Source organism: Micromonospora sp. RTBAU3-60 (assembly GCF_054963695.1).
The window spans coordinates 1-46,953 of sequence record NZ_JBUEGB010000050.1 but is presented as its reverse complement, the minus strand read 5'-3'; the positions used below and the strand labels follow the sequence as shown (position 1 = coordinate 46,953).

The 46,953-nt window shown below is 74.5% G+C and carries 38 protein-coding genes and 2 pseudogenes; 28 read left to right on the top strand and 12 right to left on the bottom strand.

Annotated features, from left to right (window positions below):
- Positions 1-12: 12 nt before the first annotated feature.
- The 3 genes from ACY34I_RS30530 to ACY34I_RS30520 all read right to left on the bottom strand — a co-directional run bounded on the left by ACY34I_RS30530 (position 13) and on the right by ACY34I_RS30520 (position 3,678).
- Positions 13-1,839 (bottom strand): AMP-dependent synthetase/ligase, encoded by a 1,827-nt coding sequence (locus ACY34I_RS30530; RefSeq protein WP_462758514.1) that lies wholly within the window; start codon positions 1,837-1,839, stop codon positions 13-15.
- A 141-nt stretch (positions 1,840-1,980) separates the two neighbouring features.
- Positions 1,981-2,922 (bottom strand): terpene synthase family protein, encoded by a 942-nt coding sequence (locus tag ACY34I_RS30525; RefSeq protein ID WP_462758513.1) that lies wholly within the window; start codon positions 2,920-2,922, stop codon positions 1,981-1,983.
- A 126-nt stretch (positions 2,923-3,048) separates the two neighbouring features.
- Positions 3,049-3,678 (bottom strand): TIGR03085 family metal-binding protein, encoded by a 630-nt coding sequence (locus tag ACY34I_RS30520; protein WP_462758512.1) that lies wholly within the window; start codon positions 3,676-3,678, stop codon positions 3,049-3,051.
- Positions 3,679-3,893: 215 nt separating this feature from the next.
- Between ACY34I_RS30520 and ACY34I_RS30515 the strand changes: the two genes are divergently transcribed.
- Both ACY34I_RS30515 and ACY34I_RS30510 read left to right on the top strand, forming a co-directional pair.
- Positions 3,894-5,822, top strand: a complete 1,929-nt coding sequence (locus ACY34I_RS30515; protein ID WP_462758511.1) for an ABC transporter ATP-binding protein — start codon at positions 3,894-3,896, stop codon at positions 5,820-5,822.
- A 52-nt stretch (positions 5,823-5,874) separates the two neighbouring features.
- Positions 5,875-7,665, top strand: coding sequence for an ABC transporter ATP-binding protein (locus tag ACY34I_RS30510; RefSeq protein WP_462758517.1), 1,791 nt, complete (start codon positions 5,875-5,877; stop codon positions 7,663-7,665).
- A gap of 81 nt (positions 7,666-7,746) precedes the next feature.
- Here ACY34I_RS30510 and ACY34I_RS30505 read toward each other — a convergent pair whose 3' ends face one another.
- The 3 genes from ACY34I_RS30505 to ACY34I_RS30495 are packed head-to-tail and all read right to left on the bottom strand — an operon-like array spanning position 7,747 to position 9,856.
- Positions 7,747-8,361: a TetR/AcrR family transcriptional regulator gene (locus tag ACY34I_RS30505; RefSeq protein ID WP_462758510.1), complete on the bottom strand. Its 615-nt coding sequence runs from the start codon at positions 8,359-8,361 to the stop codon at positions 7,747-7,749.
- A complete protein-coding gene (locus tag ACY34I_RS30500; protein ID WP_462758509.1) occupies positions 8,358-9,113 on the bottom strand; it encodes an ABC transporter permease in 756 nt (251 codons plus the stop codon). Before ACY34I_RS30500 ends, ACY34I_RS30505 begins: the two co-directional genes overlap by 4 nt.
- Positions 9,113-9,856: an ABC transporter ATP-binding protein gene (locus ACY34I_RS30495; protein ID WP_148796637.1), complete on the bottom strand. Its 744-nt coding sequence runs from the start codon at positions 9,854-9,856 to the stop codon at positions 9,113-9,115. The genes ACY34I_RS30500 and ACY34I_RS30495 overlap by 1 nt, the downstream gene beginning before the upstream one ends.
- A 105-nt stretch (positions 9,857-9,961) precedes the next feature.
- Between ACY34I_RS30495 and ACY34I_RS30490 the strand changes: the two genes are divergently transcribed.
- The 6 genes and pseudogenes from ACY34I_RS30490 to ACY34I_RS30465 all read left to right on the top strand — a co-directional run bounded on the left by ACY34I_RS30490 (position 9,962) and on the right by ACY34I_RS30465 (position 14,909).
- Entirely contained in the window at positions 9,962-10,351 is a 390-nt protein-coding gene (locus ACY34I_RS30490) for a MerR family transcriptional regulator (RefSeq protein ID WP_148796639.1), read from the top strand.
- Positions 10,348-11,352, top strand: a complete 1,005-nt coding sequence (locus ACY34I_RS30485; protein ID WP_462758508.1) for an aldo/keto reductase — start codon at positions 10,348-10,350, stop codon at positions 11,350-11,352. The genes ACY34I_RS30490 and ACY34I_RS30485 overlap by 4 nt, the downstream gene beginning before the upstream one ends.
- A gap of 160 nt (positions 11,353-11,512) precedes the next feature.
- Positions 11,513-12,181: pseudogene (locus ACY34I_RS30480) on the top strand (phosphoribosyl-AMP cyclohydrolase); the annotation flags it as partial.
- Between the two features lie 180 nt (positions 12,182-12,361).
- The gene (gene hisI / locus ACY34I_RS30475; RefSeq protein WP_462758516.1) at positions 12,362-12,796 is read left to right on the top strand and encodes a phosphoribosyl-AMP cyclohydrolase; all 435 of its coding nucleotides are present in this window, start codon (positions 12,362-12,364) and stop codon (positions 12,794-12,796) included.
- Positions 12,793-14,346, top strand: coding sequence for an anthranilate synthase component I (locus ACY34I_RS30470; RefSeq protein ID WP_462758507.1), 1,554 nt, complete (start codon positions 12,793-12,795; stop codon positions 14,344-14,346). The genes hisI and ACY34I_RS30470 overlap by 4 nt, the downstream gene beginning before the upstream one ends.
- Positions 14,343-14,909 carry a Trp biosynthesis-associated membrane protein gene (locus tag ACY34I_RS30465; protein WP_462758505.1) on the top strand — a complete coding sequence of 189 codons (567 nt, stop codon included), beginning with the start codon at positions 14,343-14,345 and terminating at the stop codon, positions 14,907-14,909. The genes ACY34I_RS30470 and ACY34I_RS30465 overlap by 4 nt, the downstream gene beginning before the upstream one ends.
- Here ACY34I_RS30465 and ACY34I_RS30460 read toward each other — a convergent pair.
- On the bottom strand, positions 14,902-15,177 hold the full coding sequence (locus tag ACY34I_RS30460; protein WP_462758504.1) for a hypothetical protein: 276 nt from the start codon (positions 15,175-15,177) through the stop codon (positions 14,902-14,904). The genes ACY34I_RS30465 and ACY34I_RS30460 overlap by 8 nt on opposite strands.
- A gap of 444 nt (positions 15,178-15,621) precedes the next feature.
- On the opposite strand from ACY34I_RS30460, the gene trpC reads away from it, so the two are divergent.
- From trpC to trpA, 3 genes are read left to right on the top strand one after another with little or no spacing between them, the layout of a single operon-like run.
- Positions 15,622-16,425, top strand: a complete 804-nt coding sequence (gene trpC / locus ACY34I_RS30455; RefSeq protein ID WP_187413470.1) for an indole-3-glycerol phosphate synthase TrpC — start codon at positions 15,622-15,624, stop codon at positions 16,423-16,425.
- Positions 16,426-16,461: 36 nt separating this feature from the next.
- On the top strand, positions 16,462-17,694 hold the full coding sequence (gene trpB / locus ACY34I_RS30450) for a tryptophan synthase subunit beta (protein WP_462758503.1): 1,233 nt from the start codon (positions 16,462-16,464) through the stop codon (positions 17,692-17,694).
- Positions 17,695-17,699: 5 nt separating this feature from the next.
- The gene (gene trpA / locus ACY34I_RS30445) at positions 17,700-18,503 is read left to right on the top strand and encodes a tryptophan synthase subunit alpha (RefSeq protein ID WP_462758502.1); all 804 of its coding nucleotides are present in this window, start codon (positions 17,700-17,702) and stop codon (positions 18,501-18,503) included.
- Positions 18,504-18,581: 78 nt separating this feature from the next.
- Here trpA and ACY34I_RS30440 read toward each other — a convergent pair whose 3' ends face one another.
- Entirely contained in the window at positions 18,582-19,148 is a 567-nt protein-coding gene (locus ACY34I_RS30440) for an NUDIX hydrolase (protein WP_462758501.1), read from the bottom strand.
- A 102-nt stretch (positions 19,149-19,250) separates the two neighbouring features.
- On the opposite strand from ACY34I_RS30440, the gene lgt reads away from it, so the two are divergent.
- Both lgt and ACY34I_RS30430 read left to right on the top strand, forming a co-directional pair.
- Positions 19,251-20,426 (top strand): prolipoprotein diacylglyceryl transferase, encoded by a 1,176-nt coding sequence (gene lgt / locus ACY34I_RS30435; protein ID WP_462758500.1) that lies wholly within the window; start codon positions 19,251-19,253, stop codon positions 20,424-20,426.
- A gap of 11 nt (positions 20,427-20,437) precedes the next feature.
- The gene (locus ACY34I_RS30430) at positions 20,438-21,625 is read left to right on the top strand and encodes an FAD-dependent oxidoreductase (RefSeq protein ID WP_462758499.1); all 1,188 of its coding nucleotides are present in this window, start codon (positions 20,438-20,440) and stop codon (positions 21,623-21,625) included.
- A 26-nt stretch (positions 21,626-21,651) separates the two neighbouring features.
- Here the strand turns inward: ACY34I_RS30430 and ACY34I_RS30425 are convergent, their stop codons facing one another.
- Positions 21,652-22,497 carry a GNAT family N-acetyltransferase gene (locus tag ACY34I_RS30425; RefSeq protein ID WP_148796663.1) on the bottom strand — a complete coding sequence of 282 codons (846 nt, stop codon included), beginning with the start codon at positions 22,495-22,497 and terminating at the stop codon, positions 21,652-21,654.
- 147 nt (positions 22,498-22,644) lie between these two features.
- Between ACY34I_RS30425 and gltB the strand changes: the two genes are divergently transcribed.
- The 4 genes from gltB to ACY34I_RS30405 all read left to right on the top strand — a co-directional run bounded on the left by gltB (position 22,645) and on the right by ACY34I_RS30405 (position 31,531).
- On the top strand, positions 22,645-27,333 hold the full coding sequence (gene gltB / locus ACY34I_RS30420) for a glutamate synthase large subunit (RefSeq protein WP_462758497.1): 4,689 nt from the start codon (positions 22,645-22,647) through the stop codon (positions 27,331-27,333).
- Positions 27,326-28,864: a glutamate synthase subunit beta gene (locus ACY34I_RS30415; protein ID WP_462758496.1), complete on the top strand. Its 1,539-nt coding sequence runs from the start codon at positions 27,326-27,328 to the stop codon at positions 28,862-28,864. The genes gltB and ACY34I_RS30415 overlap by 8 nt, the downstream gene beginning before the upstream one ends.
- Positions 28,865-29,087: 223 nt before the next feature.
- Positions 29,088-30,791 (top strand): MFS transporter, encoded by a 1,704-nt coding sequence (locus ACY34I_RS30410; RefSeq protein ID WP_462758495.1) that lies wholly within the window; start codon positions 29,088-29,090, stop codon positions 30,789-30,791.
- A 212-nt stretch (positions 30,792-31,003) separates the two neighbouring features.
- On the top strand, positions 31,004-31,531 hold the full coding sequence (locus tag ACY34I_RS30405; RefSeq protein ID WP_462758515.1) for a hypothetical protein: 528 nt from the start codon (positions 31,004-31,006) through the stop codon (positions 31,529-31,531).
- 159 nt (positions 31,532-31,690) lie between these two features.
- Here ACY34I_RS30405 and ACY34I_RS30400 read toward each other — a convergent pair whose 3' ends face one another.
- Positions 31,691-33,154, bottom strand: a complete 1,464-nt coding sequence (locus tag ACY34I_RS30400; RefSeq protein WP_462758494.1) for an MFS transporter — start codon at positions 33,152-33,154, stop codon at positions 31,691-31,693.
- A gap of 248 nt (positions 33,155-33,402) precedes the next feature.
- Between ACY34I_RS30400 and ACY34I_RS30395 the strand changes: the two genes are divergently transcribed.
- Complete coding sequence (locus tag ACY34I_RS30395; protein WP_462758493.1) at positions 33,403-33,996, top strand: TetR/AcrR family transcriptional regulator; 594 nt, start codon at positions 33,403-33,405, stop codon at positions 33,994-33,996.
- Between the two features lie 85 nt (positions 33,997-34,081).
- Here the strand turns inward: ACY34I_RS30395 and ACY34I_RS30390 are convergent, their stop codons facing one another.
- Positions 34,082-35,509: an alkaline phosphatase PhoX gene (locus ACY34I_RS30390; RefSeq protein ID WP_462758491.1), complete on the bottom strand. Its 1,428-nt coding sequence runs from the start codon at positions 35,507-35,509 to the stop codon at positions 34,082-34,084.
- A 191-nt stretch (positions 35,510-35,700) separates the two neighbouring features.
- Between ACY34I_RS30390 and ACY34I_RS30385 the strand changes: the two genes are divergently transcribed.
- From ACY34I_RS30385 to ACY34I_RS30340, 10 genes are all read left to right on the top strand, one after another.
- Positions 35,701-38,289 carry an FtsK/SpoIIIE domain-containing protein gene (locus tag ACY34I_RS30385; RefSeq protein WP_462758490.1) on the top strand — a complete coding sequence of 863 codons (2,589 nt, stop codon included), beginning with the start codon at positions 35,701-35,703 and terminating at the stop codon, positions 38,287-38,289.
- 147 nt (positions 38,290-38,436) lie between these two features.
- On the top strand, positions 38,437-39,333 hold the full coding sequence (locus ACY34I_RS30380; RefSeq protein WP_462758489.1) for a hypothetical protein: 897 nt from the start codon (positions 38,437-38,439) through the stop codon (positions 39,331-39,333).
- Between the two features lie 242 nt (positions 39,334-39,575).
- Entirely contained in the window at positions 39,576-39,839 is a 264-nt protein-coding gene (locus ACY34I_RS30375) for a DUF6244 family protein (RefSeq protein ID WP_148796684.1), read from the top strand.
- Positions 39,840-39,845: 6 nt separating this feature from the next.
- Complete coding sequence (locus ACY34I_RS30370; RefSeq protein WP_462758488.1) at positions 39,846-40,292, top strand: hypothetical protein; 447 nt, start codon at positions 39,846-39,848, stop codon at positions 40,290-40,292.
- A 216-nt stretch (positions 40,293-40,508) separates the two neighbouring features.
- Positions 40,509-41,309, top strand: a complete 801-nt coding sequence (locus ACY34I_RS30365) for a lipase family alpha/beta hydrolase (RefSeq protein ID WP_462758486.1) — start codon at positions 40,509-40,511, stop codon at positions 41,307-41,309.
- A gap of 189 nt (positions 41,310-41,498) precedes the next feature.
- Complete coding sequence (locus tag ACY34I_RS30360) at positions 41,499-41,864, top strand: YciI family protein (protein WP_462758485.1); 366 nt, start codon at positions 41,499-41,501, stop codon at positions 41,862-41,864.
- Between the two features lie 238 nt (positions 41,865-42,102).
- A complete protein-coding gene (gene pyk / locus ACY34I_RS30355; RefSeq protein WP_462758484.1) occupies positions 42,103-43,551 on the top strand; it encodes a pyruvate kinase in 1,449 nt (482 codons plus the stop codon).
- Positions 43,552-43,559: 8 nt separating this feature from the next.
- On the top strand, positions 43,560-44,429 hold the full coding sequence (locus ACY34I_RS30350; protein WP_148796712.1) for an acyl-CoA thioesterase: 870 nt from the start codon (positions 43,560-43,562) through the stop codon (positions 44,427-44,429).
- 124 nt (positions 44,430-44,553) lie between these two features.
- Complete coding sequence (locus tag ACY34I_RS30345) at positions 44,554-45,024, top strand: RrF2 family transcriptional regulator (RefSeq protein ID WP_148796694.1); 471 nt, start codon at positions 44,554-44,556, stop codon at positions 45,022-45,024.
- A 226-nt stretch (positions 45,025-45,250) separates the two neighbouring features.
- Positions 45,251-46,240 carry a sulfite exporter TauE/SafE family protein gene (locus tag ACY34I_RS30340; protein WP_462758483.1) on the top strand — a complete coding sequence of 330 codons (990 nt, stop codon included), beginning with the start codon at positions 45,251-45,253 and terminating at the stop codon, positions 46,238-46,240.
- A 529-nt stretch (positions 46,241-46,769) separates the two neighbouring features.
- On the opposite strand, the pseudogene ACY34I_RS30335 reads toward ACY34I_RS30340, so the two are convergent.
- Positions 46,770-46,953 (bottom strand): annotated as a pseudogene (locus ACY34I_RS30335) (hypothetical protein); the annotation flags it as partial.

The window sequence follows — 46,953 nt, the reverse complement described above, 5'->3', positions numbered from 1 at the left end:
CGGTACGGGCGGCTACAGCTCGGCGAGGCTGCCCGCGTACATCTTCTCGATCTCGGCGGCGAAGTTGCTCTCCACGCCCCGGCGCTTGATCTTCAGCGACGGGGTGACCTCACCGTCCTCGATGGTGAGGTCGCGCGGGAGGATGGTCACCTTCTTGATCGTCTCCCAGCGGTTGAGCTTGGCGTTCAGCTCCGCCACGTAGCCGTCGACCATCGCCTGCGCCTCCGGCGAGGTGACGATCTCGGGGTAGTCGCGGCCCTCGAGCGGGCCGCCGGCCGCCCAGCCCTTGATCGCTTCCGGGTCGAGGGTGACCAGCATGGTGCAGTAGTTGCGGGCCTGCCCGATCACCACCGCCTGGGAGGTGTACGGGCAGATGGCCTTGAACATGCCCTCGATGTGCGACGGGGCGATGTACTTCCCGCCCGAGGTCTTGACCAGGTCCTTCTTCCGGTCGGTGATCCGCAGGTAGCCGTCGTCGTCCAGGCTGCCGATGTCGCCGGTGCGGAAGAAGCCGTCCTCGGTGAACGCGGCGGCGGTCTCCTCGGGCAGGTTGTGGTAGCCGCGCATCACCGGCCGGCCCCGGACCAGGATCTCGCCGTCGCTGTCGATCCGGCACTCCAGGTCGCCCATGGCCTTGCCGACCGTGCCGATCCGCAGCCCGTCCGGCGGGTTGACGAAGTTGCCCGCGCTGGTCTCGGTGAGGCCGTACCCCTCGGAGATGGGCAGGTTGGCGGCGGCGAAGAAGGTGCCGATCTCCTTGCTCAGCGGGGCCGCGCCGGAGACGAGCACCCGGATCCGGCCGCCGAGCCGGGCCTGGAGCTTGCTGAAGACCAGCTTCTCGGCCACCGCGTAGCGCAGCTTCAGGCCGAACGGGAGCGGCTTGCCGGCCTGCTCCAGCGCGACCTTCTCCTTGCCCACCGCGACGCCCCAGGCGAAGATCTTCGCCTTCGCGCCCCCGGCGTCCTGGGCCGTGGTGACCACCTTGTTGTAGACCTTCTCGAAGATCCGGGGCGCGCCGCACATCAGCGTCGGCCGGACCACCCCGAGCATCTCGACCAGCTTGTCCACCCGCCCGTCGACGTACGTGGGCAGGCCGACGTGGGTGACGCCGCAGAGCAGCGTCTTGCCGAACGAGTGCGACAGCGGCAGCCAGAGGTACTGGAGGTCGTCGTCGCGCAGCAGCCCCAGCTCGGCCTGGGCGACCCCCTCCCAGCACCAGCCGCCGTGCAGCAGTTCGACACCCTTGGGCCGGCCGGTGGTGCCGGAGGTGTAGATCAGCGTGGCCAGATGGTCCGGACCGATGCCGGCGACCAGCATGTCGATCAGGTCCGGCTCGTTCTCCAGCGCCCGCTCTCCCCGCGCCTCCAGCTCCGCCAGGGTGAGCTGCGGGACCGCGGCGGCCGGGTCGGGCTCGCCGTCGAAGAGCACCACGTGGGTCAGCGCCGGCAGGTCGCTGCCGGCGATCTTCGCGGCCTGGGCCGGGTTCTCGGCGAAGAGCACCCGCGACCCGGAGTCGGCGATGATGTAGGTGGCGTCCTCCGGCTCGGTGGTCGGGTAGACGGTGGTGGTGGCCCCGCCGGCGCACATGATGCCGAAGTCGGCGAGCACCCACTCGAGCCGGGTGTTCGCCAGGATCGCCACCGGGTCCTCCAGGCCGACCCCGAGCCCGTGCAGCCCGGCCGCGACCGCCTTGGCGCGCCGCCCGACCTGCTCCCAGTTCAGCCACACCGGCCCCGAGTCGTCCGCGGCGGCGTGGGCGAACGCGGGCCGCTCGGGGGTGGCCGCCACGCGCTTGAGGAACATGTCGGGGATCGAGCGGTACGGTACATCGAGAGCCATCGCTGTAGCCGCCTTCAGGGTGGAGGGACGTGACGGGGGTCACGCCATTCTGCGGTTACCGAAGAGTATTGCCTTCACCGGGGCGGCGGCTAGCCCTGGCGGACTGCGCCGAGCCGCGTCCCGGAAGGCGGAACGGCCCGGTCAGGCGTACCGGGACGCGGCGAGCGACCAGTCGTAGGTGGCCCGGATCCAGTTCCGCCGGGTGGTCAGGAAGGCGAGAACCGCCTCGTCGCCGGCCCCGGCCAGCGCCGACTCCCGCTCCTCGTACGCCGCCAGCGCCGCGTTGAACCGGGCGGCCGCCGCGCGCAGCGCCGCCTCCTCGTCCTGCCCGGTCTCGCCGACGATCGTGGTGACCAGGTTGTGCGCGCTGCTGCGCTCCTTGCCGTACGAGAAGAGGTCGTTGCACCAGCAGACCAGGTCGGCGGCGAGGTCGTCCACGGCGGCCAGCGCCGGATCCGCCCGCCGCCCCGGCTCGGGCACGGCGTCGTACGCCAGGTCGGTGAGGGTGAAGCTGGGCCGGGCCCCGCCGGTGTGCCGGCGCATCTGCACGTACTCGGCCACCCCGGGCACCCGCCGGTGCTCCCGGTTGGCCGCCTCCCAGAGCAGCGCCAGCAGGTACTCCCGCAACTGGCTGACCAGCCGCAGCAGCAGGGCCGGCCGCTGCCGGGCGCGGACCCGCCGGCACAGATCGTGCAGCGCGACGCCGAGCGGCCCGACGCCGGCCGGCACCGGCGCGTCCGGGTCGCCGTGCCGGTCGAGCACCGCCAGCAGCCCCGCCACGGTGGGCGCGAGCCGGGTCGGGCTGGCGCCCAGGCCGTCCTCGTCGCAGGCGTCGTCCATCACGAACAGCCAGGAGATCAGGTCGGTCAGCAGGCGCAACCGGTCCACCGGCGCGCCCGGGCAGGCCCGGCCGGCCAGCTCCGCCGGGCTGGCGCCGGTCAGCCGGCGCAGTCCGGCGGGATCCTCGATCAGGCCCAGCTCGCGTACCCACCCGGCGCTCTCCCCGGCGGCCAACTCGACGGCAGCGTGCCGGCGCACCGGGAAGGGGGGTTCGCGCAGTGCCGAGACCGCGAAGCTCCGCATCCGTCCCCCTGTCCCGCCGCCCTCGGTAATGGGCGGGTGGCCGAGAGCGTACGGCAGGAATGATCAGCCGTGGTGATCGGGCCGAGGGCTGTTTCACCTTTCGCGGCGACCGTTTCCGCCCAGCCGTCAGAAGCCCAGGTTGGCCGCCCGCAGCCGCTCGGCCGGCGCCGCCGGGCCGTCCACCTGCACCCGCGCCACCCGTTGCCGCCCGGAGAGGAAGAGCGCCAGCTCGCCGGGCGCGCCCACCACCCGCAGCCGGTCGCCGCCCCGGCCGACGGTGCGCTCGCCGAACCCGGGCGCCTGGACCAGCAGATCCGCCGGGAAGCGGCGCAGCGCCAACCGGGCCATCGCCGCGGCCCGCTTCCAGAGCACCGCCTGCAACCCCGCCGGCAGGTCCCGCGGCAGCCACCCCGGCTGCGCCCGGCGCACGTCCTCGTGGTGGATGAAGAACTCCAGGGTGTTGGCCAGCTCGTCGGTCAGCGGGTTGCTGACCGGACTCCACACCGGTGGGCGGCGCACCCGCGCCACCAGCTCCGCGTACGGTCCCGCGGCCGTCCGTCGCCGGACCGCCTCGCCGTAGCGGCGCAGCGGCCGCAGCAGGATGCCGGCGGCGGCGTCCGGCCGGCGCTCCCGCACCGCCAGGTGCGCCGCGAGGTCGCGGGTGCGCCACCCCGCGTCGATCGTCGGCGCGTCCGGTCCCAGGTCCAGCAGCAGATCGGCGAGCGCCTCGCGCTCCGATCGGGCGTACCGCGGCATGGCCCGATCGTAGGCCGGTGGTGGCCCGGCGGCCGGGACGGGCGCGCCACGATGCCGCCGCGCCCGCGGCCGGCGGGCGGTCGGCGCGACGAACCGCCCTGGTCAGCCCGGTCGGCGCGGAAAGGTGACGGCGGACATATGCCCGCCGGGTCGGCGGATCTGGCACCGAGCGGTAAGGATGAGGGAGAAAATTGCGGCTTACGGCGGGGGAGAGCGTGGCGAGCGGGACAAGTCGGGACGTGCTCGGCAGGGGACTGCGGGTACTCGGCCGGGCCATCCGGGAACAACCCCGGATCTTCGCGATCGCGGTGGCCGGCAGCGTGCTCTTCGGCCTCATGGTGATCGCCAGCGCGTACGTCGTCGGCGGGGTGGTCGGCAAGGTGGTGGTCCCGGCCATCGCCCGCGGCTCGGTGGCCGGCGGCGGGCTCGCGCTGGCCGCGGCGGCGCTGTTCGGGATCAGCGTGCTGCGGGTGGTCGGCATCTTCGGCCGCCGGCTCGGCGCCGGCTACATGCAGTACCGGCTCCAGGCCGCCTACCGCCGTCGGGTCACCCGCCGCTACCTCGACCTGCCGCTGGCCTGGCACCACCGCAACGCCACCGGCACCCTGCTCTCCAACGCCAACTCCGACGTCGAGGCGGCCTGGTATCCGATCGCGCCGCTGCCGTTCGCGGTCGGCACCCTGGTGATGCTGGTCGGCGCGGTGATCTCGCTGTTCCTCACCGACTGGGCGCTCGCCCTGGTCGGCCTCGCCGTCTTCCCGGCGCTGTTCGCCCTCAACGTGGTCTACTCCCGCCGGATGGCCCCCCGCCAGGCCCGCGCCCAGCGGCTGCGGGCCGAGGTCAGCGGCATCGCTCACGAGAGCTTCGACGGCGCGCTGGTGGTCAAGACGATGGGCCGCGAGGCCCAGGAGACCGCCCGGTTCGCCGCCCGCGCCGGGGAGCTGCGCGACGCGCTGATCTCCGTCGGCAAGCTGCGCGGCGTCTTCGACCCGATGCTGGAGGCCCTGCCCAGCCTCGGCACCCTCGCCGTGCTGGTGGTCGGCGCGATCCGGCTCCGGCAGGGTGCGATCACCGTCACCGAGCTGGTCAGCGTCGCCTTCCTGTTCACCGTGCTGGCCTTCCCGGTCCGGGCCATCGGCTGGGTGCTGGCCGAGCTGCCGCGCAGCGTCGCCGGCTGGGACCGGGTGCGCCGGGTCCTCGACGCCACCGGCGAGATGCCGTACGGCGAGGTGACGCTCGACCCGGCCACGCCGGCGCCGGCCACCCACGCCTTCCACGACGTCCACTTCGGATACGAGCCGGCCGAGGCGCACCTGCCCGGCACGGAGGTGCTCGGCGAGGTGACCTTCACCGTGCCGGCTGGCAAGACGGTCGCCCTGGTCGGGCCCACCGGGGCCGGCAAGTCCACCATCGCCTCCCTGGCCGTACGCCTGGTCGACCCGCGCACCGGCACGGTCACCCTGGACGGCGTCGACGTCCGCGACCTCACCGCCGCCTCGCTCGCCGGGAACGTGGCCCTGGTCGCCCAGATCCCGTTCGTCTTCGACGACACCGTCCGGGCCAACATCACCCTGGACCGGGCCGGCATCGGCGACGACGAGGTCTGGGCGGCGCTGCGGCTGGCCGAGGCGGACGGCTTCGTCGCCGCGCTCCCCGACGGGCTGGACACCATGGTCGGCGAGCGGGGCACCTCCCTCTCCGGCGGCCAGCGGCAACGGCTCACCCTGGCCCGGGCCCTCGCCGGCCGGCCGCGGCTGCTGGTGCTCGACGACGCCACCAGCGCCGTCGACCCCCGGGTGGAGGCGGCCATCCTGGCCGGGCTGCGCGCTCCGGCCGACCGGCCGTCATTCGGTCCGGAGCGCCGCCAGACGGCGGGGAGGCCGAATCATGGCCACAGCGCGGCCGCGTCGATCCTGGTGGTCGCGTACCGCCGGGCCACCATCGCGCTCGCCGACGAGGTGATCTACGTCGAGCACGGGCGGGTGGTCGCTCGCGGCACGCACCCCGAACTGCTCGCCACCGTGCCCGGCTACGCCGACCTGGTCACCGCGTACGAGCAGGCCGAGCAGGAACGCGAGCAGCCCCGCCCGTACGACCAGGTCACCCCGCTGACCTCCGGCCTGGAAGTCGAGGTTGACCGGTGAGCGCGAGGAGTGCGGCGGAGCGGAGCCCCGCAGTCGCGAACGAGAGGCAGGACTGGTGAGCACGACTGTGGAGGCCGAGCGGCCGGCCGAGGCGACCGAGTCGACCTGGCGGACGCTGCGCCGCGGATTGGCTCTCTCCCCGGAGCTGAAGACCGGGCTGGCCGGCACGCTCGGGCTGGCGCTGGTCTACATGATCGGCCGGGTGGCCGTGCCGGTGGCCGTGCAGCGCGGCATCGACCACGGCATCGTCGGCGGCCTCGACGTGGACGTGGTCGCGCTGACCGTGGTCGCCGCCGCCGCCGTGCTGGTGGTCACCACCACCTGCGGCTACCTGATGATGCGCCGGCTGTTCACGGTCAGCGAGACCGCCCTGGCCGGGGTGCGGACCCGGGCCTTCCGGCACGTGCACGACCTGTCCATGCTGCACCAGCAGTCCGAGCGGCGCGGCTCGCTGGTCTCCCGGGTCACCAGCGACGTCGACCAGATCACCCAGTTCCTCCAGTGGGGCGGGGTGATCCTGATCGTCAACCTGGGCCAGCTGGTGGTCACCACGGCCGTGATGCTGGCGTACTCCTGGCAGCTCACCCTGGTGGTGCTCGGCGCGTTCGCCCCGGCGGTGCTGGTGATCCGGCTGCTGCAGCGCCGGCTGGGCGCCGCGTACGGCCTGGTCCGCCAGCGGATGGGCACCCTGCTCGGCACCATCGGCGAGAGCGTGGTGGGCGCCCCGGTGATCCGCGCGTACGGGATCGCCGGACGGACCGCCCGGCGGCTGGACACGGCGATCGAGGGGCAGCGGCAGGCCCAGCAGCGGGCCATCCGGATCAGCATCATGGGCAGCTCGGTGGGGGAGCTGGCGGCCGGCCTGGCGCTGGCCGGAGTGGTGGTGGTCGGGGTCAACCTCGGCGTGGACCGCACCCTGTCCATCGGCCAGCTCACCGCGTTCCTCTTCCTGGTGACGCTCTTCATCCAGCCGGTGCAGATCGCCACCGAGGTGCTCAACGAGGCGCAGAACGCGATCGCCGGCTGGCGCCGGGTGCTCGACGTGCTGGACGTCGCGCCGGACGTGGCTGACCCCGGCAGGCAGGGGCGGGACCTGCCGCCCGGCCCGCTGGACATCCGCTTCGCCGGGGTGACCTTCGCTTACCCGGGCGGGCCGCCGGTGCTGCACGACGTGACCCTGGACATCCCCGCGAAGAGCCGGGTGGCCGTGGTCGGCGAGACCGGCAGCGGCAAGACCACCTTCGCCAAGCTGCTCACCCGGCTGATGGACCCCACCGACGGGGAGGTGCTGCTCTCCGGCGTGTCGCTGCGCCAGGTGCGCTTCGACTCGCTGCGCTCCCGGGTGGTGATGGTGCCGCAGGACGGCTTCCTGTTCGACGCCACGGTGGGGGAGAACGTCCGCTTCGCCCGCCCCGAGCTGACCGACGCCCAGCTCACCGCCGCCTTCTCCGAGCTGGGCCTGGCCGACTGGCTGGACGGGTTGCCGGCCGGGCTGGACACCCCGGTGGGGGAGCGCGGGGAGGCGCTCAGCGTCGGCGAGCGGCAGCTGGTCGCGCTGGCCCGGGCGTACGTGGCCGACCCCGACCTGCTGGTGCTGGACGAGGCGACCAGCGCCGTCGACCCGGCCACCGAGGTGCGCCTGTCGCGCACCCTGGACGCGGTCACCCGGGGGCGGACCACGCTGGCCATCGCGCACCGGCTCTCCACCGCCCAGGCCGCCGACGAGGTGATCGTGGTGGACCGGGGCCGGATCGTCCAGCGCGGCCCCCACGACGAGCTGGTCAAGGACCCCGATTCGGTCTACGCCCTGCTCTACGCCTCCTGGCTCGAACAGACCCGCTGACCCGGCCCCACCGCCCGCACCGGCCCGCGTTGATCAAGAAGTTCGCCTCCGGGCGGCCGGATCCCGACGCGAACTTCTTGGTCAACCTGGTGGGGGTGGGGTGGACAGGTCGCCGGTGAGGTAGCGCTGGACGGTGGGGGCGATCGCGGCGACCAGGGTCTCCGGGGTGGCGGAGGCGACCGGTTCGAGCCGGATGACGTACCGCATCATGGCCAGGCCGGCCAGCTGGCTGCCGACCAGCGCGCCGCGCAGCGGCAGCTCGGCCGGGTCGACGTCGAGCTGGTCGAGCACCCGGCGCAGCACCTGCGTGACCAGGAACTCGCGCAGCAGCCGGGCCGTCCACTCGTTGCTCACCGCCGAGCGGAGCAGAGCCACCGCCGCCCCGCCGACCGGGGAGTCCCACACCGACAGGAAGGTGCGGACCAGCCGCTCACCCGCCCGGTCCGGGCCGGCGGCCAGCACGGCCGGCAGCAGTTCGGCCGGATCGATCGGGATCGCCACGGTGGCCCGGAACAGCTCCTCCTTGGTCCGGAAGTAGTGGTGCACCAGGGCCGGATCCACCCCTGCGGCGGTCGCGATGGCCCGGATCGAGGCGGCGTCGAAGCCGCGCTCGGCGAACGCCGTCCGGGCCGCCGCGAGGATCGCCTCCCGGGTGTCCGGGTTGCCGGGCCGGCGGCCGGTGCGCCGCGCCCTCATCCGCTCCGCCGGCGCAGCGTGGCCGCGGCGAGCACCAGCGCCAGCAGCGCCGCCCCGGCGACGATCGCCACGTCCCGCCACATCGTCGTGGTCGGCTCGGCGTGCGCGCCGACCTCCTGCAGCGCCTCTACGGCGTACGACAGGGGCAGCGCGTCGCTGATCGCCTGGAGCCAGCCGGCCATCTGGCCCCGGGGCACGAAGAGCCCGCAGAGCAGCAGTTGCGGGGCGACCACCACCGGCATGAACTGCACGGCCTGGAACTCGGTCCGGGCGAAGGCGGAACAGAGCAGCCCGAGCGCGACGGCGAGCACCGCGTTGATCGCGGCGATCATGATCACGAGCGCGCTGCTGCCGGCCGTGGTCAGGCCGAACAGCCAGTACGCCACGGCCGAGGCGATGGTGGCCTGCACCACGCCGGCCAGCCCGAACGCGATGCCGTAGCCGAAGAGCAGGTCGAGCTTGCCCAGCGGGGTGGTGAGCAGCCGCTCCAGGGTGCCGGTGGTGCGCTCCCGCAGCATGGCGATGCTGGTCACCAGGAACATGATGATGAACGGGAAGAAGCCCAGCATGATCAGCGCCACCCGGTCGAAGACGGTGGGCCGCCCCGGCGGGTGGGGTTGGTCGACGTACATGAAGTAGACCAGGGTGAGCAGCACGGCCGGCACCACCACGAGCAGCGCCACGGTGCGCCGGTCGTGCCGCAGCTGACGCAGGATGCGCCCGATGGTCGCGGCCAGGATCCGCGGGTTCATCACGACACCTCTCCGGGCTGGCCGGCGTGGCCCGCCTCGCTCGCTCGGATCAGCCGCAGGAACGCCTCTTCGAGGTCGTCGACGCCGGTGGCGGCGCGGACCGCGTCCGGCGTGTCGTCGGCGATCAGCCGACCCTCCCGAATGAGCAGCAGCCGGTCGCAGCGGGCCGCCTCGTCCATCACGTGGCTGGACACCAGCAGCGTGGTGCCGGCGGCGGCCATGGCGTGGAACCGGGCCCACAGGTCGGCCCGCAGCACCGGGTCCTGGCCGACGGTGGGCTCGTCCAGGATGACCAGCTCCGGGTCGCCGACCAGGGCGCAGGCCAGCGAGGCGCGGCTGCGCTGGCCGCCGGAGAGCGTGCCGACCAGTTGGTCGGCGGCCTGGGTCAGGCCCACGTCGGCCACCGCGCCGTCCGCCTCGGCCCGGCCGCGCCCGTGCAGCGCGGCGAAGTAGCGCGCGTTCTCCCGGACGGTCAGGTCGGCGTAGACGCTGGGTGCCTGGGTGAGGTAGCCGACCCGGTGGCGCAGCTCCGCCGTGCCGGCGGGCCGGCCGAGCACGGTGACCGTGCCCGAGGTGACCGTCTGCACCCCGACGATCGCGCGCATCAGGGTGGTCTTGCCGCTGCCGCTGGGCCCGAGCAGCCCGGTGACCGCGCCGCGGGGCACCGCGCAGGAGATGCCCTGGAGCACCCGCCGCCGGCCCCGGTCGACCACCAGGTCACGGACCACGACCGCGTCGTCCATGCCCGCCTCCAAAACTCATCAGACGTTGAAATAGACGCTAGTTGAGTTGTGCCGCGCGGCACAAGAGTTGACTTCGAGTGCGCTCGAACTGGAAGCCTGGGGTGCGTGGACATCAGCACGCGGGAGATGAGCCTCACCGTGGGTGAGGCGGCGGAACGTGTCGGCCTGACCACCTACACGCTGCGCTGGTACGAGCAGGAGGGCCTGGTCGCCCCGGTGGGGCGGGACTCCTCGGGGCGTCGGCGCTACACCGAGGCCGACGTCAACTGGCTGTTCCTGCTCACCCGGCTGCGGCGGACCGGGATGCCGGTGCGGGACATGCGCCGCTACGCCGAGCTCGCCCGGCAGGGTGACCGGACGCTCGGCGCCCGGCGGGCGCTGTTCGAGGCGCACCGCGCCCGGGTGCTGGCCCGGATGGCCGAGCTGGAGGAGGACCTCAAGGTGCTCGACTACAAGATCGACGCGTATCGCAGGGCGGAGGAGGAACTGGCGTGATCCGGCGACGAGTGGGCGCGACCGGGCCGGAGGTCTCGGCGATCGGCCTGGGCTGCATGGGCATGAGCTTCGCGTACGGGGGCGCCGACGACGCCGAGTCGACGCGTACCCTGCACCGGGCCCTCGACCTGGGCGTCAACCACCTGGACACCGCCGACATGTACGGCTTCGGGGCGAACGAGCGGCTACTCGCCCCGGTGGTGCGGGCCCGCCGGGACGAGGTGTTCCTGGCCACCAAGTTCGGCAACCGCACCACCGGCCACAGCTTCGGCGGCACCGGCACCCCCGGCGCGTACGTGGACAGCAGCGCGGCCTGGGCGCGGCAGGCGTGTGACGCGTCGCTGGGCCGGCTCGGGGTGGACACCATCGACCTGTACTACCTGCACCGGCGCAACCCGGAGACCCCGATCGAGGAGACCGTCGGCGCGATGGCCGAGCTCGTTCGGGCCGGCAAGGTCCGGCTGATCGGCCTGTCCGAGGTCAGTCCGGCCACCCTGCGCGCCGCCCACGCGGTGCACCCGATCGCCGCCGTGCAGATCGAGTACTCCCTGTTCAGCCGGGACGTCGAGGGGGAGATGCTGGCCACCTGCCGGGAGCTGGGCGTGTCCCTGGTGGCGTACTCGCCGGTCGGGCGGGGCCTGCTCACCGGGACGATCACCAGCCGGGAGCAGCTCGCCGGCGACGACTGGCGGGCCGGGGCGCCGCGGTTCGCCGAGGGCAACCTGGACGCCAACCTCAAGCTGGTCGACCAGGTGCGGGCGATCGCCGGGGAGGCCGGCGCCACGCCGGCCCAGGTGGCGCTGGCCTGGCTGCTCGCCCAGGGGGACGACATCCTGCCCATCCCGGGCACCAAGCGGGTCCGCTACCTCGAGGAGAACGCGGCGGCGGCCGACCTTCGGCTCACCCCGGAGCAGTTGGCCCGGCTCGGCGAGGCGGTGCCGCCGGGCGCGGTCGCCGGAGAAAGGTACCCCGAGGCAGCAATGAGATTCATCGGTCGATAACTATCGCACCGGACATCCGGTCAGGCAGCGGTCATTGCGCCGAAGATCGGACGTCCGGCACCATGTCGCCGTGGGTCCCGCTCCGCTGCCCGAGTCCGGATTCCTCGACGACTGGGCCGTCCGCCTTCGGCAGGCCGCCGACCGGCCGGTCGTCGGCATCATGCTGCGCGGCAGTCACGCCCGCCGGGCCGCCACCGAGCACAGCGACGTGGACGTGGACGTGCTGGTCGTGGCCGACGAGGAGCGGACCGGCGACGAACCGGAGCGGCCGGCGGCCCCGGCGGCGGACCCGGCCGGGTCCGCCGCCGTCCCGTACGCGGCGCACCAGGCGTACCTGGCCGAGTTCGACGGCCGCCTCGTGCACGTGTCGGTGGCCGCCCGGGACGTCCGGTCCTGGGTGCGCCGGCTCGGCCAGCCGGCGGACTGGGCGTTCGGGCTGCCGGTCACCGCGCCGGCCCGGCTGATCTGGGCGGTGCCGGAGTGGCGGCGCCGGATCGACCTGCCGGTGCTCTGCCAGCCCGCCGACGAGCCGCGGCTGGAGGAATTGGTCGCCACCCTCGGCAAGGTCGCCGCCGCCCGGTCGGCCGACGACCCGTTGGGCGTCCGGCTCGCCGCCGCCGACCTGGCCCGGCTCTGCCCGTCCGTGCTGCGGCTGGTCAACCCGTCGGTCCGGGTGGTCTCCCGCCGGGACGCGCTCGACGCCGTGCTGGACCTCCCGGTCGCCCCGCCCGGCTACCGCGACGACATGCTGCTCTGCCTCGGGCTGCGCCCGGGTGCCGTCGGCGAGATCGGCGCGGCGGCCAGCCGGCTGGTCACCGGCATCGTCCCGCTGGTCCGCCCGTACGCCGAGGAGATCGCCGCGGCGGCCGGCGCGGACCTGGCGGACGCCCTGGCGGACGGCCGGCTGGACCGCTACCTGGGGCAGTTGACCCGCGCCCTCGGCGGGCCCGCGCCCGCCTCCCGGGACACGTCGACGGTGCCGGTGCCGCGTACGGGACAATGGCTCACTGTGCCCGCCTCTGACGCGCCGGTGACCGGCGCCCCCGCCAACTCCGGCGGCGCCGTGGCCCCCGGCCCGGCCCGACCGTCCCGGCTCGACCCGGCGATCGCCGCCCGGCTGCGCCGTACCCCCGACGGCCTGGTGGTCGCGGTGGTCCGCCAGTACGACTCGGGCGAGGTGCTGATGGTCGCCTGGATGGACGACGAGGCGCTGCACCGCACGCTGACCACCGGCCGGGCCACCTACTGGTCGCGCAGCCGCCAGGAATACTGGGTCAAGGGCGCCACCTCCGGCCACCACCAGTACGTCCGCTCAGTGGCGCTGGACTGTGACGGGGACGCCCTGCTGGTCAGCGTCGACCAGGTCGGCGCCGCCTGCCACACCGGCCACCGGACCTGCTTCTTCACCGAGCTGCCGGTCAGCTCCCCGGAGGCGACCTCATGACCGACGGCACGGTCAGCCCCGACCCGGCCGCCTTCGCCGACCTGGCGGCCCGCTGGCGGGTCGTCCCGGTCACCCGCCGGCTGCTCGCCGACGCGGAGACCCCGGTCGGTGTCTACCGCAAGCTGGCCGGCGGCCCGGGCACGTTCCTGCTGGAATCCGCCGAGCAGGGCGTCGGCTCGGCCGGCATGGCCTGGTCCCGCTACTCGTTCATCGGCGTACGCAGCAGCGCCACACTGACCGAGCGGGGCGGCGGGGCGCTCTGGGCCGGCGAGCCCCCGGCCGGTGTGCCGGCGTCCGGCGACCCGGTGACGGTGCTCCGCGAGACCGTCGCCGCCCTGGCCGGCCCGGCCTGGGACCCGGCCAGCGGCATGCCGCCGCTCACCGGCGGCATGGTCGGCTACCTCGGCTACGACCTGGTCCGCCGCTTCGAGCGGCTGCCCGAGCTGACCGAGGACGACCTCGACGTGCCCGAGCTGGGCATGATGCTCGCCACCGACCTGGTGGTGCTCGACCACTACGACGGCTCGGCGATCCTGGTCGCCAACGCGGTGCTGCCTCCGCTCGACGCGCCCGACCGGGAGGCCCTGGTGGCGGCGGCGTACCACCACGCGGTGGGGCGGCTGGACGCGATGACCACCGCGCTGTCCCGACCGATTCCGCCCATGATCTCGACGGTCGCCCGGCCGCCGGTCGGGGACGTGGTCAGCCGGACGGCCGAGGGCGGCTACCCGAAGGCGGTCGAGGCGGCCAAGGAGGCGATCCGGGCCGGCGAGTGCTTCCAGATCGTGCTCAGCCAGCGCTTCGAGCGGCCCACCCACGCCGACCCGCTGGACGTCTACCGGGTGCTGCGCACCACCAACCCCAGCCCGTACATGTACCTGCTGCGCTTCGACGGCTTCGACATCGTCGGCTCCTCGCCGGAGGCGCACCTCAAGGTGAGCACCGGCGCGGACGGGCGGCGGCGAGCGTTGCTGCACCCGATCGCCGGCACCCGGCCGCGCGGCGGCTCCCCGGAGGCGGACGCCCGGCTCGCCGCCGAGCTGCTCGCCGACCCTAAGGAGCGGGCCGAGCACGTCATGCTCGTCGACCTGGGCCGCAACGACCTGGGCCGGGTCTGCCGCCCGGGCACGGTCGAGGTGCCGGAGTTCGCCACCATCGAGCGGTACAGCCACGTCATGCACATCGTCTCCACGGTGGTGGGTGAGCTGCGGGCGGACCGCACCGCCTTCGACGCGCTCGCCGCGACCTTCCCCGCCGGCACCCTCTCCGGCGCGCCGAAGGTGCGGGCCATGGAGATCATCGAGGAGCTGGAGCCGGTCCGCCGGGCCCTCTACGGGGGCACCGTCGGCTACTTCGGCTTCGGCGGCGACCTGGACATGGCCATCGCCATCCGCACCGCGCTGATCCGCGAGGGCCGGGCGTACGTGCAGGCCGGGGCGGGGGTGGTGGCCGATTCTGATCCGGCCGCCGAGGAGCAGGAGACCCGGAACAAGGCCGCCGCCGTGCTCGCCGCGATCGCCGCCGCCGAGACCCTCCGGCCGGCCCGATGACCGCGCCGACCACCGGGTCGCCCACCGCACGGGGGCGGCGCGAGCTGACGTACGCGGTGCTGCTCTGCCTGGCCGGGGCGGGCCTGGCCTTCTGGGCGGTGACCCGGACCTGGTCGGTCGAGCTGACCACGCGGGGTTCGCTGCCGCCCACGCGGCACACCCGCACCGGTGCCGAGCTGCTGCCGTGGGCCTCGGCGCTGGCCCTGGTCGCGTTGGCCGGCGGTGGCGCGGTGCTGGCCACCCGGGGCCGGGTCCGGCGGCTGCTGGGCGGCCTGCTGGCCCTGGTCGGGCTGGCCGTGGCGGCCGGCGGCGGCTACGGCCTGACCGCGCTGGCCGGGGCGAGCCGGCAGTGGCCCGCGCTGGTGCTGGTCGGTGGGCTGGTCGCGGCCGCCGGCGGGCTGCTCACCGCGGCGCGGGGGGCGGGGTGGCCGGCGATGGGCGCCCGCTACGAGCGGCCGGTCCGTTCGGCGGAACCGTCCGGCCCGGAGCGGCCGGCGGTCGAGCGGGGCACCCGGGACGCCTGGGAGGCGCTGGACCGGGGCGAGGACCCGACGGTCAGCTGATCGGCTGGGTGTCCCGCGCGCCGCGCCGCTGGGTGGCCGCGGCGCGGGCGGCGGCCAGTTCGGCCACCAGGCGGTCCAGCTCCCGGCGCTGCGCGGCCCGGGCCCGGTCGGCGCAGACCGCCTCCCAGGCGTTGCCCCGGGCGGTCCGTATCCGGGCGTCGCCGATCACGGCGCGTTCCAGGGTGTGCACCACGCCGACGGCGAGCGAGGCGACGGTCCGGGAGATGGTGGTGAACCCGATGGTCTGGTGCGGCCCGTTGGCGCTCATGGTCACCCCGTACGAGATCGTTGGCGACGATTGGCAGCCGCCTCATCGAGTCTGCCCGAGGACGATGCTGCCGGGCCCACGTTTCGCCGTCGTGACGCCCGGGTCAACTGTCCGGCAGCCGGGGCGACCAGGGCAGGGTCGTCCGTCCTTGAGCTTGGTCACAGCATCGACGACCGTCACGGCCTGGCGGGTCAGTCGGCCGCGGCGGGATGAGGTATGGGCGACAATCGATGGGTGGGGGTGGCACAGCGTGACATCGCGTTCACCGCAAGTCGGCCATCATGCCACAGCCCATTTCGTGAGGAGCGCCATACCCCCCGGGACTTGTCTCCAAGTGGCGCCCCCTAGCATCGGCCCATGACACCCGGAGAGGGGAGTCCGTTGGTGACTGCTGAGCATGCGCACGCGGAGGGGGACGAAGCCGGTCCGGCGGCGCCCGCAAGCGTGCTCGACGAGATCCTGGCCGGCGTCCGCGAGGACGTGGCGCGGCGACAGGAGCAGGTTCCGCTGGAGCGCATCCGCGAGCTGGCCGCCGCCGCGCCGCCACCGCTGGACGCGTACGCGGCCCTGCGCCGGCCCGGCGTGGCGGTGATCGCCGAGGTGAAGCGCTCGTCGCCGTCCAAGGGGCGGCTGGCCGAGATCGCCGATCCCGCCGACCTGGCCGGCGAGTACGCGGCCGGCGGCGCCCGGGCGATCAGCGTGCTCACCGAGGGCCGCTGGTTCGGCGGGTCGCTCGACGACCTGGCCGCCGTGCGGGCCGCGGTGAACATCCCGGTGCTCCGCAAGGACTTCGTGGTCTCCAGCTACCAGGTGCACGAGGCGCGCGCGCACGGCGCCGACCTGGTGCTGCTGATCGTCGCCGCGCTGGAGCAGAACGTCCTCGTCGGGCTGCTGGAGCGGATCGAGTCGCTCGGCATGACCGCCTTGGTGGAGGTGCACACCGAGGAGGAGGCCGACCGGGCCCTGGAGGCCGGCGCGCAGGTGATCGGCGTCAACGCCCGTGACCTGCGTACCCTGGAGGTCGACCGCTCCGTCTTCGAGCGGATCGCGCCCGGTCTGCCGAGCAGCGTCGTCAAGATCGCCGAGTCCGGCGTGCGCGGCCCGCACGACCTCATCCGGTACGCCTCGGCCGGCGCCGACGCGGTCCTGGTCGGCGAGGGCCTGGTCACCCAGAAGAGCCCCCGCGAGGCGGTGGCCGAGCTGGTCAACGCCGGTAACCACCCGGCCACGCCCCGCCCGGTGCGCTGACCGCCGGGCCCCCACACGCAGCGAGAGGACACGCCGATGAGCGCCGACGCCGCAGCCCCGGCCGCCCAGGTACCCGACGCCGCCGGTCACTTCGGCCGGTTCGGCGGCCGGTTCGTCCCGGAGGCGCTGGTCGCGGCGCTCGACGAGCTGGACGCGGCGTACCGGAAGGCGATGACCGACGAGGCCTTCCGGGCCGAGTTCGACGGCCTGCTGCGCGGCTACGCGGGCACCCCGTCGCTGCTCTACCCGGCCACCCGGCTCTCCGCCCGGGCCGGGGCGCGGATCCTGCTCAAGCGGGAGGATCTCAACCACACCGGCGCGCACAAGGTCCGCAACGTGCTCGGCCAGGCGCTGCTCACCAAGCGGATGGGCAAGACCCGGGTGATCGCCGAGACCGGCGCCGGGCAGCACGGCGTGGCCACCGCCACCGCGGCCGCGCTGTTCGACCTCGAGTGCGTGGTCTACATGGGCGAGGTCGACACCCAGCGGCAGGCGCTCAACGTGGCCCGGATGCGGATGCTCGGCGCCACGGTCGTCCCGGTCACCACCGGCTCGCGGACGCTGAAGGACGCGATGAACGAGGCGATGCGGGACTGGGTCGCCAACGTCGACACCACGCACTACCTGATCGGCACGGCCGCCGGCCCGCACCCGTTCCCGGAGATGGTCCGGGACTTCGTGCGCGGCATCGGCGAGGAGGCCCGCCAGCAGTGCCTCGACCTGACCGGCGGGCTGCCGGACGCGGTCGCCGCCTGCGTCGGCGGCGGCTCCAACGCGCTCGGCATCTTCCACGCCTTCGTGCCCGACACCGGGGTGCGGCTGTACGGCTTCGAGGCCGGCGGCGAGGGCGTGGCGACCGGCCGGCACGCGGCCAGCATCACCGGCGGCTCCGCCGGGGTGCTGCACGGCACCCGGACGTACGTGCTGCAGGACGAGGACGGGCAGACGATCGAGTCGCACTCGATCTCGGCGGGCCTGGACTACCCGGGCGTCGGGCCGGAGCACGCGTGGCTGCACGACCAGGGCCGGGCCACGTACCTGCCGGTCGACGACGACGAGGCGATGGCCGCGTTCGAGCTGCTCTGCCGCACCGAGGGGATCATCCCGGCGATCGAGAGCTCGCACGCGCTCGCCGGCGCCCTGAAGATCGCTCCGCAGCTCGCCGCCGAGCTGGGCCGGGAGCCGGTCATCGTGGTCAACCTTTCCGGTCGGGGCGACAAGGACGTGCACACCGCCGGCCAGTACTTCGGCATCCTCGATAAGGAGTGAGAGCCATGAGCCGCATCGGGGTCGCCTTCGACAAGGCCCGCGCCGACGGGCGGGCCGTGCTGGTCGGCTGCATGCCGGCCGGGTTCCCGACCGTCGAGGGCAGCATCGCCGCGATGAAGGCCATGGTCGAGGCGGGCGTGGACGTCATCGAGGTGGAGATCCCGTACTCCGACCCGGTGATGGACGGCCCGGTCATCCAGCGGGCCAGCGACCTGGCCCTCGCCAACGGGGTGCGCACCGCCGACACCCTGCGCATCATCGAGGCGGTCGCGGCGACCGGCGCGCAGGTGGTCACCATGACCTACTGGAATCCGATCGAGCAGTACGGCGTCGACGCCTTCGCCCGTGACCTGGCCGCCGCCGGCGGCACCGGCCTGATCACCCCGGACCTCATCCCCGAGGAGGCCGGCGAGTGGCTGGCCGCCTCCGACGCGTACGGCCTGGACCGGACGTTCCTGGTCTCCCCCTCGTCCACGGACGCGCGGCTCAAGATGACCGTCGAGCACTGCCGCGGCTTCGTCTACGCCACGGCGCTGATGGGGGTCACCGGCGCCCGGTCGCAGACCTCCGCGGCGGCGCCGATCCTGGTTTCCCGGCTGCGCGAGGTCACCGACCTGCCGGTCGGCGTCGGGCTGGGCGTGGGGACCGGGGCGCAGGCCGGGACTGTCGCCGGGTACGCCGACGGGGTCATCGTCGGCAGCGCGCTGGTCCGCTGTGTGCTCGACGCCCCGGACCAGGCCACCGGGCTCGCCGCGCTGCGGACGCTCAGCGCCGAACTCGCCGAGGGCGTTCGCAACCCGGCGCGCTGAGCCCCGCTGAGCCGCCCCACCCGGTTGGGTTTGCGGTGTCGTTCGTGCCTGAGATTCGTCCCGGATTCGGGCAGGATGTCAGGTTTCTCGCCCCTGCCGGGGTGAGCTCGACAGGCCGGCGGGCGGAGCGACGGCATGCTCGCCGTCGACCGGCGCGCCCCCCGGTGCGCCTCGGGGGCCGGGCGGGACCGGATCCGGCCGCGCCTCCCGCAGCACCCCCGACCGGCCCGCGAGGGCGTCCGCCACGGCGGCCCGGGTGGTCGGGGTCAGCGCCTCGGGCAGCCCCTCCGGCGGATACCAGCACAGGTCGCCGCCGCCGACCGGAGTGGCGGCCGGGGCGTCGCCGCGTACCCGGGCGCGGAACACGTGCACCAGCACGTCCGGCAGGGCGCCGCAGCGGCCGGCCGGTGGCCGGGGCACGCCGGGCTCGCCGAGCCGGTAGAGGCCCACCAGGTCCACCAGGTCGACCGCCCAGCCGGTCTCCGCGCGGATCTCGCGTACGGCGGCGGCGAGTGGGCTCTCGTCGCGTCGGGGGCGGCCACCGGGCAGCGCCCAGCGCCGGCCGGGCCCGGACCGGCGGCAGAGCAGCACCCGTCCGGCCTGGTCGGTGACGACCGCGGCGACCGCCCAGGTGAGCACGCTCATGGACAAAGAGCCTACGACCGGGCAAAGCAGAAGTCATCCGAGCCGTCAAGCCGACGAACCGGGGTGCCGGGAGCGCGGTCCGCAGCGGTACCGTGTTCTCCCGTGACCCTCGCCCCGATGACCCCACTGGCGGCCCTGCCCAGCCCCAGCACCGCCGTCTGGCAGTTCGGACCGGTTCCGGTCCGGGCGTACGCGCTCTGCATCATTGTCGGCATCGTGCTGGCCTGCGTGGTTACCGAGCTCCGGCTGCGCCGGCGCGGCGTCGCCCCCGGCGCGGTGCTCGACATCGCCGTCTGGGCGGTGCCGACCGGCATCATCGGCGCCCGGATCTACCACGTGATCACCTCGCCCGAGAAATACTTCGGCGCCGGCGGTGAGCCGCTCAAGGCGTTCGCCATCTGGGAGGGCGGCCTCGGCATCTGGGGCGCCGTCGCCGGCGGCGCGCTCGGCGCCTGGATCGCCGCCCGGCAGCTCGGCATCCCGTTCGCGGTGGTGGCCGACGCACTGGCCCCGGGCCTGCCGCTGGCGCAGGCCGTCGGCCGCTTCGGCAACTGGTTCAACAACGAGCTCTACGGCGGCCGGACCAGCCTGCCCTGGGGGCTGCAGGTCCACGTGATGGACCCGGACCACCCCGGGCACGCGCTGCGCGACGACGCGGGCAACTCGGTCCTGCTGCCCGGGCTCTACCACCCGACCTTCCTGTACGAGGCGGTCTGGAACATCGGCGTCGCCGCCCTGGTCTTCTTCCTCGACCGCAAGCTGCGGCTCGGCCGGGGCCGCGCCTTCGCGCTCTATGTGATGGGCTACACGGCCGGCCGGTTCTGGATCGAGCTGATGCGCACCGACGAGGCCAACCACATCCTCGGCCTGCGGCTCAACGTCTGGACCGCGGCGCTGGTCTTCCTCGGCGCGCTGGCCTACTTCGTGCGCGTCCGCGGGCCCCGCGACTACCTGGTCCCGATCGGTGTCGCCGCCGCCCCGGAGCCGTCCACGGGTGGCGACGTGTCGCAGGTCGACCTCTCCGCGCGGGAGGCCGGGCCGCGGCAGGTCGCGCCGGAGGGCTACCGGGTGGTCAGCGAGCAGCAGTTCCGGGCGTACCAGGAGACCGGCGTCGTGCCGGAGGAGGAACCCGGCGGGGAGCCAGCAGCCGACGAGATCGCGGAGCCGGTCGCGGCCGGGGACGTTGCCGAGGTGACCGCGGCCGGGTCGGACGATGCCGCCGGTGACGCGGACCGGGCCGGTGCCACGGGCGCCCGCCCCGCCGACCGGGACAGCTGAGCGGGGGAGTCATGCGTACCGCGGTGGTGGTCGGCGCCGGCCTCGGCGGGCTGGCGGTGGCCGGCGTGCTGGCCCGCTCCGGGTGGCGGGTCACCCTCCTAGAACGGTCCGACCGGGTCCGTCCGGAGCCGACCGCCGTCGTGCTCTGGCCCAACGGGGTACGCGCGCTGCGCGCCCTCGGGCTCGGCGCCGGGCTGGACGCCATCGCCACCCCGCTGCCCGACGGCGGGATCCGCCGTCCCGACGGGCAGTGGCTGGTGCAGCCACGCCCCACCCCGGCCGAGCGGATGCCGGTCGTGGTGCACCGGGAGGACCTGCACGACGCGCTCATCGCCGGCCTCGGTGACCAGGTGGAGCTGCGCACCGGGGTGACCGTGCGGACGGTGCGGGCGGTTCGCGGGGAGCGCCCGGCGGTCGGCGACGGCCGGCAGACCGTGACCGCGGACCTGGTGGTGGCCGCCGACGGCACCGACAGCGAGATCCGCCGGCAGCTCGCCCCGGAGTCGGCGGTGGTGAGCTCGGGCTGCGCCGCCTGGCGGGCCGTGATCCCCTGGTTCCGCGCCCCGAAGCTGCCGGACGACCTGCCGGTGCCCGGGGAGACGCTGGGCGCTGGCTACCGCTTCGTGGCCGCCTCGCTCGGCGACCGGGGTGCCGCGGGCGCCTCCCGCCGGGGCGGCATCTACTGGGTGGCCACCGCCGCGGGGGCGCCCCGCCCGGAGCCGGCGGAGACCCAGCTCGCCCTGCTCAAGCGCTGGTACGCGGGCTGGCCGGCGCCGATCGCCGAGCTGCTCGACGCCACCGAGCCGGTCGATCTGGTGCAGCAGGAGATCCGCGAGCTACGGCCGCTGCCCCGGGCGTACGGCTTCCCGGCCGGGCCGGGCGGCCTGGTGCTGCTCGGCGACGCCGCGCACGCCATGCCCCCGCACCTCGGGCAGGGCGCCTGCCTCGCCTTCGAGGACGCGGCCACCCTCTCCGCGCTGCTGCGTGAGTCCCGGCTGCCCGACGCGGTGGCCGCGTACGACCGGCTGCGCCGGCCCCGCGCGGCGACCATGGTGCGGCAGACCCGCCGGATGTCGGCGGTCCTGCAGACCCGGGGCCGCCTGGCGCTGCGTGCCCGCGACGCCGCCCTCGGCACGATCAGCCCCCGGCTGCGCAACACGGCCGCCTCCGCCGCCGCCTCCTGGCACCCACCCGCCTGACCCCTCCCGGCGGACGGCCGGCGGGGTCAGCCGATCAGGGCGGCGGGCTCGGCGATGCAGGCGGTGCCGATGCGGCGGAAGCCGACCCGCAGGTAGACCCGGGCGATGTCCTCGCTGCCGGCGGAGAGGAAGATCAGGTCGGTGCCGGCGGCGCGCAGCTCGTGGGCGAGCGTGGCGGTCACCGCCGCGCCGAGGCCGCGCCGACGGGCCGCCGGCAGCGTGGCCACCCCGGCGATCTCCGCCACGTCGTCGACGCGCATCGCCATCCCGCTGGCCAACGCCCCCTGCTCGGGACTCTCGGCGAGCACCGAGATCCGCCGGCCGTCGGCGATCCGGGTGGCGTCCTCCTCCAGCGTGGCCACGTCCAGCCGGGAGACCGCGGCGTCCCGCTCGGCCGGGCCGGCGTCGCCGCGCGTGGTGCCGCCGTTGGAGAAGCCGACGGCCGCGACGGCCCGGCGCACCGCCACGTCCGCCGCGAAGCCCGGGTCCGCCGGGTCGAGGACCCGCACCGGTACGTCGCTGAGCGTGGCCGGGTCGGGCAGGCGCGCCGGGTCGAGCACCATCAGCGGCGCCTCCAGCACGGTCAGCCCGGCCGAGCGGGCCACCGCGAGCAGGTCCGGGGTGATCTCGTGCACCCACTCGAACGCCTCGGGCAGGCCCAGCTCCCGTTGCCGGGCCCGGACCGCGGTCACGTCGGCGAGCGAGGGTGGCGCGGTGGCGTCGAGCCGCGGGCGGGCGTAGAACGGCCATCCGGCGCCGTCCCGGACGAAGAGCACCAGAGCGCCGAATTCCTCGGTACGCGCCCCGTCCCGGGGCACCGCGTCGTAGAACCGCTCCAACCGGTCGAGCACGTCAGTGCGTACGACATCCACCGCGCGAGACTACACGTCCCACAGTCTGGAAGTGTGATCAATCTGAACTGGCCTTGCGCCGGAAGCCCTAACGTAGACTCAATAAAACCCACGTAGGGCCGACGTCGTCCCGACCATGATCCAACCTGAGTGACGACAGGAGGCCCGGTGGCCTTTCCGTACCCGCACACCCCGCAGCCGGCCCCCCACGCGACGGGGCTCTACGACCCCGCGTACGAGCACGACGCGTGCGGCGTGGCTTTCGTGGCCGACCTGCACGGCCGCCGGTCGCACCAGGTCGTCGCCAACGGCCTCGGCGCGCTCTGTCGGCTGGACCACCGGGGCGCCCGAGGCGCGGAGCACAACACCGGTGACGGCGCCGGCATCATGATCCAGGTGCCGGACGCGTTCCTGCGCGCGGTCGTCGACTTCTCGCTGCCGCCCGCCGGCCAGTACGCCACCGGCCTGGTCTTCCTGCCGGACGACGACGCGGCCGAGGCCCGGGCCCGCCAGGTGGTGGACAAGTACGCCCTGGTCGAGGGGGCCATCGTCCTCGGTTGGCGGGACGTCCCCACCGACCCGAGCGGCCTCGGCGAGACCGCCCTCGCCGCGCTGCCCCGGATCCGGCAGGTCTTCCTCGCCGCGCACCGGCTCACCGACTCGCCCGCAGGCCCGGCCGGGTCCCCGCTGACCGGGCTGGACCTGGACCGGGTGGCGTTCTGCGTCCGCAAGCAGGCCGAGCGGGAGAGCGCCGAGCGGGGCGTGCCCGCATACTTCCCGTCGCTGTCCGCGCGGACCATGGTCTGGAAGGGCATGCTCACCCCCGACCAGCTGCCGGCGTTCTACCCGGAGCTGACCGATGAGCGGGTGGTCAGCGCGGTCGCCCTGGTGCACTCGCGGTTCTCCACCAACACCTTCCCGTCGTGGCCGCTGGCCCACCCGTACCGGTTCATCGCGCACAACGGTGAGATCAACACGATCCGCGGCAATCGGAACTGGATGCAGGCCCGGGAGGCGCTGCTGCGCAGCGAGAACCTTCCCGGCAACATCCGCCGGGTCTTCCCGGTCTGCACCCCCGGCGCCTCCGACTCGGCCAACTTCGACGAGGTGCTCGAACTGCTGCACCTGGCCGGGCGGAGCCTGCCGCACGCGGTGCTCATGATGATCCCCGAGGCGTGGGAGAACGACCCGGACATGCGCGCCGACAAGCGCGCCTTCTACCGCTTCCACGCCAGCCTGATGGAGCCGTGGGACGGCCCCGCCTCGGTCGCCTTCACCGACGGCGAGATCGTCGGCGCGGTGCTGGACCGCAACGGGCTGCGCCCCGGCCGTTGGTGGCGCACCGCCGACGGCCTGGTCGTGCTGGGCAGCGAGGCCGGCGTGCTCGACCTCGACCCGGCCACCGTGGTCGCCAAGGGCCGCCTCCAGCCGGGGAAGATGTTCCTGGTCGACACGGTCAACGGCCGCATCGTCCAGGACGACGAGATCAAGGCCGAGCTGGCCGCCGCCCAGCCGTACGACGAGTGGCTGCACGCCGGCCTGATCGAGCTGGACGAGCTGCCGCCGCGCGAGCACATCGTCTACACCCACGACTCGGTCCGCCGCCGGCAGCAGACCTTCGGCTACACCGAGGAGGAGCTGAAGATCCTGCTCGCCCCGATGGCCCGCGCCGGCGCGGAGCCGATCGGCTCGATGGGCACGGACACCCCCATCTCGCCGCTGTCCACCCGGCCGCGGCTGCTCTACGACTACTTCCACCAGCTCTTCGCCCAGGTCACCAACCCGCCGCTGGACGCCATCCGGGAGGAACTGGTGACCAGCCTGGCGTCCACCATCGGCCCGGAGGGCAACCTGCTCGACCCGGGCCCGGCGAGCTGCCGGCAGATCGTGCTGCCCTACCCGGTGATCGACAACGACGAGCTGGCCAAGATCCTGTCCATCGACGAGGACGGCGACCTGCCCGGGTTCAAGGCGGTCCGGGTCTCCGGCCTGTACCGGGTCCGCGACGGCGGCGCCGGGATCAAGGCGCGGCTGACCGAGATCTGCCGGCACGTCTCCGAGGCGATCGAGGACGGCGTCCGCATCCTGGTGCTCTCCGACCGGGACTCCAACGCCGACCTCGCCCCGATCCCGTCGCTGCTGCTCACCGCGGCGGTGCACCAGCACCTGGTACGCGAGCAGACGCGTACCCAGGTGGCGCTGATCGTGGAGTCCGGCGACTGCCGCGAGGTGCACCACGCGGCCGTGCTGATCGGCTACGGCGCGGCGGCGGTCAACCCGTACCTGGCCTTCGAGTCGGTGGAGGACATGATCTCCACGGGCGCGCTGGTCGGCGTCGACCCGGAGAAGGCGGTCCGCAACTACGTCAAGGCGCTCGGCAAGGGCGTCCTGAAGATCATGTCGAAGATGGGCATCTCGACGGTGTCGTCGTACTGCGGCGCCCAGGTGTTCGAGGCCGTCGGCCTGGACACCCGCCTGGTCGAGCGCTACTTCCGGGGCACCCCGAGCACGATCAGCGGCATCGGGCTGCACGAGATCCACGCCGAGGTGGCCGCCCGGCACGCCCTGGCCTGGCCGGCCCCCGGCGCGCAGCCGTCCGACCGGCTGGAGGTCGGCGGCGAATACCAGTGGCGCCGCGAGGGCGAGCTGCACCTGTTCAACCCGGAGACGGTCTTCCTGCTCCAGCACGCCACCCGCAGCCGCCAGTACGACGTCTTCCGGCGGTACACCGCCAAGGTCGACGAGCTGGCCGCCCAGGCGGGCTCGCTGCGCGGCCTGTTCACCCTGCGCACCGGCGTACGCCCGCCGGTGCCGCTGGACGAGGTGGAGCCGGCCAGCGAGATCGTCAAGCGGTTCGCCACCGGCGCGATGTCGTACGGGTCGATTTCGGCGGAGGCGCACGAGACCCTCGCCATCGCGATGAACCGGCTCGGCGGCAAGTCCAACACCGGCGAGGGCGGCGAGGACGTCGACCGGCTGCACGACCCGCGGCGCCGCTCGGCGGTCAAGCAGATCGCCAGCGGGCGCTTCGGCGTGACGAGTGAATACCTGGTCAACGCCGACGACCTCCAGATCAAGATGGCCCAGGGGGCGAAGCCCGGCGAGGGCGGCCAGCTCCCCGGCAACAAGGTCTGGCCGTGGATCGCGCGTACCCGGCACGCCACCCCGGGCGTCGGTCTGATCTCCCCGCCGCCGCACCACGACATCTACTCCATCGAGGACCTGGCCCAACTGGTGCACGACCTCAAGTGCGTCAACCCGGCCGCCCGGGTGCACGTCAAGCTGGTCAGCGAGGTCGGGGTGGGCACGGTCGCGGCCGGCGTGGCCAAGCTCAAGGCCGACGTCATCCTGATCTCCGGGCACGACGGCGGCACCGGCGCGTCCCCGCTCAACTCGCTCAAGCACGCCGGCACCCCGTGGGAGCTGGGGCTGGCCGAGGCGCAGCAGACGCTGCTGCTCAACAAGCTCCGCGACCGGGTCACCGTGCAGGTCGACGGCCAGCTCAAGACCGGCCGGGACGTGCTGATCGCGGCGCTGCTCGGCGCGGAGGAGTTCGGCTTCGCCACCGCCCCGCTGATCGTCGAGGGCTGCGTGATGATGCGGGTCTGCCACCTGGACACCTGCCCGGTGGGCATCGCCACCCAGAACCCGGTGCTGCGCGAGCGCTTCACCGGCAAGCCGGAGTTCGTGGAGAACTTCTTCCTCTTCCTCGCCGAGGAGGTCCGGGGATACCTCGCCGAGCTGGGCTTCCGCAGCATCGACGAGGCGATCGGGCACACCGAGCTGCTCGACGTCACCGGCGCCATCGACCACTGGAAGGGACACGGGCTCGATCTCAGCCGCGTCCTGCACCTGCCCGAGCTGCCCGAGGGCGCGGCCCGGCGGGGCGTCCGGGCCCAGGACCACGGCCTGGCGGCAGCCCTGGACAACCAGCTCATCGCCCTGGCCGAGCCGGCGCTGCGGGCGGAGGCGGCCGGCGCCGAGGCGCGGGACGCCGGCGTCACGCCGGTCCGGGTCGAGGTGGCGGTCCGCAACGAGCACCGCAGCGTCGGCGCGATGCTGGGCGGCGAGGTGACCCGCCGGTTCGGCGGGGCGGGTCTGCCCACCGACACGATCGAGTTCCTGCTGCGCGGCACCGCCGGCCAGTCGTTCGGCGCGTTCCTGCCGCGCGGGGTCACCCTGCGCCTGCACGGCGACGCCAACGACTACCTCGGCAAGGGCCTGTCCGGCGGCCGGATCATCGTCCGCCCGGATGCGGCGGCGCCGTTCGTGGACGACGCGGCCAGGCCGGGGGAGCGGGCCGAGGACCAGATCATCGCCGGCAACACCCTGCTCTACGGGGCCACCGACGGGGAGGTGTTCCTGCGTGGCCGGGTCGGCGAGCGGTTCGCGGTGCGCAACTCCGGCGCGGTGGCGGTCGTCGAGGGCGTCGGCGACCACGGCTGCGAGTACATGACCGGCGGCACGGTGGTGGTGCTCGGCCCGACCGGCCGTAACTTCGCCGCCGGCATGTCCGGCGGCGCGGCGTTCGTGCACCGGCTCGACCGGAGGCTGGTCAATCCGGAGCTGGTCGACCTGTCGCCGCTGCGTGACGAGGAGCGGCACCTGCTGCACGAGCTGGTGCAGCGGCACTTCGCGGAGACCGACTCGGCGGTCGCGGCGGAGCTGCTCAAGCGCTGGCCGGAGGCGGTGGAGGAGTTCACCGCGGTGGTGCCCCGGGACTACCGCCGGGTGCTGGAGATCATGCGGGCCGCCGAAGCCGCCGGCCGTGACGTCGACGACGCGGTGATGAGCGCCCTCGCCGCGCCGGTGCCGCCCGCCCCGCGGGCGGCCGCCCAGGAGGTGGCTCGTGCCTGACCCGAACGGTTTCCTGCGCTACGACCGGCGGCTGCCCGCCCGCCGCCCGGTGCCGGTGCGGATCATGGACTGGCGGGAGGTGTACCCGCCGGCCGGCGAGGAGCTGATCCGCGAGCAGGCGACCCGGTGCATGGACTGCGGCATCCCGTTCTGCCACGACGGCTGCCCGCTGGGCAACCGCATCCCGGACTGGAATGACCTGGTCCGGACCGGCAACTGGGACGCCGCGGTGGAGTCGCTGCACGCCACCAACAACTTCCCCGAGTTCACCGGACGGCTCTGCCCGGCGCCGTGCGAGGCGGCGTGCGTGCTCGGCCTCGGCGGCCAGCAGCCGGTCACCATCAAGCAGGTCGAGGTGGAGATCGCCGACGCGGCGGCCCGCGGCGGGCTGCGCCCGCGGCCGGTGCCGGCGCCGACCGGGAAGTCGGTCGCCGTGGTCGGCTCCGGGCCCGCCGGACTCGCCGCCGCCCAGCAGCTCGCCCGCGCCGGGCACGCCGTGACCGTGTACGAGCGGGACGACGCGCTGGGCGGCCTGCTCCGGTACGGCATTCCCGACTTCAAGCTGGAGAAGCAACACATCGACCGGCGGCTGGCCCAGCTCGCCGCCGAGGGGGTGCGCTTCCGCACCGGGGTGAACGTCGGCGTCGACGTGACCGCCGAGCAGTTGCGCGCCGAGCACGACGCGGTGCTGCTCGCCTGCGGCGCGTTGCAGGGCCGGGACGTCCCCGAGACGCCGGGCCGGCAGCTGCGCGGCGTACACCAGGCGATGACGCACCTGGTGGCCGCCAACCGCGCGGTCGCCGCGGCGGCTGCCGGCCAGCCCGGCGGTGCGGCGGCGGGCGACGGGGGCCGACCGGCCCCGGCCACGCTGCCGGACGGTACGCCGATCGACGCGGCCGGCAGGCACGTGGTGATCATCGGCGGGGGCGACACGGCCGCGGACTGCCTCGGCGTGGCCCACCGGCAGGGGGCGGCCGGCGTGCACCAGCTCGACCTCTACCCGGAGCCCCCGGCCAGCCGGGACGCCGCCCGGGACCCGTGGCCCACCTGGCCGTGGATCCTGCGCAGCTACCCGGCCCACGAGGAGGGCGGCGAGCGGGTCTTCGCGGTGGCGGTGCAGGAGTTCGTCGACGACGGCACCGGCCAGGTCAGGGCGGTACGGATCGCCGAGGTGACGGTGGAGAAGCGGGACGGCCGACGGATCGTCACCGCGCTGCCCGGCTCCGAGCGGGAGCTGCCGGCCGACCTGGTGCTGCTGGCCATCGGCTTCGAGGGGACCGAGGAGCAGCCGCTGCTGGCCCAGCTCGGGGTGAGCCGCAACGCCCGCGGCGCGGTCGACGCCCGCGCCGACTGGCAGACCGACGCCGACGGGGTCTTCGTCGCCGGGGACATGCACCGGGGCGCCTCGTTGATCGTCTGGGCGATCGCCGAGGGGCGGGCCGCCGCCGCCGCGATCCACGCGTACCTCGGTGGGGTGGGCGAGCTGCCCGCGCCGGTGGACCCGGCCCGGCAGCCGCTCGCCGCCCGCTGATCCACCCCGGTCAGCCGTCTGCGGTCCGGGCCGAGCCGGCCGGATCGCAGATTCCGGAAACGCTCATCCGGTTCCCAGCGGGCTGCGCCCCGAACTCGGGGCGCAGCCCGTGAAACGCCTCACGAACAGCGGCAATGAGGTTTAGCCGAGGTCAGACTTGGCGACTGGCCGGACCTGCGGGGTCCGGCTTTCGTCGTGTCACCCACTGGACGGGGAAATCCTCATGGCCCTCGGCGCCACGTTCGCCGCGCTGCGCCACCGCAACTACCGGATCTGGGCCGCCGCCGGGTTCGTGTCGGTCATCGGGACCTGGATGCAGGTTCTGGGCGTCAACTGGTACGTGCTGGCGGAGACCCGATCCGCCACCTCCATGGGGCTCACCGTCCTGCTGCAGGCGCTGCCCAGCCTGGTGCTCAGCGTCTGGGGCGGCGCGCTGGCCGACCGGCTGCCCGCCAAGCCGCTGCTGATCGGCGCCCAGGCCGCCCACGCGCTGCTCGCCGCCGGGCTGGCCCTGGTCGCCGTCACCGGCACCGGCGGCCTGCCGGCCATCTACGCGATCTCCCTGGTCACCGGTGCGGTGTCGGCGATCGAGGGCCCGGTGATGGGCCGCTGGTGCTCGACCCTGGTGGACCGGGAGAGCCTCGGCAACGCGCTCGCCCTCGGCTCGCTCACCAACTCCGCCGGCCGCATCCTCGGCATGAGCGTCGGCGCCGTCGTGGTCGCCGCCGTCGGCCCCGCGCTGCTCTTCGCGATCAACTCCGCCAGCTTCGTCGCGGTCGTGGCGGCCCTGTTCGCCGTACGCGAGGGGGAGCGGCACACCGGTGCGGCGGAAGCGGCCGACGCGCCGCCGGCGGACGGCGGCATCCGGGCCGGTTTCCGGTATCTGCTACGGCAGCCGGTGGTGCTGGTGGCCCTGGCGCTGTCCTTCGTGCTCGGCAGCCTGGGCCGCAACTACCAGGTGACCATGGCCGCGATGAGCGACGGGCCGCTGCGCGGCGGCGCCTCCGGCTACGGCTTCCTCTCCACCGTCTTCGCGGTCGGGACGGTGCTCGGCGCGCTGGTCGCGGCCCGCCGCCGGGAACTCGGCTACCGGGTGCTGGTGGGGGCCGGCCTGCTGGCCAGCGCCCTGCAGATCGTCGCCGGGCTGGCCCCCGGCACGCTGAGCTTCGCCGCGGTGATCCTGCCGGTGGCAGCGGCGGCCGTGATCATCGACACCACGGTCGGCGCCCGCGCGCAGCTCGACACCGACTACGCCATGCGGGGCCGGGTGCTGGCCGCCCTCGCGGTCACCGGCTCGATCTCCGCGGCCGTCGGCGCGCCCCTGCTCGGCTGGCTCTCCGAGCACGCCGGACCCCGGCAGACCCTGGTGCTGGCCGGCGCCCTCACCACCGTTGCCACCCTCGCGGCCGGGGTGGCCCTCGACCGGCTCCGGGAGCGGCGACTGCGCCGTCGGCTCACCCTGGTGCTCGCCGCGCCGGCCGTGCGCCGCCGGGTCGCGGCCACCGCCGCCCGCGTCGTCCGCCCGGCGGGCGTCGCGGCCGGCGCCGTGTCCTCGACGGGTGCTGCGGCGGGCGGGTCCCCGGCGGGCGCCGTGGTCGGCGCCGTGTCCGCCACGGGCGCTACGGCCAGCGGGTCGCTGGCGGGCTCCGTGGTCGGTGCCGTGTCCCCCACGGGCGCAGGTGTTTCCCCGGACGCCGTCGGCGCCGGCCGCCCGGTGGCCGCCGACGGCCCGCGCCCGGTCCCGGTGCCCCGCCCGGCGGGGCTGCGCCTGGGCGGTACGCGGTTCGCCCGACTGCGCCCTGCCGGGCGGCTCGCGGCCGGCGGGGCGCTCCGCCCGGCCCGCGAGTGCGCGGCCTGCGCGCCGCACCGGTCGCGGCGCCGGTCCCGGGCGACGGTCCACGCGGCCGACTGCGCCCTCGCCGGCTGACCCGGCCCGCGCGGTCCCGCCGACCGGCCGGTGAAGGTCGCGCTCGATCCGGGAAGTAGTGGCCCACCGCCCACCGGGAGGCCACTACTTCCGCGATCGAGCACGATCACGGCCGGCGGGCGGCCCGCGGCTCGACCGGGGTGAGCGAGGTCATGCGCGCAGGAGGGCGTCCGGGACCTCGGCGGCACGAAGATCGTCACTACGCTGCCGTCATAGACGTCGAGGAACGCCTGCGGCGGGTCCGCCGGTGGCTGTGGGTCGTGGTGGTGGGGCTGTTTCTCAGCGGGGTGACCGCGTTCCCGCTGGAGCTGGAGGTGCGCTGGCTGCTCCGGGTGCTCGACCCGCTCGCCGGGCAGTTCCCGGCGCTGGTCGCCTGGATCGAGCGGGTCCACACCGGACTCGTCGAGACCGGCGACCGCTACCCGTTCATGCTGTACGGCACGGACTGGCTCGCCTTCGCCCATCTGGTGCTCGCGGTGGCGTTCTGGGGGCCGCTGCGGGATCCGGTTCGCAACGTCTGGGTGGTGCAGTTCGGGATGATCGCCTGTGCCGGGATCGTGCCGCTGGCGCTGATCTGCGGGCCGGTGCGAGACATTCCCTGGTTCTGGACGCTGGTCGACCTCTCCTTCGCGGTCGGCGCGTTCCCGCCGCTGTGGTTCGCGTACCGGCACATCCGGGCGGTCGAGGCCGGCGCCGACCCGTTGGCGCCGGCGCAGGTCTCGGCCGCCGGTACGCGCTGACCGCCCCCGTCGGTCACCTCCGCGTGGCTGTGTCGTTCGTGAGGTCAGCTCCACAGTCGCCGGAGCCGGCGCCCGCGCGGTACGCGCGACCAGCCGCGGGAGCCGGCGCCGGCGCGGTCCGCGCGACCGGCAGCGGGCGCCGGCACCTGGCTGGGCAGATCAGCGTCCCGCTGCCGCGAGTTCGCCGGTCAGCTTCGGCTCGGCGCTCCGCGGCGACCGCTCCTCGCGCCGTTCCCGCACCGCCCGGCGGCCGGAGGGAACGACCAGGGCGGCCAGCGCGGCGGCCAGCGCGATCCCGGTGAGCACCAGGAAGCCCATGGTGAACCCGGCCTCGCGGGGCAGCCCGCTCGCCTGCGGGTGGGCGGTGATCACCCCGCTCACCACCGCGGCGCCGATCGCGCCGCCGATGGTGCGGATGTTGGCGTTCATGCCGGTCGCCACGCCGGTCTGCGCGGGCGGCACGTTGGCCACGATCAGGTTGGCCATCGAGGCGAACGCCAACCCGATGCCCAGGCCCACCAGCCCGCCGGCCACGCCGATCTCCCAGCGGGTGTCGTGGGCGACGGTCAGCATCGCCGACGCGAGCACGTTGCACACCGCGCCGGTCGCCAGCTGCGCCTTGGCGCTGAACCGGGCCTGCAGCCGGCCGGCGGCGAGGCCGGCGACGAACATGGCGACCAGCATCGGCAGCATCAGCAGCCCGGCCTGGGTCACGCTGGCGCCGAAGCCGTAGCCGGCGCTGGTCGGGATCTGCACGAACTGCGGGAGGAAGGCGTAGACCGCGAACATCGAACCGCCGTAGAGCAGGGCGACCAGGTTGGTCGTCCAGACCCCCGGCTGGCGCATCATCCGCATGTCGATCAGCGGGTTCGCCGAGCGGGCCTCGGCCACCAGCCAGCCGGCCAGGAGCACGCCGGCGAGCGCCAGCAGGCCGGTCACCCGACCGGAGGTCCAGCCCCAGGTGGTGCCCTTGCTGACCGGCAGCAGCAGCGCCACCAGCCAGCCGGAGAGCAGCAGGGTGGCCGTCCAGTTGATCCGGCCGGGCGTACGGACCGGCGACCGCGGCACGAACCGGTGCGCCGCGAGCGCGGTGAGCCCGACGACGACCATCGGGATCCAGAACAGCCAGCGGTAGCCCAGGGTGGCGACGATCGGGCCGGCCAGGACGACGCCGAGGCCGCCACCGGCGGCGACGATCGCCGAGATCGCCGCGACGGCCGAGCTCACCCGCGCGGCGGGGAACTCGTCGCGGATGATGCCGAACGCGAGCGGGAAGACCGCGCCACCGACGCCCTGGACGACCCGGGCGACGATGAGCACGCCGATGCTCGGCGCGATGGCCGCCAGCAGGCAGCCGAGCGCGAGCGCGGCGAGGGAGACGACCAGCGTCCGCTCCTTGCCGACCATGTCGCCGACCCGGCCGAGGACCGGCGTGAAGATCGACGCGGAGAGCAGGTAGGCGGTCAGCACCCAGGTCACGGTGTTCTGGGAGGTGTGCAGGTCGTGCTGGATGGTGGGCAGCACCGGGGTGATCAGCGACTGGAGCATCGCGAAGAAGCCGGTACCGGCGGCGAGGACGAGGAAGGTCAACCGACGCGAGCTGCGTCGGGTGGTTTCGATCACGGAGGGAACTCCCGTTCACGTACGAATGGAACGTCTGCCGGGGTTGCCGGCGAGGGCGGAGCCGCTGGTCAGCCGAAGGTGGGCATGGCGGGACCTCCTGGGTCCGGTGTCTGGGTGGGCCGACCGCGCCAGGTGGGATCGGCCCGAGAATCCGGAGTAAGCTATCCGGAGGCATGGCTCCGGTAGGTTCCGGAGGGGTGCCTCCACTAACTTAGCGGAGGGGTGCCTCCGGTTGCAAGGCAGGAGAGGTGACGCGCGTCATGGCCAGCGGCGACCAGCTTGGGGAGGTCCTTGCGCGGCGCCCGAAGCGAGCGGACGCCCGGCGCAACTACGACGCGTTGATCGCCGCCGCGCGGGAGGTGTTCGGGGAGTGCGGCGCGGGGGCCTCGCTGGAGGAGATCGCCCGCCGGGCCGGGGTCGGCATCGGGACGCTCTACCGGAACTTCCCCAACCGACGTGACCTGTTCGAGGCGGTCTACGTCGAGGAGGTGCGCGCGCTCAGCCGGTCGGCGGCCGACCTGGCGGACCTGCCCCCGTGGGACGCCCTGGTCGCCTGGCTGCACCGGTTCGTCGCCTACGTCGGCACCAAGCGGGCCCTCGCCGAGGAGCTGGTGCACGACTCCGAGGTGTTCCGCAACTGCCGCACCGAGATCTACGCGGCGGGCGAGCCGTTGCTGCGCCGCGCCCAGGAGGCCGGGGTGGCCCGACCGGACGCCGGCTTCGACGACGTGGTGCGACTGATCAGCGGGATCATGGCGTACCAGTTCCCGGAGCCGGCCCAGCGCGACCGGGTGCTGGCCATCGCCCTGGACGGCCTGCGCTACCCGGCCGCGCGCCCCTGACCCCCGCGAGCCCGCGGCCGGAGCCCCGGTCAGAGCAAAGACGACGGCCGGCGGTTCCCCAGGAACCGCCGGCCGTCGGACGTGCTCAGGAGTGGTCAGCAGCCAGGTCGGCGTTGCTCGGCCGGCCCCACGGGCCGGTGATCGCGAAGACGTAGCCGGGGGACTGGATGTTGGCGAACAGGATCTTCCCGTCCGCGCTGAACGTCGGCCCGGTGAACTCGCTGTCGTTGAGCTCGTTGCGGGCCAGCGGGTACGCCTTGCCCTGCTCGGTCACCCCGACCAGGTGCGACAGGCCCTCGCCGTCCTCGGCCAGGATCACCCCGCCGTACGGCGACACGGTGATGTTGTCCGGCCCGTCGAAGTTGCCGGCCTCCTCGTCCGGGTTCTGGTTCACCCCGAAGATGGTCTTCAGGGTCACCGTCTCGGTCCGCGGGTCGTAGAACCAGACCTGACCGTCGTGCTCGTTGACGCTGCCGTCGTCGTGCCGCGCGAAGCTGGCCACGAAGTACGCGCCGCCGTCGGCCCACCAGGCGCCCTCCAGCTTGCGGCTGCGGGTCACCTGCTCGTCGGTGAACTGCTTGCGCACCGAGACGGTCTTCGCGTCCCGGTCCGGCACGTCCACCCACTCCACCTTGTACCGGGTGCCCGGCGTGGTGGCCTCGGACAGGTCCGCGACGTGCTGGCTGCCCAGGAAGCACTTCATCGCCTGGAGGCTGCCCGCGGTGTCCCCGTCGGGACGCTGCGCGAGCGCACGCAGGGCGCCCTTGCCGCCCCGGAAGCCGGCCGGCGGCGTCCACCGGAAGTAGAGCCCGTTCGGCCCACCGGCGTCCTCGGTCAGGTAGATCGCGTGGGTGTACGGGTCGACCGCCACCGCCTCGTGCGCGTACCGGCCGAGGAACTTCAGCGGCACCGGGTTCTGGTTGGCGGACCGGTCGTGCGGGTCGACCTCGAAGGTGTACCCGTGGTCGTAGAGGTACTTCCCGCCCTTGCGCTGCTCGGTCTCCTCGCAGGTCAGCCAGGTGCCCCACGGGGTGATGCCGCCAGCGCAGTTGTTGTGCGTCCCGGCCACGCTGACGTACTCGCGCAGCCGCCGGCCCTGCGCGTCCACCTCGATGGTGGTGGTGCCGCCCCGGGCGCCCGGGTCGTAGGTGAGGCCGGCCAGCGCGGGCACCGGGAAGGGCTCACTGCCGCCGATCTCGTGGTTGTTGACCAGCACCGAGCCCTCGCGGCCGAGGAAACAACCGGTGCCGTCGGCGTCGCTCGGGGTCGGCTGCCCCGACTCCAGCAGGGTCACGCCGGCCTGCGCCACGATGGTGTACGAGAAACCGGGCGGCAGGGCCAGCAGGCCGGCCGGGTCCGGAACGAGTTCGCCATAGCCGACCGCCGGACGAGCCGCGGCCCGCGCCGCCGCCGGTCCCGCGATCACGTCCAGGTTGCCGGCCACCACGATGCCGAGGGCGCCGGCCGCACCGCCGCGCAGCATGGCCCGGCGAGAGATGGGAGAGGGGCTCACGTCGTCGCCTTTCCTGTTCAGGATGGTTCCGTCCAGCAGGCAAACGGGGCTGGTGGAACACCGCCGACGCGGCCGAGGTCCGCCAGGTGAACAGTAGACAAATCCTGCGGGCGCGTGCGTCCTGTGCCGGGTCGCCCCGCGTCCGTTAGGGTTCCCTCGATCAGACTGCGGCGGCGTCGGAGGGGCGGACGGTGGGCAGGCTCGCGACCGCGTACGGGCAGGCGCTCGCCTTCCACCGGCAGGCCGTACGCCGGTGGGAGGCCGGGCGGCGGGCGCTCGCGGCGGCCGGGCCGGTCGCCCCGGGCAGCCCCGAGCTGGTCGCCCGGCTGGCCCGGCTCGGCGCCGAACTGACCGCCGCCGCACCGGGCTCCGCCCGCCCGGCCACCACTCCCGTACCGGTCCGGGTCGGCGAGGCGACCACCCTGGACGGTGGCTTCCCGGTGCTGGTGCCGCTGGCCGGCGGCACGCATCTGGCGGTCGACGCCGACGCTCGCGATCCCCGGGTCGGTGAGCTGCTGCGGGCCGTGGTGGTGCGGCTGCTCGCCGCCGCGCCGGCCGGCACGGTCCGGGTCGCCGGCATCGACCCCGCCGCGTTCGGCGCCGCGTTCCTGCCGCTGCGCCCGCTGCAGGACGCCGGGGTGCTCGGCCCCGCCGCCACCACCGCCGCCGAGGTGGCCGCCCTGCTCGACGAGGCGGAACGGCACGCCCGCGCCGCCCAGCACACCGGCCGGGACGACCAGGAGCTGCTGCTGGTGGTCGCCGCGTCCGCCCCGCCGCCCCGCGAGCTGGCCCGGCTCGCCGCGCTCACCCACGCCGGTCCAGCCGCGGCGGTCTGCGTGCTGCTCGCCGGCTACCCGGCCGCCGGCCCCGGCGACCCGCCACCGCCGCTCGGCGCCACCACCCAGCTCCGGCTCGGCGACCGGTACGCCCTAGTCGGCGACCCGCCCGGGCAGCCGTTCAGCGCCGACGGCAGCGGCCTGCCCGCCCCGGTGGTGCTCGACGGCGACCCGACCCACGCCACCGTCACCGGGCTGGCCCGGCAGCTCGCCACGGCCACCCGCCGGGCCGAGGCGGTGACCTTCGCCGACCTGCTCCCCGCCCGGCGCTGGGCCGAGTCGTCCGCCACCGGGCTGCGTACCGTGCTCGGCCGGTCGGGACGGGAACTGGTCCCGGTCGCCTTCGACGACGCCACCCCGCACTGGCTGGTCGGCGGGCGGACCGGCGCCGGCAAGACGGTGTTCCTGCTCGACGTGCTCTACGGCCTGGCCGCCAGGTACGCCCCCACCGAGCTCCAGCTCCTCCTCCTCGACTTCAAGGAGGGGGTCAGCTTCACCGAGTTCGTGCCCACCGAGCGCGACCCGTCCTGGCTGCCGCACGCCCGCGCCGTCGGCATCGAGTCCGACCGCGAGTACGGCGTCGCCGTGCTGCGCGAGCTGCGCACGGAGCTGACCCGCCGGGCCGACCTGCTCAAGCGGCACGGGGTCACCAAGCTCGCCGACCTGCCGGCCGCACACCGGCCACCCCGGATCGTCACCGTGGTCGACGAGTTCCACGTGCTGTTCGCCGGCAACGACGCCCTCGCCCGGCAGGCCGTCGACCTGCTCGAGGAGCTGGCCCGCAAGGGCCGCTCGTACGGCCTGCACCTGGTGCTGGCCAGCCAGAGCACCACCGGCATCGAGGCCCTCTACGGCCGCGCCGAGGCCATCTTCGGCCAGTTCCCGTTGCGGGTGGCGCTCCCCGGCGGGGGTGGCGTGCTCGACCCGCTCAACGACGCCGCGCGGGCGCTGCGGGTGGGGACGGCCGTGGTCAACACCGCCGGGGGCGCGCCCGGCGCGAACACCGAGGTCCGTTTTCCCGACGCGCACGCCGCCGGCGCCGACCTGGCCACCCTCCGGCACGAGCTGTTCCAGGCCCGGCCGGCGGGCGCGCGTCCGCCCACCGTCTTCCGGGGGTACGAGACGCCGCGGCTGGCCGACGACCCCACCTGGGCCGGCCTGCGGCCGGGCGCCGAGCCGCCGCTCGCCCTGGTCGGCCGGACCGTCGACGTGGCCGGCAGCACGGCGGCGTTCCGCCTGGACGCCACCCCCGGCCGGCACGTCGCCGTGGTCGGCACCGCGGCGGCCGGGGTGGACGTGCTCCGCGCGGCCACCCTCGGCCTGGCCCGCCAGCACGCCGCCGGCACGGCCCGCTTCCTGCTCGCCCCGCTGGCGCCCGGCACCACCGACGTCGCCGACGACCTCGCGATGACCCTGGCCGCCGCCGGCCACCCGGTGCGCCGCATCGACGCGCCGGAACTGCGCGCCCAGCTCGCCGAGCTGGCCGCCCCGCCGGTGGCTACGCGACCGGGCGACCCGCCCGGTGGCGGTTCCGGACCCGGCGCCGTGTCGGCCGAGCCCGCCCCGGTCGGCGGCCGGACCTATCTGGTGGTGTTCGGCATGGACGCCGCCGCCGGCGTGCTCGCCGCCACCGAACCGGCCACCTTCCGCTCCGGGCACGACGACCTGCGGGCCGTGCTGCGCCAGGGACCGGCGCACGGGGTGCACCTGCTCGGCTGGTGGCGCGGGCTGCGCCGGCTCGGCGAGGACCTCGGCGGTACGCAGAACCGCGACGACCTGGCCTGCCTGGTCGCGCTGAACGTGCCCGGCGCCGACCTCGGCCTGCACCTCGGGGCGCACGACCTCGGCTACGCCCCGCGCGCCGGGCGGGCCCTGCTGGTGGACCGGCACGACCAGCGGACCGCCCTGATCGTGCCCTTCGTCGGCGACGGAGACGACGCGTGAGCGAGCGAACCATCTGGCTCGGCAGCGTGGCGCGTCGCGCCGCCGTGGAGCGGAGCGAGGCGGCGGCGTGAGGGAGCGGAGCGAGCGAACCATCTGGCTCAGCAGCGTGGCGCCTCGCGCCACCGTGGAGCGGAGCGAGGCGGCGGCGTGAGCGGATTCGAGGAGTACGCGGCCCTGGCCCGGGAGCTGTCCGCACGCCAGCGCGGCGGGGAGCAGGCCGTCACCGCCGAGGCGGAGCGCCGTCGGTCCCTGCAGGCCGCCGTCGACCAGCTCGGCCAGCGGCTCGCCGCCCAGGGGCGGCGCCTCGACCAGCTCGGCCGGGCCGCCGGCCTCTCGCCGGCACCGGCGACGGACGCGCCGGACCCCACTGCGGCCGCGTCCTCGGGCGGACCGGTGGCGGCCCCGATCGGGCCACCGGGGTCCGGGCTGCCGGCGCCCGCACCGGGCCCAGCCGGGGCACCCGGGACCGCGCTGGGAGCAGCACCGGGCAGCGCGCCGGGCGCGAACCGGGCGCCCGCCAACCCGCCGGGGACCGGGGCGGTGGCGACCGGCGGCGCAGCCGCCGCGCCGGGGTGGGCGGGCGTCGGGGCGTACCCCGAGGGGATGGTGCCCGGGCCCCGCGAGGGCGACGCGGCGGCGGAGCTGGCCGCAGCGCGGCAGCTGGTCGACGAGGCCGACCGGTACGGGCAGCAGGCCGAGGCGATCGCGCACCGGCCCGCGCTGCTGCCCACCTGGTCGCCGCCCGCCCGGGCCGTCGCGGTCTACGCCGCCTGCGCGCTGGCCGGCTCCGTGCTGATGCTGGTGGCGCTGGTGGGCTCGCCGATCCCGGCGACCGGGCTGTCGCTGGTGGCCGCCGCCTCGTGCGCGGGCGTTCCGCTGCTGTCGTTCCTCGCCGGGCACCTGGTGCTCGGCCGGTGGGGCCGGCCGCCGATCAGCACCGACCTGCCGTCGTCGCGGTACGTCCCGCTCGGCTTCGTGATCTGCGCGCTGTTCTCGCCGTCGCTGTTCTGCGTGTACCTCCTGGTGTTCCGGCTGATGCGCTGACCGCGACCCCGGGCCGGCACGCCGCCATCGGTGGCGCGGCACGGGCGCGGCGCGCGGTACCACTGCGGTCATCCGGGCGCGTGATCGGGTGGTCGCGGGGCGTGCGGCGATCTCGTAGGCTCCTCTGTGGTCCGAGCGGACGCGGCGGGACGGGGAGGGCACGTGAGCGAGCGGAGCGAGCGAACCATTCGGCTCAGCAGCGTGGCGCCTCGCGCCGCCGTCGAGCGAAGCGAGGCGGTGGCGTGAGCGCGGCGCAGATCATCGCGAGGCTGGCGGCGGCGGCCCAGAAGCTGGACGAGGCGAAGGCCAAGACGGCGGCCGCGGCGCAGGACGCCGCGGAGGCGCGGGCGCTGGTGGCCGGCGCGCTGGAGGGGGTGGCCGCCGGGCCGTTGCTCGGCGTGATCGACGCCTACCGGCAGGCCCTGGCCCAGGCCGCCCAGGGCGGCGAGCCCGCCCGGCAGCACGTCCAGGAGACGATCGCCAAGGTCCAGGCGCTGGGAAACTGACCGCCGATGAGCGACCTCAACGAGTCCGCCCGCACCGGTGAGCTGGATGGATTCCACATCGGCCACCTCCCGGCCGGGGTCGGCACGGAGGTGTCGGACTTCGCCAGCGAGTGGGACGACGTCAGCTTCGCCACCCGGGTCTGGGAGCGCCGGGTCGCGGAGGGCCACCGGGTCGACCTGCGGATGCACATCCTCCGGGGCGACCGGCTCACCGACCTCACCGCGGTGCACGACTTCCTCGCCGAATACCACGAGCGCGACCCCGCCGGCGGGGAGTGGGCCGAGTTCGCGCACCCCGACGGCCCCGGCCTGATCGGCGAGGGCGAGGCGTTCTGGCTGGTCGAGCCGGGCGTCGCGGTCGACGTGCTGGTCGACCCGGAGCGGTGCGACCGGGCGGCGTTGTCGGCGACCGCTCGCGCCGTCACCCGCGCCGGCGGCACTGTGGCGGAGTGAGCGCCCGCCGGCCTCGCTTCCGCACCCCGTTCACGTCCCTCCACAATCGACCGATGTCCGTTAGGCCGGTTTGTGCGGTGGATGGAACAAGGGTTACCCGCGCGTAACTTTCCATTGACGTACATGAAATTGGCCAAGCATCATCGTTCCCACGATCGATCGGATCCCCCCACCCGTCCCCCGGTTCCCCGGGTGCCTCCCACCGGAGGTGCAGCCATGCTGCTCCGAAAGATCCTGGTCTCCGCCACCGCCGCCGCGGCCCTGCTGCTTTCCGCCACCGCCGCCGAGGCCGCCCCCGCGGGCGACGCCGCGACCGCCACCGACGCCACCGGGACCGCCGGCCGCACCGCCGCAGCCACCGCCAACCCCGTCATCGTCGTCGGGGGCCTGATCGGAGTCTCCATCGCCTACGAGCCGATCGCCGCCCGGCTGCACGCCGACGGCTACCGGGTCTCCATCTACCAGCTCCCCGACCTCGGCTTCGGCGACATCCGGGCATCCGCCCGGGCCCTGTCGTCCTACGTGGACCAGGTCCGCGCGGCCACCGGGGCGGCCAAGGTGGACCTGGTCACCCACTCCGAGGGCGGCCTGGTCTCCCGTTGGTACGTGAAGTACCTCGGCGGCGTCGACAAGGTCGGCCGCTACCTCAGCCTGGGCACCCCGCAGCAGGGCACCTACGTCGCCAACATCATCGAGTTCGTCGGGCTCGGCGACTGCGCCGGCGTCATCGCCTGCCAGCAGATGGCGATCGGCTCGGACTTCCTCGCCACCCTCAACGCCGGCGACGACACCCCGGGTGCGGTGCGCTGGACCACGATCCGGACCTGGCAGGACGAGCTGGTCCGGCCGGTCGACAACGCCACCCTGGCCGACGGCGCGACCAACGTCCTGATCCAGTCGTCGTGCCCGCTGCGGGTGGTCGGCCACCTCGGCCTCGTCCTCGACGGCACCGCCTACAGCGTCGTCCGGCAGGCGCTCGCCGGCGCCCCGATCCAGCCGAACTGCTTCGCCATCTGATCCCGAGCGTCGCGACGGGCGGCCGGGTGCCGCCCGCCGGCCCGGCCCACCCGTACCCGTCCCCTCAGGCGGGACGAACGGCGCAGCCCGTCGACAACCCGGCGGCGCCCCGGGCAGTTGCGCCGAGCGACCGCGAGGGCCCTCCACGCCGTGCGACGCTGGCCCGGGGCGTACGTCTGGAGGTGCGACATGGCCGGGACGCCACAGGTCGACTTCGCGCTCGACACGTACGAGTGCATCGTGCTCTACCCGGGGCCGTCCGGCCGGGCCCTGCCGGAGGAGACGGTGCAGCGGTTGCAGGCCGAGCACCAGGAGCACATGCAGGCGCTGCAACGGCGGGGCATCATCCTGGTCGCCGGCTCGGTGGACGGCCCCGCCCGCGAGCCGGACCCGCCGATCGGCTTCGGCCTGGCCCGCACCGGGTCCGTGGACGACGTGCGCAGCGTCATGGAGGCCGACCCCGCCGTGCAGGCCGGGCTCTACCGGGTGGACGTGCTGACCTTCCTCTGCCCGGCCGGCTCGCTGGAGTTCCCGCTCGCCACGGCGCAACGCTGAGCGCGTCGAGCGCCGATCGACGCCGCCTCGACCAGCGCTCGCGGACGGCTCGGGAGCGGCCCGACAGGGGATGACCGCGAGGAGTACGATTTCCGCCGCGGTCGCCGATGCCCGCCACACACGACGTCCCGGGTGCGGTTCCCCGCCGCCCGCCGCGCGGAGATCGCGTCGTCGGACAAATGTTCCGCACTCTGAAAGGGGTCGGCCGGGAGGTCGACCCGGAGGAGAGACTAGCCTGATGGGCGTGACACGCCGCGCGAAGATCGTCTGCACCCTCGGCCCCGCCACCTCGTCCCCGGAGCGGATCCGGGGCCTCGTCGAGGCGGGCATGAACGTGGCGAGGCTCAACTTCAGCCACGGCAGTCACGCCGACCACGAGGCGGTCTACCGGCTGGTCCGTGAGGCGGCCGACGCGGCCGGACGCCCGGTGGCAATCCTCGCCGACCTGCAGGGCCCGAAGATCCGGCTCGGCCGGTTCGCCGACGGCCCGCACGAGTGGCGTACCGGCGACTCGGTGGTCATCACCGCCGACGACATCCTCGGCAGCAAGGAGCGGGTCTCCTGCACCTACCGCAAACTGCCGCAGGAGGTAAAGCCGGGCGACCGGCTGCTGATCGACGACGGCCGGGTGGCGGTCGAGGTCAGCGACGTCACCGGCAACGACATCCGCGTCCTGGTCACCGAGGGCGGCGCGGTCTCCAACAACAAGGGTGTCTCGCTGCCCAACGTGGCGGTCAGCGTCCCGGCCCTGTCAGAGAAGGACGCCGCGGACCTGCGGTTCGCGCTCGGCCTGGGCGTCGACCTGATCGCGCTCTCCTTCGTGCGCTCGCCGGAGGACATCAAGCTGGTACACGCGATCATGGCCGAGGAGGGCGTGCAGCGCCCGGTGCTGGCCAAGGTCGAGAAGCCCGAGGCGGTCGACCACCTGGAGGCGATCGTGCTCGCCTTCGACGGGGTCATGGTGGCCCGCGGTGACCTCGGCGTCGAGCTCCCGCTGGACCAGGTGCCGCTGGTGCAGAAGCGCGCCGTGCAGCTCTGCCGGGAGAACGCCAAGCCGGTCATCGTAGCCACCCAGATGCTCGACTCCATGATCGAGAATTCGCGGCCGACCCGCGCCGAGGCATCCGACGTGGCCAACGCGGTGCTCGACGGCGCCGACGCGGTGATGCTCTCCGGCGAGACCAGCGTCGGCAAGTACCCGGTACTCACGGTCAGCACCATGGCGAAGATCATCTCCACCACCGAGGCGGGGTCGATCGCCGTGCCGCGGCTGCAGCACGACCCGCGTACGCACGGCGGCGCCCTCACCGTCGGCGCGTCCTCCATCGCCCGGGCCATCGGCGCCAAGGCGCTGGTCGCCTTCTCGCAGACCGGCGACACCGTCCGGCGGCTCAGCCGGCTGCACTGCGACCTGCCGCTGCTCGCCTTCACCCCGGTGCCCGAGGTGCGCAACCAGCTCGCCCTCTCCTGGGGCGTGGAGACCTTCCTGATGCCGTTCGTCGCGCACACCGACGACATGTTCCGCCAGGTCGACCAGGCGCTGCTCGGCCTCAACCGGGCCAACCCCGGCGACCACGTGGTGATCGTGGCCGGCAGCCCGCCCGGCACCCCCGGCTCCACCAACACCCTGCGGGTGCACCAGCTCGGCTCGCTGGTCGACGCCGCCTCGGCGCGGGCCCTGCAGTGACCGGACCGGTGGCGACCGGCCAGGCCGCGGTCGACCAGCTTCTCGAGGTCCTCGACCTGGACCAGGTCGGCGAGATGACCTTCCGGGGGATCAGCCCGCCGGTCGGCCCGCAACGGGTGTACGGCGGCCAGGTCGCCGGCCAGGCCCTGGTGGCCGCCGGCCGCACCGTCGACCCGGAGCGCTTCGTGCACTCGCTGCACGGCTACTTCGTCCGCCCCGGCGACCCGGCCGAGCCGATCGAGTACCAGGTCGAGAACATCCGGGACGGCCGCTCCTTCTCGGTCCGCCGTTCCGTCGCGCTCCAGCACGACAAGCCGATCTTCTTCATGTCGGCCTCGTTCCAGCGACAGGAGGAGGGGCTGGACCACCACGCGCCGGCCCCGCCGGACGTGCCCGGGCCGGACGAGGTCCCGACCATGGCCGACCGGCTCGCCCGCTACCCGGAGCGGCTCGGCATCTGGGGCCAGATCCCGCGTCCGATCGACGTCCGCTACGTCGGCGAGCCCGGCTGGGTACGCCCCGGCGACCGCCCCGCGGAGCCGCACCAGCGGGTCTGGATGCGCATCGACGGCAAGCTGCCGGACGATCCGCTGCTGCACGCCTGCGCCCTCACGTACGCCTCCGACCTGACCCTGCTCGACTCGGTGCTGTCGGTGCACGGCGAGGTGTGGGGCCCCGGGGGAGTGGTGGGCGCCAGCCTCGACCACGCGCTCTGGTTCCACCGGACGTTCCGCGCCGACGAGTGGTTCCTCTACGACTGCTGGAGCCCGTCCGCCTCCGGCGCCCGCGGGCTGGCCACCGGCCGGATGTTCACCACCGACGGCCGGCACATCGCCAGCGCCGTGCAGGAGGGGCTGCTGCGCCGCGTGGGCGCCTGACCGACGGCTCCAGGTCGCGGCGCGGCGACAGACGCGCCGAGCTGGAGTCGTCGCAGGGCAACCGTGCCCGTTCGGCCGAGGGGCGGGGATCCGGCTGGCTGACCAGCCGACTAACCTTGCCGACATGCGTCTCTCCGCCCGGGTCGACTACGCCCTCCGCGCGGCCGCCGAGCTGGCCTCGGTCGCCGACGGGACGGCGGCCGGACGGAGCCGGCCGGTGACCGCCGAGCAGATCGCCCGCGCCCAGGAAATCCCGCCGAAGTTCCTGGAGAGCATCCTGCTCCAGCTGCGCCGGGGCGGGATCGTGCACGCCCAGCGGGGCCCCGAGGGCGGCTACTGGCTGGCCCGGCCCGCGTCCGAGATATCCCTGGCCGAGGTGATCCGGGTGATCGACGGTCCGCTGGCCCACATCCGCGGCCAACGCCCCGAGCAGCTCGGCTACCAGGGGGCGGCCCGGGCGCTGCAGGACGTCTGGATCGCCCTGCGGGCCAGCGAGCGGCAGATCCTCGAACTGGTCACCATCGCCGACGTGGCCAGCGGCACCCTGCCCGGCCGGGTCAACGAACTCGCCGCCGACCCGAGCGCCTGGAGCTGATCCCCCGCCGCCGGGCACCGTCGCGAACGTCGCCGACGCGCTGCCGCGCCAGCCGCTTGCGGCTCGCTGGCGCCCGCCGCGCCCCGTCGCCGGAGTCCACCTGACCCGCGCCCGTTCCGGGCCGTCCGGCGCGTCCCACCAACCGGATGGAGGACTTGACCAGAGCGGCGGCGTACCGCATTGTCGACCAAGTCGATAGGAGATGCCGAAAAGTCAGGGGGCGCTCGTGCGCAAGCTGCTGATCCTCGCCCTGGTCGGGCTCGCCGCGCAGTTGGTCGACGGCGCGCTCGGCATGGCGTACGGGCTGACCTCCTCCACCCTGCTGCTCTTCGCCGGGGTGGCGCCGGCCGCCGCGTCCGCCTCGGTGCACCTGGCGGAGATCGGCACCACGCTCGCCGCCGGGGTGGCGCACTGGCGGTTCGGCAACGTCGACTGGCGGGTGGTCGCCCGGATCGCGGTGCCCGGCGCGATCGGCGCCTTCGCCGGCGCCACCTTCCTCAGCTCGATCTCCACCGAAGCCGCCGCCCCGTGGATGGCCGCGATCCTGTTCACCCTGGGCGCGTACCTGCTGGTGCGCTTCTCCCGGCCACTGCGCGCCAACCCGACCGCCGGCCGGCTGCGGGGGCGCTTCCTGAGCCCGCTCGGCCTGGTCGCCGGCTTCATCGACGCCACCGGCGGCGGGGGCTGGGGTCCGGTCGCCACCCCCGCACTGCTCGTCTCCGGCCGGATGGAGCCGCGCAAGGTCATCGGCTCGGTTGACACCGCCGAGTTCATGGTCGCCGGCGCGGCCAGCGCCGGGTTCCTGATCGGCCTCGGCTCAGAGGGGTTCCTGCTGCCCACCGTGGCCGCGCTGCTGATCGGCGGCCTGATCGCGGCGCCGATCGCCGCCTGGCTGGTCCGCATCGTCCCCGCCCAGCTCCTGGGCGCGACGATCGGCGGCGTGATCGTGCTGACCAACGCCCGGACGCTGCTGCGCGCCGGCGAGCTGGGCGGCCCGGTCCCGCCCCTGGTCTACGCGCTGCTCGGCGCTGGCTGGCTGGTGGCGCTGGTGCTGGCCGTACGCGCGCTGCGCCGGACCCGCCGCGCCCGGGCCGTCGCCGAGGCCGCCCTCGCCGCGCAGGCCGCGGCCGCGCCGGTCGCCAGCCCGTCCGTGGGCCAGGGCGACGCCGCGGCGCCGGAGGAGCCCCGGCGGCTCGCTGCTGCGGTCGAGGGCTGATCCGGGTACGGCTTGTGGGCTGGGCCTGCTCTTGTGGGCCGGTTCTGCGCTTGTGGACTGCGTTTCGGTCGGTCGGTGGTTGCGCTTGGGGCTGGGGGCGAGGGTGACCGGCTCCGGGCGGTCAGGCTTGATCCCTGCGCCGGTCACCCTCGCCCCCAGCCCCGTCGCGGTCCTTGCCCGCCCGCCGGTCGCGGTTCATCCTCTGGAGCCCGTTGCTGCTTTCCGATCTTGGGCAGTTGCCGTTCACGGCGGACGGTAACTGCCGCCGGCCGCGGTTCTTCCTCTGGCACGAACCCTGCCGTTTGCCGATCTTGGACAGTTTCCGTTCGCGGCGGAACTGTCCAAGATCTCTGGAGGCGGCGCTCTCTAGGAGATGGCGGTCTCTGGGGACGGCGCTCTCTTGAGGCGGTGCTGCCTGGCGGCGGCGCTGCCTGGCGGCGGGCTGTCTGGAGATGGCGCTGGCCGGCACCCGTGTTCGGGTGCCGGCCAGCAGTGTGTTCATGGTGTTCGGTTGTGCTCAGTTGTTGGGTCAGCTGTTCCAGTGCTGGGCGACCAGGTCGGCGGCCTGCTGTTCCCACTGGGCGTAGGCGTCCGGGTACGCCGACACCTGCACCGTCTGCGCGGCCTTCGTGAGGGGCATGTCCTGCCAGCCGTCGATCTGCTTCAGACCCTTCTCGAACGCCAGGGTCGCGTACTCGGGGTTGGTGATCTGC

Excerpts from the sequence above, each read along its gene's own strand:
- pyk (WP_462758484.1), top strand. The coding sequence starts at position 42,103 with ATGGGCGTGACACGCCGCGCGAAGATCGTCTGCACCCTCGGCCCCGCC.
- ACY34I_RS30465 (WP_462758505.1), top strand. The coding sequence starts at position 14,343 with ATGACCGCGCCGACCACCGGGTCGCCCACCGCACGGGGGCGGCGCGAG.
- ACY34I_RS30470 (WP_462758507.1), top strand. The coding sequence starts at position 12,793 with ATGACCGACGGCACGGTCAGCCCCGACCCGGCCGCCTTCGCCGACCTG.
- ACY34I_RS30440 (WP_462758501.1), bottom strand. The coding sequence starts at position 19,148 with ATGAGCGTGCTCACCTGGGCGGTCGCCGCGGTCGTCACCGACCAGGCC.
- trpB (WP_462758503.1), top strand. The coding sequence starts at position 16,462 with ATGAGCGCCGACGCCGCAGCCCCGGCCGCCCAGGTACCCGACGCCGCC.
- ACY34I_RS30460 (WP_462758504.1), bottom strand. The coding sequence starts at position 15,177 with ATGAGCGCCAACGGGCCGCACCAGACCATCGGGTTCACCACCATCTCC.
- ACY34I_RS30430 (WP_462758499.1), top strand. The coding sequence starts at position 20,438 with ATGCGTACCGCGGTGGTGGTCGGCGCCGGCCTCGGCGGGCTGGCGGTG.
- ACY34I_RS30530 (WP_462758514.1), bottom strand. The coding sequence starts at position 1,839 with ATGGCTCTCGATGTACCGTACCGCTCGATCCCCGACATGTTCCTCAAG.
- ACY34I_RS30365 (WP_462758486.1), top strand. The coding sequence starts at position 40,509 with ATGCTGCTCCGAAAGATCCTGGTCTCCGCCACCGCCGCCGCGGCCCTG.
- ACY34I_RS30360 (WP_462758485.1), top strand. The coding sequence starts at position 41,499 with ATGGCCGGGACGCCACAGGTCGACTTCGCGCTCGACACGTACGAGTGC.
- ACY34I_RS30495 (WP_148796637.1), bottom strand. The coding sequence starts at position 9,856 with ATGGACGACGCGGTCGTGGTCCGTGACCTGGTGGTCGACCGGGGCCGG.
- ACY34I_RS30505 (WP_462758510.1), bottom strand. The coding sequence starts at position 8,361 with ATGAGGGCGCGGCGCACCGGCCGCCGGCCCGGCAACCCGGACACCCGG.
- ACY34I_RS30525 (WP_462758513.1), bottom strand. The coding sequence starts at position 2,922 with ATGCGGAGCTTCGCGGTCTCGGCACTGCGCGAACCCCCCTTCCCGGTG.
- trpA (WP_462758502.1), top strand. The coding sequence starts at position 17,700 with ATGAGCCGCATCGGGGTCGCCTTCGACAAGGCCCGCGCCGACGGGCGG.
- ACY34I_RS30370 (WP_462758488.1), top strand. The coding sequence starts at position 39,846 with ATGAGCGACCTCAACGAGTCCGCCCGCACCGGTGAGCTGGATGGATTC.
- ACY34I_RS30410 (WP_462758495.1), top strand. The coding sequence starts at position 29,088 with ATGGCCCTCGGCGCCACGTTCGCCGCGCTGCGCCACCGCAACTACCGG.
- ACY34I_RS30345 (WP_148796694.1), top strand. The coding sequence starts at position 44,554 with ATGCGTCTCTCCGCCCGGGTCGACTACGCCCTCCGCGCGGCCGCCGAG.
- ACY34I_RS30520 (WP_462758512.1), bottom strand. The coding sequence starts at position 3,678 with ATGCCGCGGTACGCCCGATCGGAGCGCGAGGCGCTCGCCGATCTGCTG.
- ACY34I_RS30500 (WP_462758509.1), bottom strand. The coding sequence starts at position 9,113 with ATGAACCCGCGGATCCTGGCCGCGACCATCGGGCGCATCCTGCGTCAG.